54 protein-coding genes and 1 tRNA gene (2 of these 55 only partly in view) are annotated in these 55,925 nt (G+C 68.6%); 30 read left to right on the forward strand and 25 right to left on the reverse strand.

All coding sequences use genetic code 11. The features are described 5' to 3' along the window. The 7 genes from asd to GVV86_RS01120 all read right to left on the reverse strand — a co-directional run. Window positions 1–814 carry the 5' portion of an aspartate-semialdehyde dehydrogenase gene (asd, locus tag GVV86_RS01090; RefSeq protein ID WP_159800926.1) on the reverse strand. It extends 332 nt beyond the left edge of the window, so 814 of the gene's 1,146 nt are visible here — the first part of the coding sequence; the start codon lies at window positions 812–814; its stop codon lies beyond the left edge, outside the window. 67 nt (window positions 815–881) lie between these two features. Further along, window positions 882–1,439: a dihydrofolate reductase gene (locus tag GVV86_RS01095; RefSeq protein ID WP_159617713.1), complete on the reverse strand. Its 558-nt coding sequence runs from the start codon at window positions 1,437–1,439 to the stop codon at window positions 882–884. Then, a complete protein-coding gene (locus tag GVV86_RS01100; protein WP_246199734.1) occupies window positions 1,436–2,212 on the reverse strand; it encodes a thymidylate synthase in 777 nt (258 codons plus the stop codon). Before GVV86_RS01100 ends, GVV86_RS01095 begins: the two co-directional genes overlap by 4 nt. A 99-nt stretch (window positions 2,213–2,311) precedes the next feature. Further along, a complete protein-coding gene (locus tag GVV86_RS01105; protein WP_159617711.1) occupies window positions 2,312–3,280 on the reverse strand; it encodes an NUDIX hydrolase in 969 nt (322 codons plus the stop codon). Continuing rightward, window positions 3,280–5,502 carry an RNA degradosome polyphosphate kinase gene (locus GVV86_RS01110; protein WP_159617710.1) on the reverse strand — a complete coding sequence of 741 codons (2,223 nt, stop codon included), beginning with the start codon at window positions 5,500–5,502 and terminating at the stop codon, window positions 3,280–3,282. Before GVV86_RS01110 ends, GVV86_RS01105 begins: the two co-directional genes overlap by 1 nt. A gap of 70 nt (window positions 5,503–5,572) precedes the next feature. After that, a complete protein-coding gene (gene mshD / locus GVV86_RS01115) occupies window positions 5,573–6,586 on the reverse strand; it encodes a mycothiol synthase (protein ID WP_159617709.1) in 1,014 nt (337 codons plus the stop codon). A gap of 289 nt (window positions 6,587–6,875) precedes the next feature. Further along, on the reverse strand, window positions 6,876–7,586 hold the full coding sequence (locus GVV86_RS01120) for a winged helix-turn-helix transcriptional regulator (protein WP_159800928.1): 711 nt from the start codon (window positions 7,584–7,586) through the stop codon (window positions 6,876–6,878). A gap of 211 nt (window positions 7,587–7,797) precedes the next feature. On the opposite strand from GVV86_RS01120, the gene GVV86_RS01125 reads away from it, so the two are divergent. From GVV86_RS01125 to GVV86_RS01140, 4 genes are all read left to right on the forward strand, one after another. Next, window positions 7,798–8,541 (forward strand): hypothetical protein, encoded by a 744-nt coding sequence (locus GVV86_RS01125; protein WP_246669833.1) that lies wholly within the window; start codon window positions 7,798–7,800, stop codon window positions 8,539–8,541. 286 nt (window positions 8,542–8,827) lie between these two features. Continuing rightward, window positions 8,828–9,427 carry a nitrobindin family protein gene (locus GVV86_RS01130; RefSeq protein ID WP_159617707.1) on the forward strand — a complete coding sequence of 200 codons (600 nt, stop codon included), beginning with the start codon at window positions 8,828–8,830 and terminating at the stop codon, window positions 9,425–9,427. A gap of 70 nt (window positions 9,428–9,497) precedes the next feature. Then, window positions 9,498–10,583 carry a CAF17-like 4Fe-4S cluster assembly/insertion protein YgfZ gene (gene ygfZ / locus GVV86_RS01135; RefSeq protein WP_159800930.1) on the forward strand — a complete coding sequence of 362 codons (1,086 nt, stop codon included), beginning with the start codon at window positions 9,498–9,500 and terminating at the stop codon, window positions 10,581–10,583. Continuing rightward, on the forward strand, window positions 10,580–11,008 hold the full coding sequence (locus tag GVV86_RS01140; protein WP_159800931.1) for an ankyrin repeat domain-containing protein: 429 nt from the start codon (window positions 10,580–10,582) through the stop codon (window positions 11,006–11,008). Before ygfZ ends, GVV86_RS01140 begins: the two co-directional genes overlap by 4 nt. A gap of 24 nt (window positions 11,009–11,032) precedes the next feature. On the opposite strand, the gene GVV86_RS01145 is transcribed toward GVV86_RS01140, so the two are convergent. After that, a complete protein-coding gene (locus GVV86_RS01145) occupies window positions 11,033–11,746 on the reverse strand; it encodes a GNAT family N-acetyltransferase (protein WP_159617704.1) in 714 nt (237 codons plus the stop codon). 62 nt (window positions 11,747–11,808) lie between these two features. Next, a complete protein-coding gene (locus tag GVV86_RS01150) occupies window positions 11,809–12,834 on the reverse strand; it encodes a 6-phosphofructokinase (protein ID WP_159617703.1) in 1,026 nt (341 codons plus the stop codon). A 216-nt stretch (window positions 12,835–13,050) separates the two neighbouring features. Here GVV86_RS01150 and GVV86_RS01155 point away from each other — a divergent pair, with 216 nt between their 5' ends. Next, a complete protein-coding gene (locus GVV86_RS01155; protein ID WP_159800933.1) occupies window positions 13,051–13,917 on the forward strand; it encodes a UbiA family prenyltransferase in 867 nt (288 codons plus the stop codon). After that, window positions 13,914–15,347: a phytoene desaturase family protein gene (locus tag GVV86_RS01160; protein WP_159800935.1), complete on the forward strand. Its 1,434-nt coding sequence runs from the start codon at window positions 13,914–13,916 to the stop codon at window positions 15,345–15,347. Before GVV86_RS01155 ends, GVV86_RS01160 begins: the two co-directional genes overlap by 4 nt. Here GVV86_RS01160 and GVV86_RS01165 read toward each other — a convergent pair. From GVV86_RS01165 to GVV86_RS01185, 5 genes are all read right to left on the reverse strand, one after another. After that, window positions 15,321–16,142: a carotenoid biosynthesis protein gene (locus GVV86_RS01165; RefSeq protein ID WP_159800937.1), complete on the reverse strand. Its 822-nt coding sequence runs from the start codon at window positions 16,140–16,142 to the stop codon at window positions 15,321–15,323. The two genes, GVV86_RS01160 and GVV86_RS01165, sit on opposite strands and share 27 nt — an antisense overlap. 124 nt (window positions 16,143–16,266) lie before the next feature. Continuing rightward, window positions 16,267–16,389 (reverse strand): ribosomal protein bL36, encoded by a 123-nt coding sequence (locus GVV86_RS01170; RefSeq protein ID WP_120164674.1) that lies wholly within the window; start codon window positions 16,387–16,389, stop codon window positions 16,267–16,269. Window positions 16,390–16,442: 53 nt separating this feature from the next. Beyond that, window positions 16,443–16,748, reverse strand: coding sequence for a DUF4193 domain-containing protein (locus tag GVV86_RS01175; protein WP_159617699.1), 306 nt, complete (start codon window positions 16,746–16,748; stop codon window positions 16,443–16,445). A 75-nt stretch (window positions 16,749–16,823) separates the two neighbouring features. After that, window positions 16,824–17,396 carry a GNAT family N-acetyltransferase gene (locus GVV86_RS01180; RefSeq protein WP_246199708.1) on the reverse strand — a complete coding sequence of 191 codons (573 nt, stop codon included), beginning with the start codon at window positions 17,394–17,396 and terminating at the stop codon, window positions 16,824–16,826. Next, a complete protein-coding gene (locus GVV86_RS01185) occupies window positions 17,393–18,001 on the reverse strand; it encodes a TetR/AcrR family transcriptional regulator (RefSeq protein WP_159800939.1) in 609 nt (202 codons plus the stop codon). Before GVV86_RS01185 ends, GVV86_RS01180 begins: the two co-directional genes overlap by 4 nt. A gap of 75 nt (window positions 18,002–18,076) precedes the next feature. Between GVV86_RS01185 and GVV86_RS01190 the strand changes: the two genes are divergently transcribed. Both GVV86_RS01190 and GVV86_RS01195 read left to right on the forward strand, forming a co-directional pair. Beyond that, window positions 18,077–18,784 (forward strand): SDR family NAD(P)-dependent oxidoreductase, encoded by a 708-nt coding sequence (locus GVV86_RS01190; RefSeq protein WP_159800940.1) that lies wholly within the window; start codon window positions 18,077–18,079, stop codon window positions 18,782–18,784. A gap of 75 nt (window positions 18,785–18,859) precedes the next feature. Further along, window positions 18,860–19,267, forward strand: coding sequence for a nuclear transport factor 2 family protein (locus GVV86_RS01195; RefSeq protein WP_159617696.1), 408 nt, complete (start codon window positions 18,860–18,862; stop codon window positions 19,265–19,267). A 15-nt stretch (window positions 19,268–19,282) separates the two neighbouring features. Here GVV86_RS01195 and GVV86_RS01200 read toward each other — a convergent pair whose 3' ends face one another. Continuing rightward, on the reverse strand, window positions 19,283–20,344 hold the full coding sequence (locus GVV86_RS01200) for an NAD(P)H-dependent flavin oxidoreductase (RefSeq protein WP_159800942.1): 1,062 nt from the start codon (window positions 20,342–20,344) through the stop codon (window positions 19,283–19,285). A 122-nt stretch (window positions 20,345–20,466) separates the two neighbouring features. On the opposite strand from GVV86_RS01200, the gene GVV86_RS01205 reads away from it, so the two are divergent. The 4 genes from GVV86_RS01205 (at window position 20,467) to GVV86_RS01220 (ending at window position 24,475) form a co-directional block, all read left to right on the forward strand. Next, window positions 20,467–21,462 (forward strand): MBL fold metallo-hydrolase, encoded by a 996-nt coding sequence (locus tag GVV86_RS01205; RefSeq protein WP_159800944.1) that lies wholly within the window; start codon window positions 20,467–20,469, stop codon window positions 21,460–21,462. Between the two features lie 462 nt (window positions 21,463–21,924). Beyond that, window positions 21,925–22,371 (forward strand): VOC family protein, encoded by a 447-nt coding sequence (locus tag GVV86_RS01210; protein ID WP_159800946.1) that lies wholly within the window; start codon window positions 21,925–21,927, stop codon window positions 22,369–22,371. Window positions 22,372–22,527: 156 nt separating this feature from the next. Next, window positions 22,528–23,964, forward strand: coding sequence for a dihydrolipoyl dehydrogenase family protein (locus GVV86_RS01215; protein ID WP_159800948.1), 1,437 nt, complete (start codon window positions 22,528–22,530; stop codon window positions 23,962–23,964). A gap of 190 nt (window positions 23,965–24,154) precedes the next feature. Then, a complete protein-coding gene (locus GVV86_RS01220; protein ID WP_159617691.1) occupies window positions 24,155–24,475 on the forward strand; it encodes a DUF3040 domain-containing protein in 321 nt (106 codons plus the stop codon). A 27-nt stretch (window positions 24,476–24,502) separates the two neighbouring features. Here GVV86_RS01220 and GVV86_RS01225 read toward each other — a convergent pair whose 3' ends face one another. Then, entirely contained in the window at window positions 24,503–25,483 is a 981-nt protein-coding gene (locus GVV86_RS01225) for a nitronate monooxygenase (protein WP_246669834.1), read from the reverse strand. 263 nt (window positions 25,484–25,746) lie between these two features. On the opposite strand from GVV86_RS01225, the gene GVV86_RS01230 reads away from it, so the two are divergent. Next, a complete protein-coding gene (locus GVV86_RS01230) occupies window positions 25,747–26,985 on the forward strand; it encodes an MFS transporter (RefSeq protein WP_201291318.1) in 1,239 nt (412 codons plus the stop codon). A gap of 167 nt (window positions 26,986–27,152) precedes the next feature. On the opposite strand, the gene GVV86_RS01235 is transcribed toward GVV86_RS01230, so the two are convergent. Next, window positions 27,153–28,202, reverse strand: a complete 1,050-nt coding sequence (locus GVV86_RS01235; protein ID WP_159800952.1) for a thioredoxin family protein — start codon at window positions 28,200–28,202, stop codon at window positions 27,153–27,155. A 346-nt stretch (window positions 28,203–28,548) separates the two neighbouring features. Between GVV86_RS01235 and GVV86_RS01240 the strand changes: the two genes are divergently transcribed. Together GVV86_RS01240 and GVV86_RS01245 are read left to right on the forward strand one after the other, a co-directional pair. Next, window positions 28,549–29,655, forward strand: a complete 1,107-nt coding sequence (locus GVV86_RS01240) for a calcium:cation antiporter (RefSeq protein WP_159801186.1) — start codon at window positions 28,549–28,551, stop codon at window positions 29,653–29,655. A gap of 78 nt (window positions 29,656–29,733) precedes the next feature. Beyond that, on the forward strand, window positions 29,734–30,459 hold the full coding sequence (locus GVV86_RS01245) for an SDR family oxidoreductase (RefSeq protein ID WP_159800954.1): 726 nt from the start codon (window positions 29,734–29,736) through the stop codon (window positions 30,457–30,459). A gap of 91 nt (window positions 30,460–30,550) precedes the next feature. On the opposite strand, the gene GVV86_RS01250 is transcribed toward GVV86_RS01245, so the two are convergent. The 5 genes from GVV86_RS01250 to GVV86_RS01270 form a co-directional block, all read right to left on the reverse strand. Further along, on the reverse strand, window positions 30,551–31,141 hold the full coding sequence (locus tag GVV86_RS01250; protein WP_159800956.1) for a GNAT family N-acetyltransferase: 591 nt from the start codon (window positions 31,139–31,141) through the stop codon (window positions 30,551–30,553). A 14-nt stretch (window positions 31,142–31,155) separates the two neighbouring features. Beyond that, window positions 31,156–31,827 (reverse strand): hypothetical protein, encoded by a 672-nt coding sequence (locus tag GVV86_RS01255; protein WP_159800958.1) that lies wholly within the window; start codon window positions 31,825–31,827, stop codon window positions 31,156–31,158. 91 nt (window positions 31,828–31,918) lie between these two features. Continuing rightward, window positions 31,919–32,170, reverse strand: coding sequence for a PspC domain-containing protein (locus GVV86_RS01260; protein WP_159617685.1), 252 nt, complete (start codon window positions 32,168–32,170; stop codon window positions 31,919–31,921). Between the two features lie 27 nt (window positions 32,171–32,197). After that, on the reverse strand, window positions 32,198–32,467 hold the full coding sequence (locus GVV86_RS01265; protein ID WP_159800960.1) for a hypothetical protein: 270 nt from the start codon (window positions 32,465–32,467) through the stop codon (window positions 32,198–32,200). Continuing rightward, complete coding sequence (locus tag GVV86_RS01270; RefSeq protein WP_159800962.1) at window positions 32,464–34,023, reverse strand: PspC domain-containing protein; 1,560 nt, start codon at window positions 34,021–34,023, stop codon at window positions 32,464–32,466. The genes GVV86_RS01265 and GVV86_RS01270 overlap by 4 nt, the downstream gene beginning before the upstream one ends. 125 nt (window positions 34,024–34,148) lie before the next feature. On the opposite strand from GVV86_RS01270, the gene GVV86_RS01275 reads away from it, so the two are divergent. Both GVV86_RS01275 and GVV86_RS01280 read left to right on the forward strand, forming a co-directional pair. Then, window positions 34,149–35,486: an ATP-binding protein gene (locus GVV86_RS01275; RefSeq protein WP_159800964.1), complete on the forward strand. Its 1,338-nt coding sequence runs from the start codon at window positions 34,149–34,151 to the stop codon at window positions 35,484–35,486. Beyond that, complete coding sequence (locus GVV86_RS01280; RefSeq protein WP_159800966.1) at window positions 35,476–36,153, forward strand: LuxR C-terminal-related transcriptional regulator; 678 nt, start codon at window positions 35,476–35,478, stop codon at window positions 36,151–36,153. Before GVV86_RS01275 ends, GVV86_RS01280 begins: the two co-directional genes overlap by 11 nt. Before the next feature lie 7 nt (window positions 36,154–36,160). On the opposite strand, the gene GVV86_RS01285 is transcribed toward GVV86_RS01280, so the two are convergent. Further along, a complete protein-coding gene (locus tag GVV86_RS01285; protein WP_159800968.1) occupies window positions 36,161–37,387 on the reverse strand; it encodes a pyridoxal phosphate-dependent aminotransferase in 1,227 nt (408 codons plus the stop codon). A 236-nt stretch (window positions 37,388–37,623) separates the two neighbouring features. On the opposite strand from GVV86_RS01285, the gene GVV86_RS01290 reads away from it, so the two are divergent. The 8 genes from GVV86_RS01290 to rplL all read left to right on the forward strand — a co-directional run bounded on the left by GVV86_RS01290 (window position 37,624) and on the right by rplL (window position 43,072). After that, window positions 37,624–37,696, forward strand: a tRNA-Trp gene (locus tag GVV86_RS01290). Between the two features lie 153 nt (window positions 37,697–37,849). Beyond that, window positions 37,850–38,113: a preprotein translocase subunit SecE gene (gene secE, locus GVV86_RS01295; protein ID WP_246199706.1), complete on the forward strand. Its 264-nt coding sequence runs from the start codon at window positions 37,850–37,852 to the stop codon at window positions 38,111–38,113. A 73-nt stretch (window positions 38,114–38,186) separates the two neighbouring features. Beyond that, on the forward strand, window positions 38,187–39,041 hold the full coding sequence (gene nusG / locus GVV86_RS01300) for a transcription termination/antitermination protein NusG (protein WP_201291320.1): 855 nt from the start codon (window positions 38,187–38,189) through the stop codon (window positions 39,039–39,041). A 133-nt stretch (window positions 39,042–39,174) separates the two neighbouring features. Next, on the forward strand, window positions 39,175–39,606 hold the full coding sequence (gene rplK / locus GVV86_RS01305) for a 50S ribosomal protein L11 (protein ID WP_120164714.1): 432 nt from the start codon (window positions 39,175–39,177) through the stop codon (window positions 39,604–39,606). 142 nt (window positions 39,607–39,748) lie between these two features. Further along, the gene (gene rplA / locus GVV86_RS01310; protein WP_159617678.1) at window positions 39,749–40,456 is read left to right on the forward strand and encodes a 50S ribosomal protein L1; all 708 of its coding nucleotides are present in this window, start codon (window positions 39,749–39,751) and stop codon (window positions 40,454–40,456) included. Between the two features lie 199 nt (window positions 40,457–40,655). Then, complete coding sequence (locus GVV86_RS01315; RefSeq protein ID WP_159800970.1) at window positions 40,656–41,780, forward strand: GNAT family N-acetyltransferase; 1,125 nt, start codon at window positions 40,656–40,658, stop codon at window positions 41,778–41,780. Window positions 41,781–42,049: 269 nt separating this feature from the next. Continuing rightward, window positions 42,050–42,634, forward strand: a complete 585-nt coding sequence (gene rplJ, locus GVV86_RS01320) for a 50S ribosomal protein L10 (protein WP_159617676.1) — start codon at window positions 42,050–42,052, stop codon at window positions 42,632–42,634. Between the two features lie 57 nt (window positions 42,635–42,691). Beyond that, on the forward strand, window positions 42,692–43,072 hold the full coding sequence (gene rplL, locus GVV86_RS01325; RefSeq protein ID WP_159617675.1) for a 50S ribosomal protein L7/L12: 381 nt from the start codon (window positions 42,692–42,694) through the stop codon (window positions 43,070–43,072). A gap of 92 nt (window positions 43,073–43,164) precedes the next feature. On the opposite strand, the gene GVV86_RS01330 is transcribed toward rplL, so the two are convergent. Together GVV86_RS01330 and idi are read right to left on the reverse strand one after the other, a co-directional pair. Beyond that, a complete protein-coding gene (locus GVV86_RS01330) occupies window positions 43,165–44,367 on the reverse strand; it encodes an acetyl-CoA C-acetyltransferase (RefSeq protein WP_159800972.1) in 1,203 nt (400 codons plus the stop codon). 71 nt (window positions 44,368–44,438) lie between these two features. Continuing rightward, a complete protein-coding gene (gene idi / locus GVV86_RS01335) occupies window positions 44,439–45,008 on the reverse strand; it encodes an isopentenyl-diphosphate Delta-isomerase (protein ID WP_159617673.1) in 570 nt (189 codons plus the stop codon). Window positions 45,009–45,130: 122 nt separating this feature from the next. On the opposite strand from idi, the gene GVV86_RS01340 reads away from it, so the two are divergent. From GVV86_RS01340 to GVV86_RS01360, 5 genes are all read left to right on the forward strand, one after another. Next, complete coding sequence (locus GVV86_RS01340) at window positions 45,131–46,198, forward strand: polyprenyl synthetase family protein (protein ID WP_159617672.1); 1,068 nt, start codon at window positions 45,131–45,133, stop codon at window positions 46,196–46,198. A 2-nt stretch (window positions 46,199–46,200) separates the two neighbouring features. Further along, window positions 46,201–47,100 carry a phytoene/squalene synthase family protein gene (locus GVV86_RS01345; RefSeq protein WP_159800973.1) on the forward strand — a complete coding sequence of 300 codons (900 nt, stop codon included), beginning with the start codon at window positions 46,201–46,203 and terminating at the stop codon, window positions 47,098–47,100. Then, window positions 47,097–48,743, forward strand: coding sequence for a phytoene desaturase family protein (gene crtI / locus GVV86_RS01350; RefSeq protein ID WP_159800975.1), 1,647 nt, complete (start codon window positions 47,097–47,099; stop codon window positions 48,741–48,743). The genes GVV86_RS01345 and crtI overlap by 4 nt, the downstream gene beginning before the upstream one ends. A gap of 328 nt (window positions 48,744–49,071) precedes the next feature. After that, window positions 49,072–52,581 (forward strand): DNA-directed RNA polymerase subunit beta, encoded by a 3,510-nt coding sequence (gene rpoB / locus GVV86_RS01355; protein WP_159617669.1) that lies wholly within the window; start codon window positions 49,072–49,074, stop codon window positions 52,579–52,581. Between the two features lie 195 nt (window positions 52,582–52,776). Next, window positions 52,777–55,925: the 5' portion of a DNA-directed RNA polymerase subunit beta' gene (locus tag GVV86_RS01360; RefSeq protein WP_159800977.1), read on the forward strand. The gene runs 742 nt beyond the window's last position; 3,149 of the gene's 3,891 nt are visible here — the first part of the coding sequence; its start codon is at window positions 52,777–52,779; its stop codon lies off the right edge, out of view.

Here is a 55,925-nt window from a genome sequence, read left to right on the forward strand (position 1 = left end):
AGGGGATCCGCCCGCCGTCGCCGGTGCCGAGGATCTTGTTGGTCTCCGCCCCGGCCTTCCATTCCTCCCGGGACTGTCCATTGCCGAGGTCGGCGTCAATCCACGGGATCACCGAGCCGGCCAGCGGCACCCCGAACTGCGAGGCGTCAAGCTCCGGGTTCCGCTGCTGGGCCAGCACGGCCCGGTCAATCTCGAGGATGGCCGAGGCCGGGTCGTCGAGGTGATTCAGTACGCTTGAGTGAAGGGCGCCGAACTGGCTGAGCAGTTCGCGCATGTGCCGGGCCCCGCCGCCCGAGGCGGCCTGATAGGTCATCGAGGTGCCCCACTCCACCAGGCCGCTGCGGAACAGCCCGCCAAGGCCCATGAGCATGCACGAGACGGTGCAGTTACCGCCGATGAAGTCCTTCACGCCGCGGGCCAGCCCGGCGTCGATGACCCCGCGGTTGACCGGGTCAAGCACGATGATCGACTCGGGCTCCATCCGCAGCGTGGAGGCGGCGTCGATCCACAGCCCGTCCCAGCCGGCGTCGCGCAGCTTGGGGTGCACCTCGGAGGTGTAGGCGCCGCCCTGGGCGGTGACGATGATCGGCAGCTTCGCCAGCGTTTCGACGTCATAGGCGTTCTCGAGCTTCCCGGCGCCCTCGGCGAAGGACGGCGCGGGTCCGCCGGCGTTGGAGGTGGAGAAGAACACGGGGTTGAACAGGCGGAAGTCGCCTTCGTCCTGGAGTCGCTGCATGAGGACGGAGCCGACCATGCCGCGCCAGCCGACGAAGCCGACGGAGGGCAGGGGGGAGGTGCTTGCTGCGGAGGTCATCCTCCAAGCTTAGGCGAGCCCGCCGCGGGGGACGGTGCTGATTACGTCACCCGCCGCCGGTCAGGCCTTAGGCTGTCGGGGAGCTGCGCGCCCACAGGCTCAACCGGTACCGGGTGCCGGCAGTGCTGTCCAGCCAGCCCCCGGCGGGGCTGACGCCCTTCAGCTCCCACTCCGGGCCAAGCACCGGCGCGTAGGTATCACCGTCGGTGTCGGTCTCGATGACGGTGACCACCGCGGCGTTGGCCTCGGCGACCGCTTCGGCGTACAGTTTCCCGCCGCCGATGATCCAGATCTGTTCCGCACCCGGTGCGTGCCGCGCCTCGGCGAGCGCGTCCGGAAGGGAACCGACGACGACGGCGCCCTCAAGCGGGCCGGAGGAGCTGACGACGATATTGGTGCGGTCCGGCAGCGGGCGGTACTTCCCGGGGAAGGACTCCCAGGTTCGCCGGCCCATGATGACCGGGTGGCCGGCTGTGATCCTGCGGAAGTGGGCCAGGTCCTCGGGGACATGCCAGGGCATGCCGCCGTCCTTGCCGATCACCCCGTCCTCGGTCTGCGCCCAGATCAGGCCGATCACCGGCTCGCCGTCAACGGCGCCGGCCACTGTGACATCTTCGAAGCTCATACGGCGATCGGCGCCTTGATCGTGGGGTGGTGCCGGTAGTCGAGCACCTCGAAGTCCCCGAGGGTGTAATCGGAGATGCTCTCCGGGGTGCGGGTGATCCTCAGCCGCGGGTAGGGGTGGGGTTCGCGGGAGAGCTGTTCGGTGACCTGCTCGACGTGGTTGTCGTAGATGTGCACGTCCCCGCCGGTCCAGATGAACTCCCCGGGCTCCAGCCCGGCCTGCTGGGCCACCATGAGGGTCAGCAGGGCGTAGGAGGCGATGTTGAACGGAACCCCGAGGAATGTGTCGGCCGACCGCTGGTACAGCTGGCAGGACAGGCGGCCCGGGCCCTCGGGGGAGGGCTCGACGTAGAACTGGAAGAACGCATGGCACGGGGGAAGGGCCATATTGGAGATCTCCGAGACGTTCCAGGCCGACACGATGTGCCGCCGTGAGTCGGGATTCGTCTTCAGGCCCTCGATGACGTTGGCGATCTGGTCGATGTGTCCGCCGTCCGGGGTGGGCCAGGAGCGCCACTGCACCCCGTAGACCGGCCCGAGTTCGCCGTCGGCGTCGGCCCACTCGTCCCAGATGGACACGCCCTGTTCCTGGAGCCAGCGGACGTTCGACTCCCCGCGCAGGAACCAAAGCAGTTCCAGGGCGACGGATTTGAAGTGCACCCGCTTGGTGGTGATCAGCGGGAAGGATTCGCGCAGGTCGAAGCGAAGCTGGCGCCCGAAGACGCTGCGGGTTCCGGTGCCGGTCCGGTCGGACTTGGCCGTGCCGTTGGCCATCACATCGCGCAGCAGGTCTTCATACGGGGTGTTCAGGGGTGTGCTCACCGTGCCAGTCTAGCGAGGACCGGCCGGGGCGCCCGCCGGCGCCCCGGCGTGTCAGTCGTCGTAGGCGCGGTACTGCTCCACGGAGACGATGCGCCCGTGGTTGACGGAACTGACCTGGCAGATGACCGCCTCACCCGGTGACAGGTACGGGTCGGCGACCGGCAGCAGTGCGGCCAGATGCGCCGCCATGTGCCCGCGCAGCACCCCGAAGACCAGGGGCAGGACCGGCCGGTGCGTGCAGATCGCCACCGGGTGGCGCTTGTCGAAGACCTTCTCCACGGCAACCCGGGCGCGCCCCGGTTTCCGGGCCGCGTCGTGCTCGGTGATGGCGTCGACGAGCTTCAGCTTTGCGTCGGCCTTCGCGACGTAGGGCGAGACCGTCTGGACGCACCGGACCCACGGGCTGCTGATGACCCGCTCGGGCCGCCAGGCCTGCAGCAGCCGGCTCACGGCCACCGCCTGGCGCCGGCCGGTGGCCGCGAGCGGACGTTCGCCCTCGGCCCGGCTCCAGGAGGAGCGCGGCTTGGCCTTGGCATGGCGGACGATGATCAGCGGCCAGGTCCCGAGGTCCCGGCGTTCGTGGGCCTCCTCAAGGGCATTCAACGGCTCCACATCGGAGGGGTTGGTCAGCAGGAGGCGTGCCTTGTCCGGGGTGCACCACAGGTACTCGTCAACCTCTTTGCCGTCCGGGACGGGCTTGAGGCGGTCCGCCTTCGCGGCCCAGTAGTGGACCACCTTGCGTCCGGAGGACACCTCGTAGTCGATGGACGGCAGCGGGATGCCGAGGTGGACCCTGAGGCCCACCTCCTCGTGCGTCTCGCGGACGGCGCACTCCGGGGTCGTCTCCCCGTCGTCGAGCTTGCCCTTGGGCCAGGACCAGTCGTCGTAGCGCGGACGGTGGATCAGCAGCACTTCGAGGTGCCCCTTTTCGGTCCGCCAGCACAGGGTGCCCGCGGCGGTGACAGCCACCTCGGTGGCCGACGGCGCGGCGCCGGCCGGACTTTGGACGTTGGCGGACATCAGCGGCGGATGGCTGCGCGCTGCCGGGCACGGGAGGCGAGCAGCCAGGACTGGATGTCGCCGAGGTCCTCGCCGTTCTCGTCCTTGGCGTGCCTGGTCCAGGCGCCGGTCTCGTCGAGATGCCAGCTGGAGGTGCGCGGGTCCATGTACCGGTCCATGAGCGTCATGAGGTACTCGATGTCGTCCGGGGCGCTCAGCTGCACCAGGGTCTCCACCCTGCGGTCGAGGTTGCGGTGCATCATGTCGGCGGAACCGATGAAGACCGCGGGGTCCCCGCCGTTGGCGAACGCGAACACGCGGGAGTGTTCGAGGAACCTGCCCAAGACCGAGCGCACGGTGACGTTCTCGCTGAGCCCGGGCACCCCGGGCCGCACCGAGCAGATGCCGCGGACGATGACGTCGACCTTCACCCCGGCCTGGGAGGCCCGGTAGAGGGCGTCGATGATGGCCTCGTCGACCATGGAGTTGACCTTGATGACCACGCGGGCGGCCCTGCCCGCGTTCTTGTTGGCGATTTCCCGTTCGATCCGGTCGATCAGGCCCGAGCGCACCGAGCGCGGCGCCACGAGCAGCCGCTTGAAGGTGGACCTGGGGGCGTAGCCGGAGAGCTGGTTGAACAGCCGGGACAGGTCCTCGCCCACCTGGTCGTTCGAGGTCAGCAGGCCAAGGTCCTCGTAGTAGCGGGCCGTGCGGGGGTGGTAGTTTCCGGTGCCGATGTGGCAGTAACGGCGCAGCCCGTCGATCTCCTGGCGCACGACCAGCGAGAGCTTGCAGTGGGTCTTCAGGCCCACGATGCCGTAGACCACGTGCACGCCGGCCTTCTCAAGCTTGCGCGCCCAGGAGATGTTGGCCTGCTCGTCGAAGCGGGCCTTGATCTCCACGAGGGCGAGCACCTGCTTGCCGGCCTCGGCCGCGTCGATCAGGGCGTCGACGATCGGGGAGTCGCCGGAGGTGCGGTACAGGGTCTGCTTGATGGCCTGCACCTTCGGATCGGCCGCGGCCTGCTCGAGGAAGGCCTGGACGGAGGTCGAGAAGGAGTCGTACGGGTGGTGCAGCAGGATGTCCCGGCGCCGCATGGCGGCGAACACGTTGGCGGCCTTCGAGGTCTCGCTCTCGTTGAGGTGCCTGCTGGTGTGCGGGACGTGCTTGGGATAGTGGAGCTCTCCGCGGTCGATCTGCCCAATGACGCTGAGTCCGCGGAGGTCAAGGGGCGCCGGGAGGGTGAAGACCTCGTCCTCCTCGATGCCCAGCTCGCGGGCGAGAAGCGCCCGGATGCTCGGGTTGATGTCGGTGGCCACCTCGAGGCGCACGGGCGGGCCGAACCGGCGGCGCAGCAGCTCCTTCTCGAGTGCCTGCAGCAGGTTCTCGGCGTCGTCCTCCTCCACCTCGAGGTCCTCATTGCGGGTGACCCGGAAGGTGTGGTGTTCGAGCACCTCCATGCCGGGGAAGAGCTGGTCGAGGTGGACGGCGATGACGTCCTCGAGCGCGATGAAGCGGGCAGTGCGCCCGGCGACGCTGCCGGCGCGGTGCCCGTCCACGGAGATCAGGCGGGGCAGCTGGTCGGGCACCTTGACGCGGGCGAAGAGCTCTTTCTCGCTGATCGGGTTGCGCACCACGACGGCGAGGTTCAGCGACAGCCCGGAGATGTAGGGGAAGGGGTGCGCCGGGTCCACCGCGAGCGGGGTGAGAATGGGGAAGACCTTCTCGGTGAACAGCTTGTTCAGCTCGTTCCGGGCCGGTTCGTCAAGTTCGTCCCAGGTGGTGAGGTGGATGTGCTCCTTGGCCAGGGCGGGGCGGATCTGCTCGGCGAAGACCGCGGCGTGGCGCTGCTGGAGGCGGTATCCGTCCTCCATGATCTTCTCGAGCTGCTCGATGGGGCTGAGCCCGGCCGCGGAGGGGATGGCGAGCCCGGTGGCGATGCGGCGCTTCAGGCCGGCGACGCGCACCATGAAGAACTCGTCGAGGTTGGACGCGAAGATCGAGAGGAACGCGACCCGCTCCAGCAGGTAAAGGTCCGGATCCTCGGCGAGCTCGAGCACCCGCGCGTTGAAGTCGAGCCAGCTGATCTCCCGGTCAAGGAACCGGTCCGGGCGGATGTCGCCGGTCGGCAGCAGGCTCGGGGCGAATTCGGGAATCTCGATCCGGTCCTGGGTGGCCCGGGCGGGTGAGGTCTCCGAGGAACCGTAACGGGATGGGACTCGGGCGGCTGTCTCAGATGCCATGGTGTCTCCTGCGGCGTTCAATGGTGTCTCGGGGCGCGCGTAGAAGCGGGCACTGTGCTGGAATCCAACCTTACAAGCTGGGCGTGTCTTCTCCACCTGCATACATGACATCGACGTCCCAGCGCGTGAAGCCCAGCCGGCGGTAGAGTGCCACCGCTGCGGTGTTGTCCGCGTCGACGTAGAGCATGATGGCCTGCAGGCCGCGCCGGTGCAGGTACTCGATGCCGGCCACGGTGAGGGCCTTGCCCAGGCCGCGGCCCTGCGCCTCGGGGGTCACCCCGACGACGTACACCTCACCGAGGGGCGGGTGGGCGCCCGAGCCGGCGTGGACCTTGGTCCAGTGGAAGCCGAGCAGGCGGGAGGTTTCGGTGTCCTCGGCGAGGAAAAAGCCTTCGGGGTCGAACCAGTCCTCGGCTATGCGGGCCTGCAGGTCGGCGAGGGTCGTGGACCCCTGCTCGGGGTGGTGGGCGAACGCGGAGCGGTTGGCTTCCAGCCACAGCTGCTCGTCCCGTCCGGGAGCGAAGGTTCGAAGCCGGACCTTGTCGGGCAGGACGGGGGAAGGCGCCAGTTCGGCGGCAGCGGCCCGGGTCTGGCGCATGCGCCACAGCTCCCGGACGGGACGGAACCCGTGCCGGGCGGCGAGGGCGGCCGCGGCGGCATGGTTGCCGTGCGACCAGGCCCGGAGCCCGGGAACCTCCTCGGCGGCGACCGCCGCCGCCAGCGCGGATCCGGCCCCTTCGGCGCGGGCGTCAGGCGCCACGACCAGTTCGAGGACTGCGGCCTCCTGGCCTGCGCCCGGCGCCCCGTCCGCTGGCAGGCTGACGACGGCGACGCCGGCCAGCTCCGCATCGTCCCCGGCGTCCCCGCCGGAACCGGCCCGGGGCCGCGCGGTGAAAAGCAGGACCCTGGCCGCGTCGGGCGCGGAGGAACGCAGGTTCACCAGGGTCTGCTCGGACAGGGGAGGGTTGCCGTCGGCCTCGGCCGCACGCGCGGCAAGCTCGCGGATTTCCGCCAGCAGGGGGGCCTGCGGGGTGCCGGAGGTCCGGGTGATCGTCCAGGAGGGAAGCTGCGCATCGGCCGTCATGCGCCCAGCCTAGTGCCCCGGCACCCGCCGGGACCGGCCGCCGGCCAGGGTTCAGGCCGCCGGTTTGGCGGGACGCCCCGGGGTGGGGTAGCGTGGGAAATCGTTCAGGGGGGATGCACCACTGGGGTGCCCGCGATACGTTCGACCCGTATGTCCTCCACTTTGGGCCCCGCCCACGAAGAACCCCCATCCATAGGGATGGGGGTTCTTCGCGTTTAGGCCATTCCCCGCACGGCCCTTTCAGGTGCCGACCCGAATCAGGCGCCGCTGTGGTCACACGCCGGTGTTGTTAAGCATCTTGGACGACGTCGGCTCCGGTCTCCTCGGGCATCCGCGTCAGCGTGAACCGGTAGCCGACGTTGCGCACCGTGGCGATCAGGTGTTCGTGGTCGGTGCCGAGCTTCGCCCGCAGCCGCCGCACATGCACATCGACGGTCCGGGTGCCCCCGTAGTAGTCGTAGCCCCACACCTCGTGCAGCAGCTGGTCGCGGGTGAAGACCCGTCCGGGATGCTGGGCCAGGTATTTGAGCAGTTCGAATTCCTTATAGGTGAGGTTCAGCGGAACCCCGCCGACCCGCGCGGTGTAGCTCGCCTCGTCGATCACCACGCCCGAGGCCCGGATCTCGGAGCTGGTCTCCTCCCCGGCCGCCTGGGCCCGGGCGATGACCAGCCGCAGTCGCGCCTCGACCTCGGCGGGACCGGCCGACTCCAGCAGGACGTCATCGGCCAGCCAGGCGGCGGTCACCGCCGTCATGCCGCCCTCGGTCAGCACGAGCATCAACGGCGCACTGAGCCCGGTGGCCTTCAGGAGCTGGGTGAGGGAGCGCGCCCCTACGAGGTCGCGCCGGGCGTCGACCAGGACGACGTCGCAGGGTTCGGTTTCCAGCAGGGCGGTGGGTTCGGCGGGGAGGATATGCACCTTGTGGCTGAGCAGTTCAAGGGCCGGGAGGATCTCCACTGAGGATCCCACACTGTTCGTGAGCAGCAGGATGTGCGGCATGTGTCCTCCACGGGTCGGGACGCGCATCATCGGGCGGGCGGACCGGAGCTGAACCGGGAGAACCGGAAGCCGCCGGCGGTACAGATTTGGACAAGTATAACCGCAGGGCGGGCAACGCGCCCGATGCCTCAGCGCCGCCCTGTCCCCGCCCTGTGCAGACCGCTGGCCCGGAGTTTCCCAGACCTTGGAGCCATAGGGCAGTATTGCTCGGGTGAGATTCTGGATAGTGGCCGCGGCAGCCGCCGCCTCGGTGGCGGGCCTGGTCGGCGCATCCTTCGTCTCACCCCTGGCCGTCGCCGCCGTCACCGCGTTCCTCTGCGCCGTTGCCGCCGTCGGCTGGCCCCATCTGCTGGGCGTCCCCGCCCGCAAGAGCCAGTCCACGGCCATCGGACTCAGCGCGATCGCCGCCACCGCCGCAGCCGCCTTCACCCCGGGCCCGGGCTACATGGTCTGGTTTCCCGGTGCGGTCGCCCTCGGCGTGAGTGCCGTATTCCTGATCCAGCTGCTCCGGGGGACCGGCCAGAGCCACCGCCTCGAATCGACCCTCGGGGCCAGCTCGGGCGTCTTCGCCGTCGCCCTGGGCTCCGGGTGGGCTGCCGCCGACCGGCTCCCGGTCAACGCCGCCGGGACGTCGATGATGCTCGTAACCGGGATCAGCGTCCTCGCCGGTCTCGCTGGCCTGCTCCCGCGGTGGCCCGACCGGGTGGCCGCACCGCTGGGCCTGGTCCTCGCCGCTGCCGCCGGATGCGCCGGCGCACTCCTGCTCCCCGGCGTCCCGGTCCTGCCCGCCGTGCTCGTCGGCCTCGTCAGCGGCGCGGTGCTCGTAAGCGGCCGCCGTCTGCTCACCTCCCGGGAGGCACCGCTGAACGCCGCGGCGGCGCTCGCCGTCGGCATTACCCCGGTCCTCGCCATCGGCGCCCTCGTCTACTTCCTGGACACCCTGCTGCTGTCCTGAACGGGTTGCCCTCGGGGCACAGGGTCCGTCGGGCCGCCCACGCCGCCTGCCGATTGGCCTGGTGCTCCAGCGGTTCACGGACACGCCGGCGGCCGCCCGGAAGCACGCCCGCGATGGTGTACTGCGGGCCGGAAGGGCGCGTTAGGATGGAAATATGTCGATCCTCGCACTGGAAATCTTCTTCATCTGCCTGCTCGTTGTCGCCGGCCTCGCCATGGCGGGCTTCGCGGCGCTCGTGGTCGCCCGCCTGTACAAGGGCCAGAAGTAGCGGTAGGGCAACCCGGCAATGTCAATCGAACTTCCCACCGACCTCACCCCTGAGCTGGTTCCGCTCTCCTGGCTGCTCGGCACCTGGGAAGGGACCGGGCGCCTCGGTGAGGGTGACGCCGACTCGGAGCACTTCGGGCAGCGGATGACGTTCGAACACCACGGGCTGCCCTACCTGCAGTACACCGCCGAGAGCTGGCTCACCGATGAACAGGGCTCCCGGCTGCGGCCGCTGTCGGTCGAAACCGGGTTCTGGGCGCTTGACCGCAAGCTCAACGACGCCGACGTCGGGCCGGGGCTCTCCCCGGCGGACATCGTGCCGGCGCTGAAGACCGCGGACGAGGTGGAGCACTTCCGCAACGAAGCGGGCGGGTTCGACATCACCGCCACCATCGTCCACCCCGGCAGCATCGCCGAGCTCTACTACGGCACTATTAAGGGTCCGCAGATCCAGCTCTCCACCGACGTTGTGATGCGCGGGCAGCACTCCAAGGAGTACGCGGCCGCGACCCGCCTGTTCGGGCTGGTCGGCGGCGACCTGTACTGGCGCTGGGATGTCGCCGCGTCCGGAAACGCGTTGCAGGCCCACGCCTCGGCGATCCTCAAAAAGCTTTCCTGACTCCGGTGCTATTCCCCCGTCCCGCAGACCGGACGGGGGAATAGCACCGCCTGAAAGGCGTTACATCCACATGACCTACACCAGCCCGCTCCTCAGCCTGCCCGGAGCCGTCCCGGGCGGTGCCCCCGATGAGGCCGTCGCCGCCCACTACGGGGATCCCTTCCGCGAGCAGCGCCTCCTCTCCGGAGGACAGGCCGTCGTCGACCTTTCCCACCGGGGCGTCGTGACCGTCACCGGGCCCGACCGGCTGAGCTGGCTCAATACCCTCTCCTCCCAGCTGCTGCTCAACCTGCAGCCCGGCGAGGCTTCGGAGACCCTGCTGCTGAGCGTCCAGGGGCGCATCGACTTCAGCGCGCGTGTCGTCGATGACGGCGCCACCGCCTGGCTGATCGTCGAGGGCGCCGAGGCGCCCGGGCTCGCCGAGTGGCTCCAGCGGATGAAGTTCATGCTGCGCGTGGAGATCGCCGATGTCTCGGCGGACTGGGCCGTGGTGGGCTCGGTGGCTCGAATCGACGCCTTTGAAGGTCACACCGTCTGGGCCGATCCGTGGCCGGGCGTCGGCGCCGGAGGGTTCGCCTACTCCGCGGTGGAATCCCATCCGGGCCTGGAGCGGCCCTGGTTCGAGTACCTCATCCCGCAGGCCTCGCTCCTCGACATGGTCAACGGGCTTGGGAGCTATACGCCGGCGGGGATGATGGCGGCAGAGGCGCTGCGCATAGCCGCCTGGCGCCCGCGTGTCGGGTTCGAGACCGACGACAAGACCATCCCGCACGAATTGGACCTGATCCGCACCGCCGTGCACCTGGCCAAGGGCTGCTACAAGGGCCAGGAAACCGTGGCGCGGGTCCACAACCTTGGACACCCGCCGCGCCGGCTGGTCTTCCTCCACCTCGACGGCAGCCAGCACACGCTTCCCGCGCGCGGCAGCGGCATCGTTGCCGAGGGCCGCACCGTCGGGCGGATCACCTCCGTGGCTCACCACTGGGAGATGGGTCCCATCGCCCTCGCGGTGGTGAAGCGCTCGGTCGACCCGTCCGCCCGGCTTCTGGTGCAGGACGCCGACGAGCAGTACGCGGCCGCCCAGGAAATCATCGTTCCCCCCGATGCCGGGCAGGTCGTGGGCCGGGCCACCGGTTTCCTGAAGGGCCCCCGGTGACCGGCCGGGAGACCGGCTCAGAGTCCGGCGCGGAATCCGGCGCGGAGTCCGGCGCCGAGGCGGCGTTCGCCCTCGCCGGCCGGCTGTTCGACGCGGCCCGCCACGGCGACGCCGCGACCCTGATCCGCTACCTCGACGCCGGGGTCCCGCCGGACCTGACCAATTCGGCGGGGGACTCCCTGCTGATGCTCGCCTCCTACAACGGCCACCCGGCCATCGTGAGGGACCTCGTGGGGCGCGGAGCCGACGTCGACAAGGCCAATGACCGCGGCCAGACCCCGCTGGCCGGTGCGGTGTTCAAGGGCCACACCTCGACCGCGCGGCTGCTGCATGAGGCAGGGGCAGACCCCGACGCGGGCACCCCGAGTGCGCGCGATGCCGCGAGGATGTTCGAGCGGACGGACCTGACCGAGCTGTTCGGCTGACCGCCGCGCCCCGGGGCACGGACTTCAGCCGAGGGCCACGCTCGTCTGCGTGCCGCCGAAGGCGAATCCGGCCCGGCGAGCGGCCCGCTGGGAGGCAGTATTGTCGACGCGGGCGCGCCACTGGGGCACGAACCCCGCGGCCATGGCTTCCTCGACCGCGACGGCGGCGATCCGGCCGCCCAGGCCCCGGCCGCGGTGCTGGGGGGCGGTCAGCACGCTGAGGTGGGCGAGGATTCCGGCCCAGGGCTCGTAGCCGGCTCCCGCCAGCGGGGCCGGATCCTCGGGGTGCCGGTCATCGACCAGGATGAACCGGTGGTCGAGGCTGCCCAGCCCGGCCTCGGACACATCGTCCGGCGGGCACATCCGCTCCAGCCCGTCGACGAACTCCTGGTCGCTCGACACGGCGGTGTCTCGAAGGGCCTCAAGGTTCGGCAGGGTATCGCTGAAGTACAGCTGGGCCTCGCCTAGGGACCTGCCTCCGTGTTTCCGGCTCAGCTCCACCAGGGTGCCCTGCTGCCGCAGCTGGGCACCCGGGAGACGCCGGGCGGCCTCAACCGCCCACTCGGGGCCCACCAGCGCCTCCTTGCCGAAGAGGGTCACGAAGGTGAGCCGGCCCGAGGCCTCATCGGCCCTCACGATCCGTTCGGCGGGGTCGCCGGCCAACGCCGCGTCCTCGAGCCGGAGCAGCCTCGACCAGGCCAGCTGGATGATGGCCACGGTTCCCGGATCTAGTTCCATGACGGCAAACTAACACGGACGGACGCCGCGCCCGGCCCGGTTCGGCGCCGGCGGGATGAAGATCACCCGAACAGGATGGCGGCCTCGTCATAGCGGTGCTGGGGGACCTGCTTGAGCTTGCCCAGGGCGTCCTCGAACCCGACGTGGGCGATCTCCGTCCCGTGCAGCGAGACCATGGTGCCCCAGAGCCCGTCGGCCACCGAGTCGACCGCCGCCATGCCCAGACGGGTGGCCAGGACTCGGTCAAAGGAGGAGGGGACGCCGCCGCGCTGGATGTGCCCGAGGATCGTAGCCCGGGTCTCGATTCCGGTGCGGGCCTCGATCTCCGGGGCGAGCTGGTCGGCGATCCCACCCAGCCGGGGACGGCCGAAGGTGTCCAGGCCGCGCTCGGAGTGGGCCTGCTCCATGTGGGAGGGGACAAAGCCCTCGGCCACCACCACCAGGGGGGCGCGTCCGCGGGCGTTGGCCTCGGAAACCCACCGGGCGATCTGTTCGATGCTTGTCTGCTGTTCCGGGATCAGGATCGCGTGGGCGCCCGACGCCATCCCGGCGTGCAGGGCGATCCAGCCGACGTGGCGGCCCATCACCTCGGCGATCATGCACCGGCTGTGGGATTCCCCGGTGGTGCGCAGCCGGTCGATCGCCTCGGTGGCGATCTGCACTGCGGTGTCGAAGCCGAAGGTGTAGTCGGTGGCGTCAAGGTCGTTGTCGACGGTCTTGGGGACGCCGACGATCTTCAGGCCGGCGTCAGTCAGGCGTTTCGCGGCGGCGAGGGTGCCCTCACCGCCGATAGCGACCATCGCGTCGATGCCGAGGCGGTCCATTTGCGCCTTGATGGCGTCGGGCCCCCCGTTGCCCTCGAAGGGATTGGTGCGGGAGGTGCCGAGGATCGTGCCGCCCTGCTTGGAGATGCCGCGCACGTCGTGGCGCTGCAGGTCCATCACATCGCCCTCGACCACGCCGCGCCAGCCGTCGCGGAAACCGATGAATTCCTGGCCATGGACCTTGATGCCCTTGAGCACCGCCCCCCGGATCACAGCATTCAGGCCGGGGCAGTCGCCGCCGCTCGTGAGTATTCCGATTTTCATAGGGGTGTGTTCCTTCAGCTGGGTTGACGGTTCATCGCAGAGCGCGCCGTCGAGCTCAACTATGATTCTAGACACACGGGAACGGACGCCGGCGCACTCTTCGGCCGTGGTGGGCCCGTAGTGTTGGGGAAGCGCCCGGGCCGCGCGGCCGCATGCACGGCCGGGCGGAGTCCGGCCCGGCGGTTTCAGCCCGAATTCGAGCCAAGGAGGACCCGCGTGCCCCGATCAGGGTTGCTCGCCGCACCATCCCGGATGATTGCCATCTCGCGGCCCGTGCTGTGGATCAACACGCTGGGCACCGGCGCGGTGGGCATGTGGCTCGCCGGCGAGCTGTGGAATCCGGCGGCCCTGGCCCTGCTGATCTGGCTGACCCTGCCCTTCAACCTGCTGATCTACGGCGTCAACGACATCTTCGACCAGGACACCGATGCGCTGAACCCGCGGAAGGGATCGCTCGAGGGCGCGCGCATCCGGGCCGCGGAGGTCCGCTCCATCTGGACCTGGGTGGCCGCCACGAACCTCCCGTTCCTCGCCTGGTTCCTGGCGACCCTGCCGTGGCCGGCCCTTGCCTGGATCGGCCTGTACGCGGCGGTGTTCATCGCCTATTCCGCCCCGCCGCCGCGCTTCAAGGCCCGCCCATACCTCGATTCGCTCAGCAACGCCGCCTACGCCTTTCCCCTGGTCTTCGTCCCGCTCGCGCTCGGCGCCGCGCCCCTCTGGCCCGCCGCCGTCGGCCTGATGGCCTGGAGCGCCGCCAAACACACCTTCGACGCCGTCCAGGACATCGAGGAGGACCGTGCGGCCGGGATTACGACGACGGCGGTGCGCCTGGGCGCGCGCGGGGTCGTCGGCTGGAGCGGGTTCTGGTGGGCCCTGTCCACGGTCTGCTTCGCCCTGGTGAGCCTGCCCGTGGCCATCGTGAGCGGCGGGATCGCCGGCTGGCTGCTCGCCTCACTGCTGCGCTCGCCGTCCCCGGCAACCGGGCACCGGCTCTACCGGTACTCCATCGCCTTCCCGTACCTCGCGGGCACCGTGGCGGGGGTGCAGCTCACCGGGTCGCTGCTGCTGGGGATCTACCGGTGAGCCGGATCGTCGTCGTGGGCGGAGGCATCGGGTCCCTGGCGGCCGCCGCCCTCCTGGGCGCCGCCGGGCACGCGGTGACCGTGCTGGAGGGTGGGGCCACCCTGGGCGGGAAGAGCCGGCGCGTCGAGCTTGCCGGGCAGCGCGTGGACACCGGACCCTCGCTGTTCACCTTCCCGGGAGTCTGGGAAGAACTGCTCCGCCGCATCGACGCCCTCACCGGCAGGGCTCCCGGCAGCGCCGCCGGCACCGCCGGGCTCGAACTCGTTCGGCTCACCGAGGTGGGAACGTATTCCTTCCGGGGGGAGGCCTGCAGCCTTCCGGTGCCGCCCGGCCATCCCTGGCATGCCGCCTGGGAACGGTTCGCGGCGCTGCACGGAGGCCTCGGGCCGGAGGTCACCACGCTGCTGACAACCGCTCCGCTCGAACGCGCCGCGTATCCCGCGCTCACCCGGCTCGCCAGGCTGTACGGGGGCCGCCTCACCACCCGCAGCTACCTGGACAGCCTGCCCTGGCTCCCGGAGGGGCTCCGGGAAGTTATCGCGATCCACACCCTTAACGCCGGGGTCAGTCCCACCCGGACGCCCGCGCTGTACGCGAGCATGCCTGCGGTCATGGCCCACGACGGTGTCTGGGTGCCGCGCGGCGGGGTGTATGAGCTGGTGCTGGCACTGGAGCGGCTGGCGGCGGCCGCCGGGGTGGAAATCTCCACGGGGGAGCCGGTGGAGCGGATCCGGAGGGGCAGCGTGCGCACGGCCCGCGGGACCTATCCGGCGGACGCCGTCGTCGCCGGCGTCGATGCGCAGCGGGCGGCCGGGCTGCTCACCGGCAGGCCGCCGCGGACGCCGCGGAGGCTTTCCTGCTCGGCCGTGGGTCTGTACGCGGTGCTGGACCGGCCGCTGCCCGAGGGCACCCCCCGGCACAGCGTGATCCTGCCCGATTCCCCGGGGGAGCTGTACGCCGCGCTGGAGGCCGGAGCGGAACCGGGGCAGACCATGGCCTTCGCAAACTACTATCCGGCGGGCGAGGTGTACCCGAATGCGGCTCCGACGCTTGCTCTGCTGCTGACCAGCCCGGCGAACGGCCGAACCTACTCCCTGAACGACCGGTTCATCGCCGGGGAGGTCGACCGGGTCTCGCGGGCCCTCGGGCTGCCTGAGCCCCTGGCCGGCTACCTGGGCGAACACCTCGTCCTCGACCCGGCGTATTTCAGCGAGGCCGGGTCGGCCGGCGGGGCACTCTACGGGGCCGTCCACCCCGCGTGGCTCAGCGGGCCGTTCCATGTTCCCGCCCAGTGGAGCCCCCGCCGGCCCTGGCTGTGGCGGGTGGGCGCCTCGGTGCATCCCGGCGGTGGGCTGCCGGCGGTCCTGGGCGGGGCAATGATGTCCTCGGAACGGCTGCTGCGGTCACTTCCACGGCGCCGGCGGTCCTGACCGGCCCGCCGGATCAGCCCTGCCGGCCGGAGCAGGCGCGGGGGCGGCGGCGAGCGCAATGCGGCGCCGCACCACGAACGCGAGGAGCGCCGCCGCCAGCAGGGCGGGGAAAACCAGTGCGGAGAAGATCGACACGCCGAGCCAGAAACTGAGCGAGAGCAGCAGGCTGTCGAGCAGCCCGGGCCGGACAGGGCGGCCGGTGAGCCTCCGTCCACCCAGCAGGCTCAGGAGCGCCGCGGCGCACAGCCCGGACAGCAGCCAGCCGGCGTAGTTGCTCAGCGGCACCCCATAGTAGGGTCCGCCGTCGGCCCAGATCCAGAACCGCAGCGAGACAGCGCCCGGGTCAAGGACTCCGTCGACAAGGACCAGCAGCACCGCGGAGGCGGCGATGGTCCGCAGGACCGTCGACCGTCCCGCGAAGACCGCGACGGTTCCAATCACCAGCGGAACATAGGACAGCGGCAGCAGGAACGGCACCAGGCCGAAGGCCTTCGGCCCGAGGGGATCGCCGTAGGAGAAGTCGCCGTAGGGGAAACCGGTGGCCACGCCGACGCCCTCGATCAGGTAGCCGAAGACCGACACGGCGGCCAGTGCGGCCGCGGCCCGGGCCGCCCCCAGCTGACGGGCCAGGGCGATGAACGCGGGAAGCGCGATGAGGAGGTTGAAGAAGTAGGAGGCGGTCTCGGCCCCCGGGGTGTCCGGGAACCGGACGACGAAATACCCGGACACCAGCAGGAACAGGCAGGCGGCGGCGAGCAGGGGCGGGAAGCGGCGGGTTCTGGCAGGGTGCGGCACCTGCCTATCTTTGCAGGTCGGCCCGCCGTGGCTGTGCCGATGCGTGGCGGTGCCGTTGCGTGGCGGTGCCGTTAACGGCAGCGGCCGGCACGCTCGATGCGTGCCGGCCGCTGCGGGTGCCCGATCAGCCCTGGCGGGCCTTGATCCGGGGGTTCTTCTTATTGATGACCATGGTGCGCCCGCGGCGGCGGACGATCTGGCCGCCGGGGATGGCCTTCAGGGCCCTGAGCGAATTGCGAACCTTCATGATGTACTCCTTGCTGCTGGCGTGGACGGATGGCGTTGGGTGCCGGGGTCGGCTCAGCCCTCGCACTCGGAGCAGTACATCGCTCCGTTGTGCTCGCGGGCCAGCTGGCTCCGGTGGCGGACCAGGAAGCAGTTCATACAGGTGAATTCGTCCTGCTGCTGGGGGACGACCTGGATCTGCAGCTCCTCGTGGGAGAGGTCCGCTCCGGGCAGTTCAAAGCCGTCCGCCAGGTCGCTTTCCTCGACGTCTATGACCGCCGTCTGCGAGTTGGCGCTGTGCTTGGCCTTGATCGCCTCAAGCGACTCGTTGACGGGCTGGTCCTCTTGGGCGACGCGTGGGGCGTCGTAATCGGTTGCCATAAAGTGCTTCTTCTCCTTCGCACGAGACCAGGATTGACCTAACTCGTGCTCTCGATAACAGGCCGCGGCCTGGGTCTATTCCCGGGCGGCGGCCGCACCGGAGGGCTCGAGGATGCGCTGGTAGAGCCGGTGGTCCTGCCACCGTCCGGCGATCCTGAGGTACGCCCGGGCCAGTCCGATCTCCTCGAACCCCGCCCGGTCAAGCACCCGCTGGGAAGCGGCGTTGAGCGGCAGGGTCGCGGCCTGCAGGCGGTGCAGCCCCAGGACATCCCGCGCTGCCTCCACTGCGAAGGCGACGGCGGCCGAGCCGATCCCGCGCCCGGTCAGCTCCGAATCCACCCAGTACCCCAGATGGCCGTTGAGGAACGGGCCGCGCACGATCCCGGTGATGGTGACCGTCCCGACAACCTGCCCGCTCTGGAGCAGGACCCACGGCACCTCCGAGCCGGCCTCGACGAGGGCGGCTTTCGCGTCGATGACCTCCCGCTGACCCGCGGGGGTGAAGAACCGGTCGGAGCGGGCGGGCTCCCAGGGCGCCAGATGGTCCCGGTTACGGCTGTACGCGGCGGCAAGACGCTCGGCGTCCGAGCTGCGCAGCGGGGCCACCTCGACACCGCCGGTCAGGCAGGCGGGCTCCGGGGGCCTCACGCGGCAGGAGCGGTCTGGAGTCCAAGCAGGGAGAGGCTGTTCTGCCAGAGGGCATCGAGCTGGCCCGGATCGTTGAACAGTTTTGCGAAGAGAACCATCCCTTCGATCTGCGCAACGATCGCCTTGGCCGTCCAGCGGGGATCGGCCAAGGCGAATTCACCCGCAGCAGTGCCCTCCCGGAGAGCGGCGTCGATGAGTTCGATCTGCTCCTCGAAGATCTGCTGCAGGCGTTCCCGGACCGGGTCATCCTGCGCGCTGACCTCAAGGGCGAGATTGCCGAAAAGGCATCCCGTGACCGTGCCCGTTCCCTTCAGCGCCGTCGTCTGCACCTCCGCCGTTGCGAGGAACAGCTTCCGCAGGCGGTCGAGAACGGAATCCGGGGAGGTGAGGATGCCCGTCCACTGGGCGCCCTGCTTGATCCAGTGCGCATTGATCACTTCGAGGGCGAGCGACTGCTTGGACGGGAAGAAGTGGTAGAAGCTTCCCTTGGGGACACCGGCCGCTGCGCAGATCTCGGCAACGCCGATCGAAGCGTAGGCGCGCTGCTGGAAGAGCGCCGTGCCGGCCTCAAGGATTCTCTGTCGTGCGTCTGATTTTCGTCCCATATTGCAATTATAAGACCAGTCGGCTATAACTGTGTACTCGGTAGTTGACCGATCGTCTAAAGGAAGCAGCACGCTATGGAAATTCGCAAAGTCGCCGTCGTCACCGGGGGATCGCAGGGAATCGGAGAAGGGCTCGCCGCAGCCCTCCGCAACCTCGGCTACGCCGTCGTCGCAAACTCCCGCTCCATCGCCCCCGCCGATGAGTCCGACTTCGTGACCGTCGCCGGTGACATCTCGGATCCCGCTGTCGCGGAGAAGGTCGTCGCCACGGCGGTCGAGAAGTTCGGCCGCATCGACACCCTCGTGAACAATGCCGGCATCTTCGTCGGCAAGCCCTTCACCGAGTACACGAAGGAGGATTACGACCGGGTGGTGCAGGTGAACCTTGGCGGGTTCTTCTACGTAACCCAGCAGGCGATTTCCCGGATGCTCGAGCAGGGCTCCGGACACGTGGTGAATGTGACCACAACCCTGGTCGAATACGCGAACTCGGGCCTTCCCTCCGCCCTGGCCAACCTCACCAAGGGCGGCGTCTCCTCGGTCACCAAGTCGCTCGCGGTCGAATATGCCGGCCGCGGAATCCGCGTCAACGCCGTCTCCCCTGGGCACATCAAGACCCCGCTGCACGCGGGACACAACCATGACGAGCTTGCCGGCCAGCACCCGATCGGCCGGATGGGCACCGTTGAGGACATCGCCAAGGGCGTCCTCTACCTCGAGCAGGCCCCCTTCGTCACCGGCGAGGTCCTCCATGTCGACGGCGGCCAGAGCGCCGGCAGCTAGGTTCCCCGGAGCGGGCCGCGCTCCTGCACCGACAGGGACACCGGAGGTGTCCGCACTCCAATTGAAGGACAAGACATGGAAGCGTCTGGAATCGAAGCACCCGCTTCAACCACATCGGACACCGGTACCCTCGGTATCGTCAGTGCGGTCTTCACCGCCTGGGCGAACGGGATCCGGGACCACCGGCCGGAGGAGGTGGCCTCCCAGTTCACTGAGGACGCACTCTTCCAAGGCCTTGACAGGAGCCACGGCATCGGCCGCCCTGCCGTCATCGCCTACTACGACAAGCAGCCGGCCGGGCTGCAGGCCGACTTCCGGATCCTCGAGCACCGCCGGCTGTCGGTCGACGTCCTCGTGGCCTACGCCGACGTCGACTTCTCGTTCCTCGACGGCAGGGTGATTCCGGTCCACCTGACGGTGGTGCTGCAGCGGACCGGCGGAAGCTGGCTCATCAGCCACTACCACGTCTCGAAGATCCAGTAGGGTCCGGCCCCGCCGTCAGTCGTACGCCCCGGCAAGCGAGGCGAAGATTTCGGCGGCGGGGCCCAGCCGGGCCAGGGGAGCCGACTGCCCGGCCCAGAAACTGGCGAGATCGGCCCGCCCCTTCTCCTCTGCGGCCCTGCGGAAGGGCGAGGTCATCGCGCCAAGGGCCGGATACGGAACATGGGTGTCCCACCCGGATGCCTCCCGGGTCACCCGGTTGACCAGACCCCGGGCCAGGCGCCCGGTGAAGGCGCCGGTCAGGACCGTGCTGCGGCCGGCCGGCCCGGTGGCCGCCTCCTTGTGGACCGCCGAGGCGGCCGACTCGTCCGACACGAGGAACGCTGTTCCAACCTGCACACCCTCAGCCCCCAGTTCGTGCGCCGCCCGGACCTGGGAGGGCGTGGCGATGCCGCCGGCGGCAACGACCGGAGTAGAGACAGCGGCCACCACCTGGGGCACCAGCGAGAACGTCCCGACCAGAGATTCCTCCGCCGGGGCGAGGAATGCACCGCGGTGCCCGCCGGCGTCGCTGCCCGAGGCGACGATCACGTCCACGCCGGCCTCCTCAAGGGCGGCCGCCTCGTCGACCGTCGTTGCTGTCCCCACCAGGCGGATTCCGGCGCGCCGCGCGCGGTCCACGGTGTCGGCAGCAGGCACGCCGAACACAAAACTGATGACCGGTGGTGCCGCGGCCAGGAGTGCGTCCACCTGGGCATCGAAGTCAATGGGTGCACCCACCGTCGGCTCCGGCGGGTCGATGCCCAACTCCTCGAAATACGGGGCCAGCAACGCCGCCTGTGCCACCAGTTGGTCGACGCCGGCCGCTGATTCACCACCCAGCGGTATCCAGAGGTTGACCGCGAAGGGCCGGGCCGTCGCATCCCTGAGCCGGCCCACCAGCGCCGTGATCTCCTCGGGAGGGAGGTGGTGGGCGCCGAAGGAGCCAAGCCCGCCGGCCTCCGATACCGCGGCGACAAGGGGCTCGGAGGAGAGGCCACCGCCGAACGGTCCCTGGACGATGGGAAAATCCAGGCCGAGCTGTTGGGCCACCCCGGTGTGCCTATGCAGCGGAGTCATGTCGACAAGCCTTTCATTTCATGATCCTTCGTGATTTGCCTTCCCGTCCTTGATATGATAATGGGCGCTCACCTACAACCAAAGCCCCATAGTAGACTGAACATCTAGAAAGGCGATTCCCCATGTCTGCAGACCCGGAAGCTCGCTGGAAGCCGTTCAGCTTTACCGACGCCGCGGCGTCGCTGCGATTGGTCCCCACCGCTCCCGTTCCCAAGGCTGCCCGCGGGCCGAAGGTTCCGGATGAGGGGTATTACGTCGAGGAGCTCGCCGATGGGATGTTCCTGTTGAGCGACGGCTCCTATCAGATGATGTTCGTCGTCACCGATGACGGAGTCGTTGCCGTCGATGCACCACCGACCCTGGGCCGCAACATCCTTCGGGCGATCAAGGGCGTCACGTCGAAGCCGATTACCCAGATCGTCTACAGCCACCAGCATGCCGACCATGTCGGGGCAATGTCGCTCTACCCCCAGGATGTGCCCCGGTATGCCCAGCGGATCACTGCCGAGCGGCTGCGGAAGCTCGGGGATCCGAACCGCCCCCTTCCCACGGTCGAGTTCGACGACGGCTATACGCTGCAGTCGGGCGATCACACCCTGCAGCTTGACTATCAGGGTCCCAACCACGCCGAAGGGAACATTTTCATCCACGAGCCCAAGCGCCAGGTGCTGATGCTCGTGGACGTCATCTTCCCGGGGTGGGTGCCGTTCTCGAACCTTGCCGTGTCCGCCAATGTCCCCGGCTATGTCACTGCCGTCGACCAGACGCTGGGGTATTCCTTCGAGAAGCTGGTCTCCGGACACGTAACCCGCACCGGCACCCGCAAGGACGTCGAGGTGCAGGCCGAGTATCTAAGGGACCTGCACAATACGACGGAGGCGGCGCTGTCCTCGGTCGATCTTGGCGAGATTATGGCCCCGGTCGATATGTCGAACGTCTGGGCGGTCTTCCGGGCCTACCTCGATGCGGTCGCGGCGAAGTCGGCCGACGAACTGATTCCACGCTGGGTGGACCGGCTGGGCGGAGCGGACGTCTTCACCCTGCCCAACGCCTGGGCCATGATGGAGGCCCTGCGCCTCGACTACGGAAGCCTCGGTCCGTTCGGCATCGCCGACTAGGGTCCGTTTCCCGTGCTGCGGCCGTAGGTGCCGGTCGGCACCGGCGCCGGGGGTCTCTCATGTGCTCAACCGCACTCCCTTCGGGCCGCCGCCGCTGCCGGATGCCCGCTGGTCCACCCTGCAAACTCCTGCCCCCCCGTTCGACAGCCCGTCGGGGCGCCTGCGGAACAACCGCAGCCCGGGGTTCGGCGGCAGGGGAATTATTTTCCCCGCCCAGTAGTTGATACGCATACGCGATCAACTACTCCTAATCTAGGAGCAGTAAGATTCTCCGGATAGGCAGCTCGCAGGCCCACCGTCGAGCAATACAAATTCAACAGCTGGCCGGGGTTGTTCTACCGGCTCTCCCCGGAATAACACTCACCATTTCCGTCTTTACGAGAGCCGGGATAGTGCACGGGAACCCGGTGCTGCGGCACCAACCACCATCAACCACCACCACTCACCAGGAAGAGGATCGTTATGGAATTCAAACTTGAGGTTGTCGCTGTTCCCGTCACGGACGCGGACCGCGCGAAGGCTTTCTACAACTCGCTGGGCTGGCGCTTCGACGCCGACTTCACCGTTGACGAGGACCTGCGGGTCGTGCAGTTCACCCCTCCGGGCTCGGGTGCCTCGATCATGATCGGCAAGGGCATCACCGCCGGCGCACCCGGCTCCCTGCAGGGCCTGTACCTGATCGTCGATGACATCATCGCCGCCCGCGAGGACATCGCCGCCCGCGGCATCGAGATCTCCGAGGTCTGGCACGACGCCAAGGGCATCTGGCACCACGAAGGCGAGAAGGACCGCGTCGCCGGGCCCGACCCCGAGCGCAAGACCTACGCCTCCTACGCCTCCTTCACCGACCCGGACGGCAACGGCTGGTTCCTCCAGGAAATTACCACCCGCCTGCCCGGCCGCATCTGACTCCGACCAATAAACCCCGCCGCGGCGTCCGGATCACCGGACGCCGCGGCGGTTCCAACCAGCAGGACCGTGCCGGTAAAGCAGCACCGGAACGTGGAAGACATCAACGCAGAAGAGATCTAAGGCAGAACCGAAACTTTGAGGGAAGACACGACGATGGAAAAAACTGAGTACGACCTGATTGTTCTGGGCGGAGGTGCAGTTGGCGAGAATGTGGCCGACCGTGCCGTCCAGGGCGGATTGACCGCAGTGGTCGTTGAGGCCGAGCTGGTCGGAGGCGAGTGCTCGTATTGGGCGTGCATGCCCTCGAAGGCGCTGCTGCGCTCAGCCCAGGTGCTGCGTGCGGCTCGGCACGTGCCCGGCGCTGCGGAGGCGGTCACCGGCGAGCTGAACGTTGACGCGGTGCTGGCCCGGCGGAATGCCTTCACTAGCAACTGGGACGACGCCGGCCAGGTGGGCTGGCTCGAAGGCGCCGGAATCGACCTGGTGCGCGGCCATGGCCGGATCAGCGGCACCAAGGAGGTCACTGTGACCGCCGCCGACGGTACCGTCACCGTGCTCACCGCACGCCACGCGGTGGCCGTGACCACCGGCTCCGATGCCGTGCTTCCCCCCATCGAAGGCCTGGCCGAGGCCCGCCCCTGGACGTCCCGGGAGGCAACCAGCATCAAGTCCGTGCCCGAGAGCGTTGCCATCATTGGCGGCGGTGTCGTGGCAACGGAGATGGCCACCGCCTTTGCCGGCTTTGGCACGAAGGTCACCATGGTCGCACGCAGCGGCCTGCTCACCGAGATGGAGCCCTTCGCGGGAGAGATGGTCGGCGCATCCCTGCGCGAGCTGGGCGCCACGGTGCTCACCGACACCAAGACCACGAAGGTCACGCGGGACGGGGATACCGTCACCATCGAGACTTCCGACGGCGGCACGATCACCGCCGGAGAGGTCATCGTGGCCACCGGGCGCAGCCCGCGCAGCTCCGACATCGGTCTGGAGACCGTGGGACTCACGGCCGGTGCCTGGCTGGAAACGGATGACACGATGCAGGTGCCCGGCTACGACTGGCTCTACGCAGCCGGCGATGTGACCGGGCGGGTGCTGCTGACCCACCAGGGCAAGTACCAGGCGCGCGCGGCAGGCGACGTGATTGCGGCCCGGGCCACCGGCGCCGTGGTCTCGGACGGCCCGTGGGGCACGCATGTGGCCACCGCCGATCACGAGGCGGTTCCGCAGGTGACCTTCACCGACCCCGAGGTTGCCTCGGTGGGCCTGACCGCCGCGGCTGCACGCCGCGCCGGTTATGAGATCCGGGTGGTGGATTACGAGCTCGGCTGGACTGCCGGTGCCTCGGTCCACGCCGATGGGTACACCGGCAAGGCCCGCATGATTGTCGACGAAAAGCGCAAGGTCGTCCTTGGGGTGACCTTCGTCGGACCCGACGTCGCCGATCTGGTCCAGGCCGCGACCATGATCATCGTCGGCGAGGTCCCCCTCGACCGTCTCTGGCACGCAGTGCCGGCCTACCCGACGATCAGTGAGATCTGGCTGCGCCTGCTCGAAACCTACGGCCGCCCCCAGCCGGTCAAGGCTGGTTAGCAGACCCTTCCCGGTTGCCGGCTCCGCCGGTCACCGCATCGCTGTCGGGGGCGGCCCTGTCAGGGCCGTCCCCGCGGCACCTGGTGTGCCGCACCCCGCGGCGCACCCCAATGTGCCGCCCCCGCGGCACCCCTCTATGGCGCCCCGCGGCGCACCCCGGCGCCCCTGCCGGGCCTACTAGGAGAACCCAATGGCGCTTTCGGAACATGAGCAGAAGCTGTTCGACCAGCTGGAGAAACAGCTCGAGGACGAGGACCCCAGGCTTGCAGCCACACTGGCCACGGCCGCGGCGCCCTCCCTTTCAACCCGGCGTATCGTTCTCGGTGTGCTCATCGATTTCGTCGGACTCCTCACCGTGTTCGTCGGAGTGATGCTCTCGGGCCTGGCGCCCAGTATCTTTGTCGGCGTCTTCGGCTTCGCCGTGATGGTCGCCGGCCTGCATGTCGCCCTGAGTGCAGCCGGATCGAAGCCGCCCACCCCTCAGTGGTTGCTCCCCGAACTAAGGAGTTGACCTTTCGACCGGTGCCCGGCTCCGCACTCAGTCGCTGAGCCGGTCCAGAATCGACGCCGCCGACCCCGCAACGCACCGGTTGAAGCCGGTGCCGGCCCACAGATTGATGCGGTGGGGGTCGTTCGCCGCCGCCGCGGCCGCCCGCAGCGGACTCGTCAGGTGATGGATCTCGGGATAGCCGAACGGCGCCACCGGGTCGTACCGCCTCATGAAGTCGTTGGAAAGGCCCCGGGCATACCGGCCCGAGAAGGCCTTGGTGACCGCGGTGGCTGGAAACGCGGGTGAGGCCAGCGCCGCCCGGTGCGCCGCCCGCGTTCCCGCCTCCTCGGCCCGCAGGAAGGCGGTTCCAGCCTGCACGGCCACGGCACCCCGGGCCAGGGCCTCCTGAACATCGGCGCGCGTGGCGACGCCGCCCGCGGCGATCAGGGGAATTCCCACCCCGGCCAGGTCTTCGAGGAGCGCGTGAAGGGGCGTTGGATTGCCCGGTGCGGTGGCGTCGAAGGTTCCGCGGTGCCCGCCGGCTTCGGGCCCCTGAACGGAAAGGGAATCCGCCCCTGCCGCGGCGGCCTTCTCCGCTTCGGGCCGTGAGGTGACGGTGACCGTCACGGCCACTCCCCGGTCTTGGAGCGCTTCGATGAGGCCGGCCTCCGGTACGTCGAAGGTGAAGGATGCGACGGCCGGAGCGAGTTCGAGGAGGACACCGATCTTGTTCTCCCAGTCGTCGTCGTCGTATCTCGGCTCACCCGGGTCCACCCCGAGGCGTTCCGCTTCGGGGGCGAGGGCCCGCGCGTACTCGGCCACCTGGTCGGGACGGGCGACCGAGGGCTGGGGGACGAAGAGATTGACGCCGAACGGGGCGTCGGTCGCTTCCCTCACCGCGGTGATCTCGGCGCGCAGTGCGTTGGCCGTCTTGTACCCCGCGGCGAGGAATCCAAGTCCGCCCGCCCCGCTCACCGCGGCGGCCAGCCGCGGCGTGGACGGGCCGCCGGCCATGGGGGCCTGGACCACCGGCCGGGGAATGTGCGTGATAGCAAAACGGTTAGCTCTATTCGTGGAGGCGTTCACAATGCCGGCCCCTTTCGTACGGAAGTGCGTTTGGACGGCGGAGCCCGCGGATGCGGACACTCCGGTTCGCTTCCAGTAATTCACATTTCGTCAAAGTCGACCGCACGTCCGGTTTTTCAGGCCGGAGCCCGTCGACGACGAGCTGCACGGCCACCGTGCGGCGGTCAACATCACCTCGCGGTCAGCCGCGCCACCAGGAGACTCATTTGTCCACCACCCAGTCATCCTTCGACAGCTCAGCACCTGCTGCTCGTTCCCGCTTCACCCTTCCCGCCCCGGTAGCCTTCGTGGGAAGCGCGATCGCCTTCACCAGTCTGTACCTTGCGGCGGGAGCGCCGACACCCCTGTTGCCGCTCTACCAGGAGCAATGGAACTTCCCGGCGGTCGTCCTGACGGCGGCGTTCGCCGCCTACGCCGGAGGTTTCCTCGCGGCCCTCCTGACTGTGGGCTCCCTCTCCGACCATATCGGCCGCCGGCCCGTGCTCATCGGCGCCCTCCTGGTGCAGCTCGTCTCGACCATAATGTTCGTTCTCGCGCCCGACGCCGGCTGGGTGATCGCAGCGCGGGTTGTCCAGGGCATCGCCACGGGCGCCGCGACCAGCGCGTTCTCGGCCTCGCTCGCCGAACTCGCCCCGGCGAACCGCAAGAAGCTCGGGGCCATCCTCGGCAGCGTCGGCGTGACCGGCGGCCTCGCCCTGGGCGCCCTGCTCGCCGGGTTCGCCATCGAGTTCACCCCTTCCCCGAACGGCCTGATCTATACGGTCCTCGCCGTCATCGCGGTCCTGGGGATCATCGTCGTCGCCCTGACCCCCGAGAGTGCGACGCGCCGCCCCGGAGCGTGGCGTTCCCTGATCCCGCGCGTGGCCATCGCTGCCGCTGCCCGGAAGGAATTCGCCGCCGCCGCCCCCGTCATCGCCGCGACCTGGATGCTCGCCGGGCTCTCCCTCGGGCTTGCGCCGACGCTCGTGCGGAACGTCTTCGAGGTTGACAGCGCCCTGCTTAACGGCCTGGTCGGTTTCGTTGCGTCGGGCGCCTCGGCGGTTGCCGGCATCGTGTTCTCCCGCCTGGCCCCGCGCGCCGGAATAAAGCTCGGGATCTACGCCGCGGCCGTCGCTGCCACCGGCATCGTAGTGGGCGTGCTCACCGGGACCCTCGTTCTGATGGTCGCCAGCTTCGTGATCGGGGGCATCGGCTTCGGCAGCGCCTTCTCGGCATCCCTGCGTCTCATCGTGCCGCTGACCGACCCGCAGCACCGCGCGGGAACCATCGCCTCCGTCTTCGTCGTCGCGTACATCGCCTTCGGCCTGCCGGTCGTCCTGGTCGGCCTGCTCGCCGCGCCCCTGGGTCTGCCGACCACGGTTGTGGGATATGGAGCCGTAATCCTGCTCCTCGGGCTGATCGGCCTGATCGCCCAGTTCCGCGTCGCCCGCAAGGCCCGGGCCTAGCCTCGGCCGGCCAGTAACGGGCTCCTGCCGGGCCGCATTGGCCGCCCCGGCAACCCGGGGCAGCAGCTGAACGCACGACGAACGCGCCATCCGGTGAGAACCGGGTGGCGCGTTCTGCGGGTGCCGGGCGCCGCACCGGGCCACAGGACAGGACGCCGGCCGGGGCCCTACCCGAAGGTGAAGCAGTAGACCCCCGCTCCCGGGTCGAGGAACTCGATCTCGGCGGTGCCCTCGGTCACGGGACCGCTGCGCCGAAGGAGCTGGTACAGGCCGGGCCCGGTGATCGTGCCGTAGCCGGCTTCATCGATGTCCAGGCCGGAATCGGCGCCGGGTTCCAGGCCGTCCAACAGGACCCGCAGGCGGACCGCCAAGCCCGGTGCGGCCGGAGCCGCAACCAGGTGGAGGTCGCGGGCGTGGAAGCGGCAGAGCAGACGGCCTCCCGGAGCCTCGGACACCGTCGCCTCAGCGCCGGCCGTCCAGCTGCCCGCCAGGGCCCACTGCCCGCGCGGCAGCCGTGAAGGCGCGGAATAGGCGTGCAGGCGGTCGAATGCCAGGCCGCCCGGGGAAGCGAACCCCGAGGTCCGCTGGTATCCAAGGTAGGTTTCGGCCGACCGGAGGGTGTTCCAGTCCGCGGCGGCCTCGATTCCCGCACCGGTGACCGGCCCCACCGCCGGACCCGGATCGGTTGTCCCCGCCTCGGCGAGCAGGCGCCGGAGCGCCGCCTCGGTTTCGTCGTAGTCACCCTCACCGAAGCTGGCATGGCGGAGGCGGCCGCGCGCGTCCAGGAGATACACGGCCGGCCAGTAATGGTTGTCGAAGGAGCGCCAGACCCGAAAGGAGTTATCGACAGCGACCGGATAGCCGATCGACAGGGCCTCCATAGCGGGCCGGACATTCCCGACGTCGTGCTCGAAGGAGAATTCGGGCGAGTGCACCCCGATCACCACCAGGCCGTGGCGCCGGTAGGCCTCCTCCCAGGCGCGCACATACGGCAGAGCCCGGAGCCAGTTGATGCACGTGTAGGTCCAGAAGTTGACCAGAACCACCCGGCTCCGCAGGGCAGCCCCGGTCAGTGGAGGCGAGTTGAGCCATCCGGTGGCACCGGCGAAGGAGAGCGGCTCCTCCTCCGGCAGCCGGCCCCCGGGCTCGACGGCCGGGCTCTCGGCCGGACCGACGTCGTTCGACACGTTTTTTGGGAAGTCGTCATCGGAAATCATGATGGAGTTCCTTCGCTCGGTGCGGGCCCCAGTGGACCATTATGGGCACTCCGGACCATTTACCGCACCCGTCCAGCACCCCGTTCAGCCACCCGCCCCACCGCGCCTGCCACGTCGGCCTGCGCGCCCCGCGTTGCGCCGCGGTACTGCAACCGGGGAAGGTGGAGGGGACATTTCCGATTGGAACAGTATGGGTCGGAGCAGGCGGGGCGGAAACTGGGTGGATCGTAACAGTGTGGGTCGGAACAGGAGAGAGCGGCATGGATGGTAACCGTGGGTGCACCGGAGTGGTGGCGGACGGGGTCATGACAGACCGGTCAACGGGCGGAGGGACCCTGTGGCTTCGCTGATCGGACGCCTGCAGTCCTCCTGGACCGTCGCCGTCCCTGCGGTGGCACTGGTCGTGCTTGTCCTGTCCTGGCAGCGGAACCTGGGCGCCGTGGCGGTCGCCGTTGTCGCCGTCGTCCTGGTGGGGTCGATCCTGGCCGCAGTGCACCATGCCGAGGTGATCGCCCACCGGGTGGGGGAGCCCTTCGGGTCGCTTGTCCTCGCGGTGGCGGTGACGGTGATCGAGGTGGCGCTGATCGTGACGCTGATGATTTCCGGCGGCCCGGAGACCGCCTCCCTGGCGCGGGACACGGTGTTCGCCGCGGTGATGATCACTGTCAACGGGATCGTGGGGTTGTCGCTGCTCGTGGGCGCAGTGCGCTTCGGGACCGTTCGGTTCAATGTCGAGGGGTCTGGCGCCGCCCTTGGGGTGATTGCCATGCTCGCCACCATGACCCTGGTGCTGCCCAGCTTCACCTCCGCCCGCTCCGGGCCGGAATTCTCCCCGGCGCAGCTGGCCTTTGCCGGGATTTCCTCCCTTGCCCTGTATGCCGCCTTCGTCTCCACCCAGACAGTGCGGCACCGCGACTTCTTCCTGCCGGTGCCGGCACACGCGGGCCGGCGCGCTGCGGCCGCCGACGACGCCGAGGAGCACGCCGCACCTCCCACCACGCGCAGGGCGCTGCTCAGTCTCGGCCTGCTGGCGGTCGCCCTGGTGGCTGTCGTCGGACTGGCGAAGGCCGTGTCACCCGCCATCGAGGCGGGGGTGAAGGCAGCAGGCATTCCCGAGTCGTTTGTCGGTGTAATCATTGCGCTGCTGGTGCTCACGCCGGAGGGCATCGCCGCCACCCGTGCGGCGCTGCGCGACAGGATTCAGACGAGCCTCAACCTCGGCTACGGCTCGGCGATTGCGAGCATCGGCCTGACCGTTCCCGTGATTGCCCTATCCACCCTCTGGCTCGAGGGCCCCCTGATCCTCGGTCTCGGCTCCACCCAGATCGTGCTGCTGACCCTGACGGTCGTCGTCAGCGTGCTCACGGTGGCGCCCGGCCGTGCGACCCGGCTCCAGGGAACCGTGCACCTCATCCTGTTTGCGGCCTTCATCTTCCTCGCCATCAATCCCTGACCCTCCCGGGAACTCCATAGTCCTTTACTAGGACTGCATGATATTCTTTGAGGACTCATCCCCCACAGAAGGTTTTCCATGCGCATTCAGGGCTCAACCGTTTTTGTCACCGGGGCCAATCGTGGCCTCGGCCGCCTCTTCGTCGAGGAACTCCTCGAGCGTGGAGCGGTGAAGGTCTACGCGGCCTCCCGGTCCGGCATCGAGGTCAGCCAGCCCGGCGTCGTGCCCGTGGCCCTCGACATCACCGACCCCGCCGCCGTCGCCGCGGCCGCCGCCGCCGCGCAGGACGTCAACATCCTGATCAACAATGCGGGCATCCTCACTCCCACCAGCCTCCTAAAGGGCTCCACGGCCGCAGTGCGCCAGGAGATGGAGACCAACTTCTTCGGCACCCTCGAGGTAACGCGGGTATTCGCGCCCATCATCGCCGCAAACGGCGGCGGAGCGATCCACAATGTGCTCTCCGTGCTGTCCTGGGCGCATTTCCCCGACGTCGGAGCGTACGGCGCCGCGAAGGCCGCCTCCTGGGCGATGACCAACGCCACCCGGCAGGAGCTCGCACCCCGGGGCATCGCCGTCTCCGCGCTGCACGTGGGCTGGATGGACACCGATATGGGCGCGCACATCCCGGCCGAGCAGAAGTCCGACCCCGCCGAGGTGGTTTCCGCAGCCCTTGACGCCGTCGAGGACGGCGAGCCGGAGGTGCTCTTCGGCGAGCTGACCCACAATGTGCGTGAGGCGCTCGCCGGCGACCTCTCGCAGCTTTACCCCGACATCACCGTCCGGGAGCTCCAGGTCAGCTAGCCGGCCGCTCGGTCCCGGACGGAGATTCCCTTGACCGAAGCAGCGGGGCCTCCGGCCATGGGGGCCCCGCTGCTTCAGTCAAGGGGCTGCTTCAGCCCCCTGAACGCTCCCAGTCCGGGCGCAGAATGGACATAAGGTCGGCGTCGATGTAGTCGCCGTCGAACTTGAACACCTCCCGCAGGGTTCCCTCCACGACGAAGCCTGCCTTCTCGTAGGCCCGGCGGGCGCGGGGGTTGAATGCGAAAACCTCGAGGGAGATCCGGTGGAGCCTTGTGGCGGTGAAGGCATGGCCGAGGAGAAGGCGGGTCGCCTCGGATCCGATGCCGCGGTCCCGTCCCGCCGGCCCAAGCAGGATGCGGAAGTTGCAGGCATCGTCGTCGGGCTGCCACTCATTGAGCACCGCTTCACCGACGCAGCCGCCAGTCCGGGAATCGACGACGGCAAGGTCCAGCCGGTCCCGCTGATGGGCCCGGGTCTGGTACCAGGTGCGCGTCCGCTCATCCAGCGTTCCAGTCCCAGCTTCCGCCTCGGCGGTGGAATGGACACTTCCGGTGAGGCGGAGCACCTCGGGATCGGCGAGGATGGGCCCCATCGCCTCGATGTCTCCGGAGGTGAAGGGACGAAGCGTGCACAGGGTTCCGCTGAGGGTGGGCTGCTCGGAAAAGAGGACCTGTGAGGACATGGTCGAAGTGTAGGTTATCCGGCGGAACCCGGACCGCCGTTCAGCATCCTGGCCACCTTCGCCTCCAGGGAGGCGACCGCCGTGTCCGGCAGCACGATCAGTCCGTCGAGTTCCCGCCGCGCCCGCCGGTACGCGGTCTGCCGCTCGGACGGGCTGGCAGCGTCGTCGAGCGCCAGGGCGAGCAGTTTCCGTGCCCGGGCCAGCCTCTGGCGTTCCGGTCCGGTGAAGGCCGAGTCCTTGAGCCGGCGTGCCTCCGCCTCGGCGATTTGGAAGGCGACGTCGTAGTCATTGACCGCCGAGCGGTACTCGGCAAATTCGGCGGCGCTCAGGGCCTCCGGTGCGGCCGGGCGGAGTGCGTCGGCCGCGCGCTTGGCGCGGAGGAAGGCGACCGTCAGGGGTTCACGCACGTCGGTCATCAGGGGGTAGTCGATCAGCTTCCCCACGTCGAGTTCGTAGTCCAGCCACTTCCGGTTGACGGCGTCATGGGCGGCGGTCACCGCTTCCACCTCGCCGATCCTCGCCTGCCGGACCTGCTCGCCCTGGTGCTTCAGTGTGTAGAGCTCCACCCTGCGCTGGTGCCTGCGCTCATTGGCCCGGGACCAGGACCGTCCCCAGGCAGCGAACACTCCGCTCAGCGGAAAGATGAGCCACCAGTAGCTGCCGGCGAATTCGAAGAGGGGCTCCACGGCATCATCGTAGTTCCGGTGCCCGCCCCGCGCACTGGAACCGGGCAGCGGAAGACCCGGTGCGGATGTGCCGCACCGGGTCTTTCTGCTGTCACCGTCGGGTGGTGCGGTTCAGCAGCTGCTCCAGGGCGATCGTCCCGTCGGTCTTGGGCAGCACCAGCCACAGCACCCCGTACATCGGAAGGCTCACCACCGGGAGCAGGAAGCTCAGGAGCATTGCGATCCGCACGTAGGACACCGGCCAGTTGAACTGCGCCGCGATCCCCGAGGCGATGCCCCCGAGGATGCCGCCGGGTGCGCGCTTGACGGGGGAGGAGCGGAGGATCCGGAAGAGGGTGTCCATGGTGAGCCTTTCGTTGAGAGGACGGAGTCAGAGGCCTGCGGTTTCAGTATGGCCGTTATCGTCATCGGGGTCGTCGCCCGCCGCGGATGACCGGCGCGTCATCGAGGAGATGCCGCCCACCACGAGGGCGATACCCGCGCCGATGAGCAGTCCCAGGAGCACGATTCCCAGGTCGAAACGGATGCCGGTGAGCAGTGAGACAAGGATCAGGGCCGCGACCGCCAGGATCACCGCTCCCCAGACGACGGTTCCCGTGCGCACCCGGCGGGGTGCTGCTGACTTTTCGGAGGTACTCATTGGTCGAATCCATTCTCGTTTTGTGAAACGCTGACCTGGCTGACGGCGCCGCCGACCTCAAGGATGATCGACGGACCGTCGGCTGTTTCGTTCAGCTGGGTGGTTCCGGGCTGCCAGAACCCTTCGGAGACGGAGGCGTCGACGCCTTCGCCCGTGCGCACCGAGCCGAGGGCGACCTCGGAGCGGACCTCGACCGGCACGTCGCTCGGGACGAGGACGTCCACTTTGCTGGCCAGCACCCGCACCGGGACAACGACGTCGGACCTCAGGTTGTCGAGGCTGCGCAGGTCAAGCGTGCTGCGCCCGGCGACAACCGTGTAGCCCTCCTCCGCGGCCCGGACCGAGGATGCCGACAGCGGAGTCTCCCTGCCCACCACCGAGGCGCCGTCGTCGAAGTTGGCGGCTGCCACCGCCGACCCGATGAGGGCGGCGAAGACCATGGCGCCGGCAGCGAAACCGACGAACCCCGAGGACCGCCCGATCAGGCCAAGGATCACCACGGCGAGGCCAAGGACGGCGGCGCCGGAGGCGAGGGCCACGGGAAGCGCTGTCCGGCCGAGGTCGATCAGGGCCGCGTAGTCGAGGGCCAGGATGATGCCGACGGCGAGCACGGCCGCACCCAGGCTGAGTGCCACGCCGCTGCCGGTGGGTCCGGGGGTGCGGGGGCGCGGCGGCGGTACCGGGCGCAGGGCGTAGCTCGGAGGCAGCGACCCCGGGGGAAAGGACCCGCCGGAGAGGTAATCGGACGGCGTGTACCCGGTGGACGGGGAGTACCCGGATCCGGGGAAGTCGGACGGCAACGGGCCGGCCGGGCGGGGAGGGACAGCGCCCGTGCCCAGAGGCTCCGTCGACGGATACTGCTGGCCGGTGGGCGGAGGTCCCGCCTGATAGCTCGTGGCCGGAAACTGCTGGGTCGCTCCGGGTGCGCCGTACGCACCCATCATCCCGGGTGCGCCGGCCGGCCTGCCGCCGGCTACCGGGCTGTTCCTGCTGCGCGCGGTCAGCGCCCAGTACACGGCATAGACGGCGGCGCCGACCCAGATCAGGGTCCACAGCAGCTGCCACCCGCCGCCCTCATCGCCGAGGAACGGCAGGTTCGGCCGCCAGAGCCCGGCGATGACTAGGAGCAGCGCCCCGGTCATTCCCGAGGTCCAGTTGCCGCGTCCGGCCGACTCGACGTGGATGCGTCCGTCCGGTTCGGGCAGGAGCGCCCACGCCAGGCCGTACAGCAGGACGCCGATGCCGCCGAAGACCGCCAGCACCACGACGATGCCCCGGACCAGGGCAACATCGAGCCCCGTGCGGTAGGCGATGCCTCCCGCCACCCCGCCGATCCAGCGGTCGGAGGTGCGGGTGATCTGCAGTGAGCGCATCCGGTCGAAGAAGGCGTTCGACGCCGCAGGGCGGGGCGGCGGGGCCGCCGTGGAGCCTGACCGGCTGGAATAGCCTCCGCCCGGGCCGGTGGAGAAACCGGCCGGGTCGGGGACGCCGCCCGGAGGGGCGTCGCCGGTGGGGCGTTCTGGAGGCAGCGGTTCAAGGGGCGGTTCGGAAGTCATAGTCCGATCCTTCCAGCGCTCTGCTGCACCAGCTATCGGGGGCTGCCCTGAATTCGCCCCTGAGGGAACCCCTGATTGTGCGCCCGGGGCATCCCCGAAGCCCGTCGGCGTGCTTGGATTGAGCTATGAAACCGCCCCTGCTGCGTTCGCCCGACGGCCTGGTCGCCGGCGTGTGCGGTGGACTGGCCCTCCACCTCGGCGTGCGGCTGCGCGTCGTGCGGGTCCTCATGGTCCTGCTGGCCCTGGCCGGCGGTGCGGGGGTCTTCCTCTACGCCTGGCTGTGGATCTTCGTGCCTATGGCCTCCGACCGCCTCGCCGCCCCGCTCCGGTTCGTTCCGCCCGCCCCCACCCTGAAGTCCCCTCCCGGTCCTGCGCTGTTCCTGCCGTCTGCCGCCCTGCCTTCCCAGGCCGCGCCCACGGAGCCCGGCAGCGCCGCTCCGCCGGCGGCCGGTGCGTTCGTGCGTCCGGCCCGGCGGACCGGCGGGCGCCTCCGTCCCGGTCGGAAGGAGCTGCTCCTGGGCGTGGCCCTGCTGCTCCTGGCCGGAGTCTTCACCGCGCAGGAGCTCGGCTTCGCCGTGAGCCTGAGGCAGGTCCTCCCTGTCGCCGCGGCCGGGGTGGGCGCCGTGCTGGCGTGGAGCCAGCTCGATGAGGCGCGGCGGGAGGGCCTGAGGAATAAGGCAGGAGCCGACCGCGCCGCCGGACTGGCCCGGCTCCTGCTGGGCCTGGTGCTGGTCATGGTCGGCGTCTTGGTCATGGTCTCCGGGGCGATTTCCTGGGACCTGACCTGGGCCACCCTCCTGGCCACGGGGGCGGTCCTCGCCGGGGTGGCGCTGGTGCTCGCCCCCTGGGCGCTGCGGTTCTGGAAGGACTTCGAGGATGAGAGGGCCGGGCGGGTCCGGGAGGCCGCGCGGGCCGAAATCGCCGCCCACCTCCACGACTCGGTGCTGCAGACCCTCGCCCTGATCCAGAACCGCGCAGGCTCCGAACAGGACGTCGTGCGCCTGGCCCGGGCTCAGGAGCGGGAGCTGCGGCACTGGCTCTACGCCGATCCGGCCGGCCATTCCGGCAACCTCACCGAGCGACTCCGGGCCCTGGCCGGAGAGGTCGAGGACAGCTACGGGCATCCCGTCGAGGTGGTCGCCGTCGGGGACGCGCCCCTGACCGCCGGGCAGGAGGCGCTCGCCCAGGCGGCGCGCGAAGCGATCGTCAATGCTGCCAAGCATGCCGGGGGCACCGTCTCGGTCTACCTGGAGGCGGGGCCCTCCGGATCCGAGGCCTTCATCCGCGACCGGGGGCCCGGGTTCGACCCGCTTGCGGTGCCGGCCGACCGCCTCGGAATCCGCGAGTCCATCACTACGCGGATGCAGCGGCACGGGGGCGCCGCCACCATCCGCGGCGGTCCCGACGGGACCGAAGTCCATCTGAAAATGCCCGAGCAGGAGAACCGCAGCCATGACGGATGAGCCCGTACCGAACAATCCGCTTCCAGCGGTGTCCGTCGTCGTCGTCGACGACCACGCCATCTTCCGCTCCGGCCTCCGCTCGGACCTCGACAGCCGGATCCGGGTGGTGGGCGAGGCGGCCACCGTCGAGGAAGCGGTCGCCGTGGTCCGGGCCCGCCGGCCGGACGTCGTCCTGCTCGATGTCCACCTGCCCGGCGGCCGGGGCGGGGGAGGAGCCGAAGTGATCGCCGGCTGCGGCGACCTGGGCGCCTCGACGCGCTTCCTGGCCCTGAGCGTCTCCGATTCCGCCGAGGACGTCGTGGCGGTCATCCGCGCCGGTGCCCGGGGGTACGTCACGAAGACCATTTCCGGCGCGGGGATCTCCGATGCCGTCTTCCGGATCGCCTCAGGCGACGCGGTGTTTTCCCCACGGCTGGCCGGCTTCGTCCTTGACGCCTTCGGCACCGCCGCCGTCGCCTCCACCGGCACCGAGCTGGACCGGCTGTCCGCCCGCGAGCTCGAGGTGATGCGGCTGATCGCCCGCGGCTACAGCTACAAGGAGGTGGCCAGGGAGCTGTTCATCTCGGTCAAGACCGTTGAAACCCATGTGTCGGCGGTGCTGCGTAAGCTCCAGCTCTCCTCCCGCCACGAACTGACCCGGTGGGCCGCCGAACGGCGGCTGCTCTGAGCCGGGCCTACTTCGCGCCGGAGAGGAACTCCTGCAGCCGCGCCACTCCGGTGGCCAGGTCTTCATCGCCGAGGGCGTACGAGAGCCGGAGGAAGCCGCTCGGGCCGAAGGCCTCACCCGGGACCACGGCCACCTCGACCTGCTCCAGGATCAGGGTGGCCAGCTCGGCGGAGGTCCGCGGCGTGGTTCCGGCCAGGCTGCGCCCCAGCAGGCCGCGCACGTCGGCGTAGGCGTAGAACGCGCCGTGGGGCGTGGGGCACTCGACGCCGTCGATGGCGTTCAGCCCCGCCACCATGGCCCGGCGGCGCCGGTCGAAGGCGGTCTTCATCTCCTCGACCGCGGTGAGCGGGCCCGAGACAGCGGCCAGGGCGGCCATCTGCGACACGTTCGCCACGTTCGACGTCGCATGCGACTGGAGGTTCGTCGCCGCCTTGACGAGGTCCTGCGGGCCGACCATCCAGCCGACGCGCCAGCCCGTCATGGCATAGGTCTTCGCCACGCCGTTGACGATCACCACCCGGTCGCCCAGCGCGGGCGCCGCCGAGGCGATCGAGGTGAAGGGAACGCCGTCGTACGTCAGGTGCTCGTAGATCTCATCGGTGACCACCCAGAGTCCCTGGTCCGCGGCCCAGTTGCCGATCTCCCGCACCGCATCCGCCGGGTACACGGCGCCGGTGGGGTTGGACGGCGACACGAACAGCAGCACCTTGGTCCGCGGCGTCAGGGCCGCCTCGAGCTGCTCCACCGACACCAGGTAGCCCTGCTCCGGCCCGGCGAAAACCTCGACGGGAACCCCGCCGGCCAGACGGATGGCCTCCGGGTACGTGGTCCAGAACGGGGTGGGCACGAGCACCTCGTCGCCGGGATCGAGCAGTGAGGCGAAGGCCTCGTAGACGGCCTGCTTGCCGCCGTTGGTCACGAGCACCTGGGCGGGGTCGATGGCGTAGCCGGAGTCACGCTGGGTCTTCGCCGCGATGGCCTGCTTCAGCTCCGGCAGGCCCCCGGCAGGGGAGTAGCGGTGGAAGCGCGGCTGGCGGGCGGCTTCGACGGCCGCCTCGACGATGTAGTCCGGGGTGGGGAAATCGGGCTCGCCGACGCCGAAACCGATCACCGGACGGCCCGCGGCCTTCAGGGCCTTGGCCTTGGCATCGACGGCAAGCGTCGCCGATTCGGCGATCGAGGCGATCCTGCGGGAGACGCGCGGCAGGGAGTGACGGGTGGAAAGCTCGGTCATCGGGTCCCGTTTTCTCGTGAAGAAGTGTGGCAGTCCCAGCTTAGGCTGTTGGCCCGTCCCTGCGCCGATCCGTGACGCCGGAGCCCCCCGGCCCCCGCCCCCAAGGCGCCGGTTCGACTCTCCGGCGGGTATTGCGTAGACTTGATCCTCGGTGTTGGATCACTCCAATGGTTCGTGCCCGCGAAACGTCCCCCAGGGACCGCAGCGGAGCGGATTGGACGGTGGTCTGGTTCCATAGGGTAGTGGCGCAATTGGTAGCGCAGCGGTCTCCAAAACCGCAGGTTGCAGGTTCGAGTCCTGTCTGCCCTGCGCGTAACCGTCGAGCAGGACGCGGCGGTGCGGCAGTAGAACATCACGAAGTTTCCGGTACAGGCACAGGACCTGCTCGGCATGACTTATGAGTAGTCGGAGCCGCGTGAACGCGGCCCGGCTGGAAACCCACACAGATTGATGAGGTTGAAGGTGACCGATACGGCCGCGAGCAGCTCCAAGGGTAGCCCCGCCAGCAAGGAGAACCCCAAGCGCGGGTTCTTCGGGCGGATCACTCTCTTTGTGCGGCAGGTCATCGCCGAACTGAGGAAGGTCGTCACCCCGACCCGTCAGGAACTGGTGAGGTTCACCATCACGGTGCTGGCGTTCGTGATCCTGATGATCCTTATCGTCACGGGTCTCGACTACGTCTTTGGAACCGGAGCGGTTTGGGTGTTCGGGGACAGCGGAAGCTGAACCGTCCAGCCGGCAGGTGACGTGATAGCCCAAGCAATACGAAGCTGAAGAAATCCAGAAAGCAGGCAGCTAGGTGTCCGAGCAAGAACTCGAACGGCAGATCACAATTGACGATGGTCTGGAGAACGAGGATCAGGCCGTCGAGGCAGGAGTCGCTGACGACTCCGCCGCCTCGAACGCGCCCGCGGAGACCGCCGCAGAGGATTCCGCCGCAGACGGTTCCGGGGTTGAAGGCTCTGAGGTTGAGGCCTCCGAGGCTGAGGCTTCCGGCGAGGCCGGCGACGCCGAGGCCTCCGAATCCGGCGAGGCCGAGGCGCCCGCCGAGGAGGACCCCGTAGAGGCCTTCAAGGCCAAGCTGCGCCGGCAGGAGGGTGACTGGTATGTCATCCACTCCTACGCCGGGTACGAGAACCGGGTGAAGGCCAACCTCGAAACCCGCATCCAGACCCTCGACATGGAGGATTTCATCTTCGAAATCCAGGTCCCCATGGAAGAGGTCGTGGAGATCAAGAACACCACCCGCAAGATCGTGAACCGGGTCCGCATCCCGGGCTATGTGCTGGTGCGCATGGACCTGACCGACGAGTCGTGGGGCGCCGTCCGGCACACCCCGGGCGTCACCGCCTTCGTCGGCAACGCCCACAACCCGGTGCCGCTGAGCCTGGCCGAGGTGTTCTCCATGCTTGAGCACACCGTCGTCCACACGGACGCGGCCTCAGGCAAGCCGGTCAAGCAGCAGTCCACCCCGGTCACCGTCAACTTCGAGGTCGGCGAATCCGTCACCGTCAACGAAGGACCGTTCGAGACCCTGCCGGCCACCATTTCGGAGATCAAGCCCGAATCCCAGCAGCTGGTTGTGCTGGTGTCGATCTTCGAACGCGAAACCCCCGTCACGCTGTCCTTCAACCAGGTCACCAAGATCCAGTAGGACGGCGGCACCAAGCTTCGTTCTCCCCCGGCCCGCTTAGCCGGGGAGGACGGCCGGTCATCACGCCATGATGACCACCAACCCACGGGACGCTCCTGTCCCGGGGGACCTAATGCAAGAAAAGGACCCTTTCATGGCCCCGAAGAAAAAGGTCACCGGCCTCATCAAGCTGCAGATCAATGCAGGCGCCGCCAACCCGGCTCCCCCCATTGGTCCCGCGCTCGGTCAGCACGGTGTCAACATCATGGAATTCTGCAAGGCGTACAACGCCGCGACGGAATCCCAGCGCGGAAACGTCATCCCCGTTGAAATCACCGTTTACGAAGACCGTTCGTTCACCTTCATCACCAAGACCCCTCCGGCAGCCGAGCTGATCAAGAAGGCAGCCGGCGTCCAGAAGGGCTCCGGTACGCCGCACACCGTCAAGGTTGCCAAGCTGACCCAGGCCCAGGTCGAGGAAATCGCCACCACGAAGATGGAGGACCTCAACGCCAACGATGTCCAGGCCGCGGCCAAGATCATCGCCGGTACCGCCCGCTCCATGGGCATCACGGTCGAGGGCTAACAGCTCCTCCACCCGGCAGACGCGGCACCCGCCGCCGAAGCCACCATCAACCAAAACCGAAACCGTGTGCCCGGCGCGCGGTGGGAGTGTGGCAGGGCCCAGCGCGGTCCGCAGACCACAACTGCATAAGGAGAAAAAGCAGATGGCAAAGCGCAGCAAAGCATATAAGGGAGCTGTCGCCAAGATCGAGGCGGAGAAGCAGTACTCTCCGTTCGAGGCGGTAGTCCTCGCGAAGGACACCAACCCTTCCAAGTTCGACGCGACCGTTGAGGTTGCCTTCCGCCTCGGCGTCGACCCCCGCAAGGCCGACCAGATGGTCCGCGGCACCGTCAACCTGCCCCACGGCACCGGTAAGACCGCCCGCGTGCTCGTCTTCGCGACCGGCGAGAAGGCCGAAGCGGCCATCGCCGCCGGCGCCGACTTCGTTGGCTCGGACGACATGATCGAGAAGGTTTCCGGCGGCTGGGTGGACTTCGACGCCGCCGTTGCCACCCCGGACCTGATGGGCAAGGTCGGCCGCCTCGGCAAGATCCTCGGCCCGCGTAACCTCATGCCGAACCCGAAGACCGGTACCGTCACGGCCGACGTGGCCAAGGCTGTCACCGACATCAAGGGCGGAAAGATCGACTTCCGCGTCGACAAGCACTCCAACCTCCACTTCATCATCGGCAAGGTCTCCTTCGATGTTCAGAAGCTGGCGGAGAACTACGCCGCAGCCCTCGAAGAGGTCCTGCGCCTGAAGCCTTCGGCTTCGAAGGGCCGCTACATCCAGAAGGCCACCGTCTCCACGACCTTCGGCCCCGGCATCTCCGTCGACCCGAGCGTCACGAAGGTCCTCGCCGACGCATAGGCGTCCCGCAGCACCAGACCACCCGGCGGGGGTGGCCGCAGCCAAGGCTGCGGCCACCCCCGCTGCGTTTCATCCTGCCCACCGGCCGCTTCTGGTCGGTGGGCAGTTGTGTTGGGTCCATCGCCTGTGCCGCTTCCCCCACGGCTGGAGGGCGGTCCGTGCGCCGGGGCAAGGCGGAGTCCGCGGCCTACAATCGAGCATGAGCACCGAATCCCTGGAGATCGGGCCGGTACCCGTCCCGCCCGACCTCTCCCCGCCGGACGCCGCGGACTTTCTGGACGTCGTCGAACTGGGCAACCTCGTCCAGCGCGGCGTGTGGGGCAGCGACGACTTCCGCAGGGACGGCAGGCAGGAACACGCAGCATTTCAGTCCAACCCCTATGAAGAGCGGCTTATCCTGGCGGCGCGGCGGGGCGGACGCATCGTGGGCCGGGCCATCATCGACCTTCCGCTGACTGACAACCTCTCGGCCTGCTACCTCGATCTGTCAGTGCACCCCGAGGCACGCAGCGAGGGGGTCGGGGGCGCCCTCTACGCCGAGGCGGAGCGGCATGTCCGCAGCCGGGGCCGGTCCACCGTCATGGGCTGGAGCGAGGTGTCGCTGACAGCTGCCGGCCGCGGGGCAGGGGCGCCAGGCCGGGGGGAGGACCTGGTCCCCGCCACCGGCGCCGGGAGCTACCCTGCGGGGGACCCCGCGGCCCGGATGGCCCGCAGATGGGGGTTCGACCTCGCGCAGGTGGACCGCTGCAGCGTGCTCGATGTCGGCGGAGGGGGCGATGCCGCCGGTGATGCCTTCGCCGCCGCGGAGGCCGCCGCGGGCCCGGACTACGAAGTGCTCCGCTGGGAGGGGCGCTGCCCGGATGACCGCCTCGACCAGTACGCCCGGCTCCGCCAGGCGATGAGCACCGATGCGCCCCTCGGGGACCTGGACCTCGACGAGGAGGACTGGGACGCGGCGCGGGTGCGTGAGGCGGAGAACCGGCTGGAGCGCGGCGGCGGCCGCAGCCTCGTCGCGGCCGTGCTGCACCGGCCGACCGGCGAGCTGGCAGGTCATACCGTCCTGGAGCGGTACGAGGCGGCTCCGGCCGTCGCGAACCAGGAGGACACCCTGGTGCTCCGGGCGCACCGAGGCCACCGGCTGGGCATGCTGCTGAAGGCTGCGAACCTGCTGGCCCTGCGGTCCGCCTGGCCCGGCGTGGAACGGATCTACACCTGGAATGCGGAGGAGAACTCCTTCATGCTGGCGGTCAACGTCGAGCTGGGCTTCGTTCCGGCGGGGTGGGTGGCCGGCTGGCAGAAACGGCTTGACCCCTCCCTTCGGTAGCGGATTTGGAGGCCGCCGCCGCTTCACGTACCCTTGAACTACCAAAGACCGTCGGTCGATGTGCCTCCACCCTTTTCACCAGCAGAAATGCTGCGCGGCAAGGTAAGGAAGTCCATCTGAAAGTTCCCGTCAAGGGCGGCCAACGCAGGTGAACGAAGCTCCTCTCCGCGCAGCACCGAGTGCCGTGCGTCGAGAAAGCCCCGTGCATCTGCGCGGGGCGTTTTTTATTGGGGCTGACAAACCGGCTTTTATTCCCCGGAAGGAGGGTTATGGCAACGCCAACAAAGGTAGATGCGGTGGGAGAAATCACTAACGATTTCAAGGATTCCACCGCCGCTGTCCTAACCGAATACCGCGGGCTCACGGTCGCACAGCTCAAGGAACTGCGCCGTTCACTCGGTGCGGACACCAAGTTCGCTGTCGTCAAGAACACCTTGACGGGCATTGCAGCCAAGGAAGCCGGCATCGACGCGTTCGAAGGCCAGCTCGCCGGACCTACTGCAATCGCTTTCATCAAGGGTGACGCAATTGCTGCTGCTAAGAGCCTTACGGATTTCGCGAAGGCCAACCCGAAGCTCGTTATCAAGACTGGAATCTTCGAGGGTAAGGCCCTCAACGCCTCCGAGGTCGCTGCCCTGGCAGCCCTCGAGTCGCGCGAACTCCAGCTCTCCCGGGTTGCCGGTGTGCTTAAAGCACCCATGGCAGCCCTCGCCCGCACCATCGATGCCCTGCGCATCAAGCTCGACGAGGGCAATGGTGCTGCATCCGCAGACGCCGATGCTCCCGCCGCCGACGAGACCGCTGCTCCGGCAGAGGCTCCGGCCGAAGAAGCTGCGGCACCCGAAGAGAAGTAGTTCTCTTCACCCATTCATCTCGGTGCAGTGCACCACTCACGGAAGGACGCTTTAGCCATGGCGAAGCTTACCAACGAAGAGCTCATTGAAGCCTTCAAGGAACTGTCGATCATCGAACTCTCCGACTTCGTAAAGCTGTTTGAGGAGACCTTCGAGGTCACCGCAGCCGCTGTTGCAGTCGCAGGCCCCGCCGGCGGCGGCGCAGGCGAAGCAGCCGAGGAAGAGAAGGACTCCTTCGACGTTGTCCTCGAAGCTGCCGGCGACAAGAAGATTGCCGTCATCAAGGAGGTCCGCGCGCTGACCTCACTGGGTCTGAAGGAAGCCAAGGACGTTGTCGACAGCGCTCCGAAGGCTGTTCTCGAAGGCGCCACGAAGGAAGCTGCGGAGAAGGCGAAGGAAGCTCTCGAAGCTGCCGGCGCCACCGTTTCCCTCAAGTAGCAGATCCGGCAGCCGGGGGTCCGCCCCCGCTACCAGACAGGAAAGGCCCCGACCTCAGGTCGGGGCCTTCTCCGTTTAAGCCGTGCCGGGTGCTATTCGCGCCAGAGCAAAAGCGCCTCGCCCTGCCCGCCGCCGCCGCACAGCGACACAGCCGCCTTGCCTGAGCCCCGGCGGTGCAGTTCGAAGGCCGCGTGCAGCGCGAGCCGAGCCCCGGAGGCGCCGATGGGGTGTCCGAGCGCGATGGCCCCGCCGTGAAGGTTACACTTCTCGGCCGGGTAGTCGAGGTCCTTGAGGGACTGCACGGCCACCGAGCCGAAGGCCTCGTTGATCTCGATGAAGTCGAGCTCCGAGGCGGTCCAGCCGGCCCGCTTGAGCGCGTGGGTGATGGCATTGGAGGGCTGGGAATGCAGCGAATTGTCGGGCCCGGCAACCTGCCCGGGCTGCCCGGTGACGGCGAGGATCTTCAGGCCCAGCCGTTCGGCGGTGGCGCGGGAGGTCAGCACCAGCGCGGAGGCGCCGTCGGACAGGGGCGACGAGTTGCCCGCCGTGATGGTTCCCTCCTTGTCGAATGCCGGACGGAGCCCGGCCAGGGTGTCCACGGTGGTGGTCGGGCGGACCCCCTCGTCGGTGGTGAGGACGACGTCGTCGCCCCGGCGCTGCGGCACGGTGACCGGCACGATTTCCTCGGCGAAGATGCCCGACTCGATGGCCGCCGCCGCCCGCTGGTGGGACGCCGCCGCCACCTCGTCCTGGGCGGTCCGGTCGATGCCGAGTTTCCGGTTTCCCCGCTCGGTGGAGGCGCCCATCGATTCGTTGTCGAAGGAGTCGGTCAGCCCGTCGTGGGCGACCGAGTCGAGGGCGGAGATATTGCCGTAGGTCCAGCCCTGGCGGGAGCCCGGCAGCAGGTGCGGGCCGCGGGACATCGATTCCTGGCCGCCGGCGACGACGACGGAGGCCTCGCCGCTGCGGATCAGGCGGGCCGCGTCGATCACGGCGGTGAGGCCCGAGAGGCACACCTTGTTAACGGTCACGGCCGGGACGTCCCAGCCGATGCCCGCGCGGAGCGAGGCCTGGCGTGCCGGATTCTGGCCGCAGCCGGCCTGCACCACGTGGCCCATGATCACTGTGTCGACGGACTCGGGCGGCACTCCGGCGTTGGCCAGGGCGCCGGCGACGGCGAAGCCGCCGAGCTCAACGGCGCTGAAGGCCGACAGCTGGCCGTTCAGCTTGCCGGACGGGGTACGTGCGCCGCCGACGATGACTACGTCATCGGGCGCGGTGGTTGGAAGTGCCATGGCGGGGAGTGCTCGCTTTCGTCATTGAAATCCTGAAGAACTCCCCTTAAGGCTACCGCTCCCCGCCCATTTCAGCTAACGGTTATTAACTGGTTATCGGAGGGGTAGAGCAGCGGCAGCTGGAGCGTGAGCCAGGGGCTGAAGGCCCAGGGCGTGGCCTCCACGGCGTTGACCAGGCGGTCAGGCTCGACCCACTGGACGTCCATGACCTCCTCCGGTGACGGAGCGATCGGTCCATCGATCACCGCGGTGAAGACCGGGCAGATTTCATTTTCGACGATGCCCGAGGCATCGACGGCCCGGTAGCGGAAATCGGGTAGCGCAGGCGTGATCGAACGGACCGTCATGCCGAGCTCCTGACGCGCGCGGCGCACCACCGCCTCCTCCGGCGTCTCGCCAGGCCCCGGGTGTCCGCAGAAGGAGTTGGTCCACACGCCGGGCCAGGCCTTCTTGGTCAGCGCACGGCGCGTCACGAGGATCTGCCCGGCCTCGTTGAACACATGGGTGGAGAAGGCGAAGTGAAGGGGAGTGGCCTGGGTGTGCACGCTCGCCTTGTCCTGGGTGCCGATGGGCGTGCCGTCCTCGGCCAGCAGCACCACCAGTTCGGGGCCGGCGGGGTGCTCTTCAAGATGTCGCGCCATTGTCCTCATCCCGATCGTCTCCCGCAAGGATTCCGGAAGGTTTTCCCACGGCGGAGTGCTGCCCGGCCGTGCGGTGGTCCGCCTGGTTAGTTGAAGGCGGCTTGTCCGTGTTTACTTTACCTATGAACATCGACGATCTGTTGGTCGAGCCGGACGGGCTTGAGCAGGTCGAGGACGTGCTCCGGTGTTTCTTTGAGAGGTCCCGCCAGCGGGCCGCAGCGGTGGGCCCCGGCTACCTGGGGCTGTGGGAAACGCTTGAGACGTGCACCGCCGGCGGCAAACGCTTCCGTCCCCGCCTGGTGCTGTCCGCCTACTCCCTGCTGGGTGGAACGGACCTGGCCAGCGCCGCCCTGGTCGGTGCGTCCTTCGAACTGCTGCACACGGCGTTCATCATTCACGACGACGTGATCGACCGGGACTTCGTGCGCCGCGGCGTCCCCAACGTGTCGGGCCGCTACCGAGCGATCGCGCGCGACGCCGGCATGGCGCCCGCCGCGGCCGACCACGTCGGGTTCTCCGCCGGGGTCATTGCCGGGGACCTCGCGCTCTCCAACGCCTACCGGCTCCTCGACCGGGTGCGCACGGGACCGGCGACCCACCGCCGGCTCAACGAGATCCTCGACGAGGCCGTGTTCGCCTCGGCGGCGGGGGAATACCTCGACATCGAAGCGATACTCGCCCCGCGGATGCCACCCCTCGAGGACATCCTTAACATGGCCCGGCTGAAGACCTCCGTCTACTCCTTCGAAGGGCCCCTGCAGGCCGGGGCGGTGCTCGCCGGTGCGGAGGACCCCCTGGTGGACTGCCTGGGCGACTTCGGCCGCGACGCCGGCATCGCGTTCCAGATCGCCGACGACCTGCTGGGCGTCTTCGGCAGTGAATCCCGCACGGGCAAGACGAACTGGGGGGACCTGCGCGAAGGCAAGCGGACGGCCCTGATGTCCTTCGTCGCGGACCGCCCGGAATGGGAGGAAATCTCCTCCCTCGTCGGGTCGCCGGCGATGTCCGCCGCCGACGCCGACTACGTCCGCCGGGTCCTCGAAGACTCGGGGGCCCGCGAGTACTCGGCGGGGCTCGCCGTCGACTACGCCTCCCGCGCCCGGCGCCACCTCGACTCCGACCTCGTGCCGCGCGGGCTGCGCGACGTACTTCAACCGGTGGCCTCAGCGGCCGTGGACAGGACACGGTGACCATGGCAAACACGACAGCGCTCGAGCGGTACAACGCCGCGGCCCTGAAGACCTCGGCCGAGGTGATCCGCTGCTATTCGACGTCGTTCGGCCTGGCCTGCCGGCTCCTCGACGGCCCCACCCGGGCGCGGATCGAAGCCGTCTACGCCCTGGTCCGGGTCGCCGACGAGGTCGTCGACGGGCCGGCCGCCGCCGCCGGGCTCAACGCCGGGCAGGTCGAAGCGATGCTGGACGCGCTGGAGCGTGAGACCGAAACCGCCCTCGACACCGGGTACAGCGCCAACCTCGTGGTCCACGCCTTCGCCGTCACCGCCCGGGCCACCGGCATCGGCACGGACCTCACCCGGCCCTTCTTTGCGTCGATGCGCGCCGACATCACCCAGCGCGAACACACTCCCGAGTCGTTCTCCCGGTACGTTTACGGCTCCGCGGAGGTGGTCGGACTGATGTGCGTCAAGGCGTTCCTGGCCGGGCGCCCCACCGATCCGGCGCAGGAAGAGATCCTTGCGGACGGGGCGCGGCACCTCGGGGCGGCCTTCCAGAAGATCAACTTCCTGCGCGACCTCGCCGAGGACTTCTCCACGCTGGGCCGCAGCTACTTTCCCGGCATCCGGCCGGGCTCCTTCTCCGAGCAGGACAAGCACCGCCTGCTCGACGATATCGACGAGGACCTCCGGATCTCCCTGGCGAGCCTGCCCGGCCTTCCCCCTGCACCGCGCCGGGCCGTCGCCCTGGCCCAGGCCCTCTTCACCGAACTGGCCTTGCGGCTGCGGCGCACCCCGGCCGAGGAGCTGCTCCGGGCCCGCATCCGGGTGCCCAACGCGGTGAAGCTGCGCATCCTGGCGCGGACCCTGGCCGGAAGTTCGGCGCCGGAAAGCTATCTGAAGGAGAGGACACCATGAGCGTCCAGGGAAACACCGGAACGTCCCGCGTCGGCGGCCGGCGGGTCACCGTCATCGGCGGCGGAATCGGCGGGCTCGCCACGGCGGCGCTGCTGGCCGCCGAAGGGCACACCGTGACCCTGCTCGAGAAGCAGGACCGGGTGGGCGGCCGTGCCGGGTCCTGGGAGGCCGGCGGGTTCCGCTTCGACACCGGACCGTCCTGGTACCTCATGCCCGAGGTGATCGACCACTTCTTCAAGCTGATGGGCACCTCCGCCGCGGAGCAGCTCGAGCTGATCCGGCTCGACCCCGGCTACCGGGTGATCTTCGAGCAGAACCGCGAGGCCGTCGACGTCCCGGCCGACCGCCCGGCCGTGGTGAAGCTCTTCGAATCCCTCGAGCCCGGCGCGGGGGAGGCGCTGGAGAAGTACCTGGACTCGGCCGAGGACACCTACACGATCGCCAAGCGGCGCTTCCTGTACTCCACGTTCGAATCCTTCCTGCCCTTGCTTCGACCCGATGTCCTGGTCCGCCTGCCCAAGCTGGTCCGGTTGCTGCTGCAGCCCCTCTCCGGATTCGTGGCCAGCCGGTTCGCCGATCCGCGGCTGCGGCAGATCCTCGGCTACCCGGCGGTCTTCCTCGGCAGCTCCCCGTTCGACGCCCCCAGCATGTACCACCTGATGAGCCACCTGGACCTCGACGACGGCGTGCTCTACCCGATGGGCGGGTTCACCTCCCTGATCTCGGCGATGACGCGGGTCGCCGAGGAGGCCGGCGTGGAGATCCGCACCGGCGCCGACGTCGTCTCCATCGACACCGACCCCATCGATACGGCCGCCGCGCACCCTGGTTCCTCCCGACGGCGGGGCCCCCGCCGTCCCCGCGCCCGGGTCACCGGGGTCAGCTACCGGTCCGGGGGAGCCGTGCACCGGGTGGAGGCGGACATCGTGGTCTCCGCCGCCGACCTCCACCACACCGAGACGGTCCTGCTCCCCGATGACCGGCAGACCTACCCCGAGAAGTACTGGTCCCGGCGGGTTCCGGGGCCCAGCGCGCTGCTGCTCTACCTCGGCGTGAAGGGCTCCCTGCCGCAGCTCGAGCACCACACACTGCTGTTCACCGCCGACTGGAAAGACAACTTCGGGCGGATCTTCGGCGCCGAGACCTCCATCCCGTCCCCGGCCTCGCTCTACGTCTGCCGCCCCAGCGCCACCGACCCGTCGGTGGCCCCGGCGGGCGACGAGAACGTCTTCGTCCTGGTGCCCATCCCCGCCGACGTCGGCGTCGGCGGCGGGGGCGTGGACCGCGGCGGGGACGCGCGGGTCGAGGAGCTTGCCGACGCGGTGATCGCGCAGATCGCCGAATGGGCGCACATACCGGACCTCGCCGAACGGGTCGTGCTCCGGCGCACCTACGGTCCGCGGGACTTCGCCTCCGACCTCAACGCCTGGCGGGGGACCTCCCTCGGCCCGGCACATACGCTGCGGCAGAGCGCGTTCCTGCGCGGATCGAACCGCAGCCGGAAGGTGGAGGGGCTCTACTACGCGGGAAGCTCCACGGTGCCCGGCATCGGCATCCCGATGTGCCTGATCAGCGCCGAGCTCGTGGTGAAGCGGCTGCGCTCCGACACCTCGACCGGTCCGCTGCCGGAGCCGGCGGCCTGACGGCGGGCGAATTCCGGGCGGGCGGGTCCCCGCAGGGGGAGTGCACACCCGCCGCGGATCGGGGAGATGACACTCCGGGGGCGTGGCGAGGTTGACGCGGCATTGGACATTGCGCTAGGAGTCCCGTAGTGTTGGGATTTGCGTCTTCCCTCTAAACCTCAGCCTTCATATAGCGGTGGGCTTTGTTCTGCTCTCGTCATTTAACGGGCCACTTGGTTCAGATGACGCGTGGAGACATCAGGTTAGCACTCGATCCCCGCACCAATCTGCGGCGGTGGTGCTGAGGGCGGATCGCTGACAAGCCTGAAGGTCTGTGGAAGGATCCCTCTTGGTCGCCTCGAGCACCTCTAATAATGCAACCGCTAACAGCCAGGTCGACGCCGACGGCGCCGCACCCCGGCTCTCATTCGCAAAGATTCACGAACCCCTCGATGTTCCGAATCTCCTCGCCCTTCAGACCGACAGCTTTGACTGGCTGGTCGGCAACGAGCGCTGGAAGGCGCGCGTTGAAGAAGCACTGGAGAAGGGACTTCAGGGCGTAGCCACGACCTCCGGTCTGGCCGACATCTTCGAAGAGATCTCACCAATCGAGGACTTCCAGGGCACCATGTCCCTGAGCTTCTCCGAGCCGGAGTTCGCCGACCCGAAGTACACCATGGCCGAGTGCAAGGACCGTGACGCAACGTACTCGGCTCCGCTGTACGTCAAGGCCGAGTTCATGAACAACAACACGGGCGAGATCAAGCAGCAGACCGTGTTCATGGGTGACTTCCCGCTGATGACGGACAAGGGCACCTTCGTGATCAACGGCACCGAGCGTGTCGTCGTCTCGCAGCTGGTCCGTTCGCCCGGCGCCTACTTCGAGCGCACCGCCGACAAGACCAGCGACAAGGACATCTTCAGCGCGAAGATCATCCCGTCCCGCGGCGCCTGGTTCGAGCTCGAGATCGACAAGCGCGACCAGGTCGGCGTCCGCCTCGACCGGAAGCGCAAGCAGTCCGTCACCGTGCTGCTCAAGGCCCTCGGCTGGACCGAAGGCCAGATCCTCGAGACCTTCGGCGAGTACGACTCCATCCGCGCCACCATGGAGAAGGACGCCACGGAAACCCGTGAGGACGCCCTGCTCGACATCTACCGCAAGCTGCGCCCGGGAGAGCCGCCGACGGTTGAGGCTGCCCAGACCCTGCTGGACAACCTGTACTTCAACCCCAAGCGTTACGACCTGGCCAAGGTCGGCCGGTACAAGATCAACCGCAAGCTCGGCATCGACAAGGACCTCACCGACTCAGATGCGTCGGTGCTGAACATCGACGACATCGTCGCAATGATCAAGTTCCTCGTGGCCCTGCACGCCGGTGAGAAGACCATCGGCGGCAAGCGCGACGGCGAAGACGTCGAGCTGCGCGTCGAGGTCGACGACATCGACCACTTCGGCAACCGCCGCATCCGCGCCGTCGGCGAGCTCATCGAGAACCAGGTCCGCACCGGCCTGTCCCGCATGGAGCGCGTCGTCCGCGAACGCATGACCACCCAGGACGTCGAGGCGATCACGCCGCAGACCCTGATCAACATCCGTCCGGTCGTCGCTGCGATCAAGGAGTTCTTCGGAACCTCCCAGCTCTCGCAGTTCATGGACCAGAACAACCCGCTCGCCGGACTGACGCACAAGCGCCGCCTGTCCGCGCTGGGCCCGGGTGGTCTGTCCCGCGACCGCGCCGGCATGGAGGTCCGTGACGTCCACCCGTCGCACTACGGCCGTATGTGCCCCATCGAAACCCCTGAAGGCCCGAACATCGGCCTCATCGGTTCGCTGGCCTCCTACGGACGCATCAACGCGTTCGGGTTCATTGAGACCCCATACCGCAAGGCCGTCGACGGTATCGTCACCGACCAGATCGACTACCTGACCGCCGATGACGAGGTGGAGCGCCTGATCGCACAGGCCAACGCCCCGCTCGACGCCAAGGGCAAGTTCGTCGAGGACATGGTCCTGGTGCGTACCCGCGGCGGCTCCGGCGAGCCCGTGCTCGTCGCCGCCGACGAGGTCGAGTACATGGACGTTTCCCCGCGCCAGATGGTGTCGGTGGCAACGGCCCTGATTCCGTTCCTCGAGCACGACGATGCTAACCGCGCCCTCATGGGTGCGAACATGCAGCGCCAGGCCGTTCCCCTGCTGCGCTCCGAGCGTCCGCTCGTGGGCACCGGCATGGAGAAGTACGCCGCCGTCGACGCCGGGGACGCCGTCACCGCCGCCAAGGCCGGCGTCGTGCGCGAAGTCTCCGCCGACCTCGTCACCGTGCTCAACGACGACGGCACCGAGACCAGCTACCCGATCATGAAGTTCGCCCGCTCCAACCAGGGCAACGCGTATAACCAGCGTGTGCTGGTGGGCGAGGGCGACCGCGTCGAGTACAACTCGATCATCGCCGACGGTCCCTCCACCGACCAGGGTGAACTGGCCCTGGGCAAGAACATGCTCGTCGCGTTCATGTCCTGGGAAGGCCACAACTTCGAGGACGCGATCATCCTCTCGCAGCGCATCGTCTCCGACGACGTGCTGACCTCGATCCACATTGAGGAGCACGAGGTCGACGCCCGCGACACCAAGCTTGGTGCCGAGGAAATCACCCGCGACATCCCCAACGTCTCCGAAGAGGTCCTTGGTGCCCTCGACGAGCGCGGCATCATCCACATCGGTGCCGAGGTCGAGGCGGGCGACATCCTCGTCGGCCGTGTCACCCCCAAGGGTGAAACGGAGCTCACCCCGGAGGAGCGCCTGCTGCGCGCCATCTTCGGTGAGAAGAGCCGCGAGGTCCGCGACACCTCCCTGAAGGTTCCCCACGGCGAGTCGGGAACCGTCATCGGCGTGCGCATCTTCGACCGCGACAACGACGACGAGCTGCCCCCGGGCGTCAACCAGCTCGTCCGCGTCTACGTCGCGCAGAAGCGCAAGATCACCGACGGCGACAAGCTGGCCGGCCGCCACGGCAACAAGGGCGTCATCTCCAAGATCCTGCCGATCGAGGACATGCCGTTCCTCGAGGACGGCACCCCCGTCGACATCGTCCTGAACCCGCTGGGTGTTCCGGGCCGCATGAACGTCGGACAGGTCCTGGAGATCCACCTGGGCTGGGCCGCCAAGCAGGGCTGGAAGATCGAAGGGGAGCCCGACTGGGTCAAGAACCTCCCGAACCTGCCCCGCGAGGTCGCCTCTACCACCGTCGCGACCCCCGTGTTCGACGGCGCCACCGAGGACGAGATCGTCGGTCTGCTCAACTCGACCAACGTGACCCGCGACGGCCAGCGCCTGATCGGCGAGTCCGGCAAGGCGCGCCTGTTCGACGGCCGCTCCGGCGAGCCGTTCCCGGACCCGATCTCCGTCGGCTACATGTACATCCTGAAGCTGCACCACCTTGTTGACGACAAGATCCACGCACGCTCCACCGGACCGTACTCCATGATCACGCAGCAGCCGCTGGGCGGTAAGGCGCAGTTCGGCGGACAGCGCTTCGGTGAGATGGAAGTCTGGGCCCTCGAGGCCTACGGCGCCGCCTACACGCTCCAGGAACTTCTGACGATCAAGTCGGATGACATCCACGGACGCGTCAAGGTCTACGAAGCGATCGTCAAGGGCGAGAACATCCCCGAGCCGGGCGTTCCCGAGTCCTTCAAGGTGCTGATCAAGGAAATGCAGTCGCTCTGCCTGAACGTGGAAGTCCTCTCCACCGACGGCACGACGATTGAGATGCGTGACTCGGATGAAGAAGTCTTCCGGGCCGCGGAGGAACTGGGCATCGACCTGTCACGGGCCGAGCCGAGTTCTGTCGAGGAAGTCTAAGGCGACATCCGGACCCTGTCTGGTCCGGCGCCTGGAGGAAGGCGGCTTTAATATTTCGGAGGCCGTCCGCGGCCGAGGAAATTTCGTTGCCGCCGTTCCAGGCGCCGGGCCAGACACCCGGCCACCGCCAGCACTTCCCACCGCACCCTCACAAGACTTCAAGAATTTAGAGAACAAAGAGAGAACAGGGACCATATGTCCAGCGAATCCTCCTTCGGCCTCATGCGAATCGGCCTTGCCACCGCGGACGAAATCCGCGGCTGGTCTTACGGCGAGGTCAAGAAGCCGGAAACCATCAACTACCGCACGCTCAAGCCCGAGAAGGACGGCCTCTTCTGCGAGAAGATCTTCGGCCCTTCCCGCGACTGGGAGTGCTACTGCGGCAAGTACAAGCGCGTGCGCTTCAAGGGCATCATCTGTGAGCGCTGTGGCGTCGAGGTCACCCGTGCCAAGGTGCGCCGCGAGCGCATGGGCCACATCGAGCTCGCCGCTCCCGTCACGCACATCTGGTACTTCAAGGGTGTTCCCTCACGCCTTGGCTACCTGCTCGACCTTGCACCGAAGGACCTTGAGAAGGTCATCTACTTCGCTGCCTACATGATCACCTCGGTCGACGAAGAGAACCGTCACGCCGAACTGCCGAACCTCCAGGCCGAGCACGACCTTGAGAAGAAGCAGATGATCGACCAGCGCGACTCCGACATCGCCGCGATCGCCAAGGACCTTGAGGACGAGCTTGCCCGCCTCGAGGGCGAGGGCGCCAAGGCCGCCGACAAGAAGAAGGCCCGCGACTCCGCGGACCGTCAGATGGCCAACGTGCGCAAGCGCGCCGACGCCGACATCGAGCGCCTGGTCCAGGTGTGGGAGCGCTTCAAGACCCTCAAGGTCGCCGACCTCGAAGGCGACGAGGGCCTCTACCGCGAACTGCGCGACCGTTACGGCCTGTACTTCGAGGGCTCCATGGGTGCCGAAGCGATCAAGAAGCGTCTTGAGAACTTCGACATGCCCGGCGAGGCCGAGATGCTCCGCGACATCATCCAGAACGGCAAGGGCCAGCGCAAGACGCGTGCCCTGAAGCGCCTGAAGGTCGTCAACGCGTTCCTCACCACCACCAACAGCCCCCTGGGCATGGTGCTCGACGCCGTCCCGGTGATCCCGCCGGAACTGCGCCCGATGGTCCAGCTCGACGGCGGCCGTTTCGCGACGTCCGACCTCAACGACCTGTACCGCCGCGTGATCAACCGGAACAACCGCCTCAAGCGCCTGCTCGACCTCGGTGCCCCCGAGATCATCGTGAACAACGAAAAGCGCATGCTGCAGGAAGCCGTTGACTCCCTGTTCGACAACGGCCGCCGCGGCCGTCCCGTCACCGGGCCGGGCAACCGTCCGCTGAAGTCGCTCTCCGACATGCTCAAGGGCAAGCAGGGACGCTTCCGCCAGAACCTCCTGGGCAAGCGCGTCGACTACTCGGGCCGTTCCGTGATCGTCGTCGGCCCGCAGCTGAAGCTGCACCAGTGCGGCCTGCCCAAGCAGATGGCGCTGGAGCTCTTCAAGCCGTTCGTGATGAAGCGCCTGGTTGACCTCAACCACGCGCAGAACATCAAGAGCGCCAAGCGGATGGTCGAGCGCTACCGCCCGCAGGTCTGGGACGTTCTCGAAGAGATCATCACCGAACACCCCGTGCTGCTGAACCGTGCACCTACCCTGCACCGCCTCGGCATCCAGGCGTTCGAGCCCCAGCTGGTTGAAGGCAAGGCCCTTCAGCTCCACCCGCTGGTCTGCGCCGCCTTCAACGCTGACTTCGACGGCGACCAGATGGCAGTGCACCTGCCGCTGAGCCCCGAGGCCCAGGCCGAGGCGCGCATCCTGATGCTCTCCTCGAACAACATCCTGAAGCCCTCCGATGGCCGCCCCGTGACCCTCCCGTCGCAGGACATGATCATCGGTCTGCACCACCTCACCACCAAGCGTGAGGGCAGTGCGGGCGAAGGCCGCGTGTTCACCAGCCCCGCCGAGGCCATCATGGCGCACGACGCCGGCGAGCTGCACCTGAACTCCGTGGTGCGCATCCGCGTTCCCAACTTCGTCCCCAGCGCGGACACCTCCGCGCCTGAGGGCTGGGAGCCGGGCACCCCGGCGCTGATCGAGACCTCCCTCGGGCAGGTCCTGTTCAACGACACCCTTCCCGAGGACTACCCCTGGGTCGAGAAGGTCGCCGACAAGGGACAGCTCTCCACGATCGTCAACGATCTCGCGGAGCGCTACCCCAAGGTCGTCACCGCCGCGACGCTGGACAACCTCAAGGACGCCGGCTTCTACTGGGCCACGCGCTCCGGTGTCACCGTCGCCATCTCCGACATCTCCGCGCCGATCAACAAGGCCGGAATCATGGAGGGCTACGAGACGCAGGCCGCCAAGGTCCAGTCGCAGTTCGACAAGGGCCTGATCGCCGACGAGGAGCGCCGTCAGGAGCTCATCGACATCTGGAACAAGGCAACCAACGAGGTGGCAGCCTCCATGCGCGAGGCAATGCCGAAGGACAACACCATCAACCGCATGGTGTCCTCCGGTGCCCGTGGTAACTGGCTGCAGGTCCGGCAGATCGCCGGTATCCGCGGCCTGGTGGCGAACCCCAAGGGTGAGATCATCCCGCGTCCGATCAAGTCCTCCTACCGTGAGGGCCTGTCGGTGCTGGAGTACTTCATCGCGACGCACGGTGCCCGTAAGGGCCTTGCGGACACCGCGCTGCGTACGGCGAACTCGGGTTACCTGACCCGCCGTCTCGTGGACGTGTCCCAGGACGTCATCGTCCGCGAGGACGACTGCGGCACCGAGCGCGGCCTGAAGGTCACCATTGCGGTGCCTGACGCCAACGGTGAACTGGTCCTGCACGAAGAGGTCGAGAACTCGGCGTACGCCCGTACGCTGGCCACCGACGTCGTCGATTCCAAGGGCGAGGTGCTGGCGGCTGCCGGCTCCGACGTCGGAGACGTCCTGATCGGCGAGCTGTTCGCCGCGGGTGTCACCGAGATCAAGATCCGCTCCGTGCTGACCTGTGAGTCGAGCGTCGGAACCTGCGCCCTCTGCTACGGCCGTTCGCTTGCGACCGGCAAGACCGTGGACATCGGAGAGGCCGTCGGCATCATCGCCGCACAGTCGATCGGTGAGCCCGGCACGCAGCTGACCATGCGTACCTTCCACACCGGTGGTGTTGCCTCGGCCGAGGACATCACCCAGGGTCTGCCCCGTATCCAGGAGCTCTTCGAGGCGCGCACACCCAAGGGTGTCGCCCCGATCTCCGAGGTTGCAGGGCGCGTCACCATCGAGGATGCCGAGAAGCAGCT

This window comes from Arthrobacter zhaoguopingii (assembly GCF_009828595.1).
GTDB lineage: Bacteria > Actinomycetota > Actinomycetes > Actinomycetales > Micrococcaceae > Arthrobacter_D > Arthrobacter_D zhaoguopingii.

Excerpts from the sequence above, each read along its gene's own strand:
- GVV86_RS01095 (WP_159617713.1), bottom strand. The coding sequence starts at position 1,439 with ATGAGCTTCGAAGATGTCACAGTGGCCGGCGCCGTTGACGGCGAGCCG.
- GVV86_RS01100 (WP_246199734.1), bottom strand. The coding sequence starts at position 2,212 with ATGGCCAACGGCACGGCCAAGTCCGACCGGACCGGCACCGGAACCCGC.
- GVV86_RS01105 (WP_159617711.1), bottom strand. The coding sequence starts at position 3,280 with ATGTCCGCCAACGTCCAAAGTCCGGCCGGCGCCGCGCCGTCGGCCACC.
- GVV86_RS01110 (WP_159617710.1), bottom strand. The coding sequence starts at position 5,502 with ATGGCATCTGAGACAGCCGCCCGAGTCCCATCCCGTTACGGTTCCTCG.
- mshD (WP_159617709.1), bottom strand. The coding sequence starts at position 6,586 with ATGACGGCCGATGCGCAGCTTCCCTCCTGGACGATCACCCGGACCTCC.
- GVV86_RS01120 (WP_159800928.1), bottom strand. The coding sequence starts at position 7,586 with ATGCCGCACATCCTGCTGCTCACGAACAGTGTGGGATCCTCAGTGGAG.
- GVV86_RS01130 (WP_159617707.1), top strand. The coding sequence starts at position 8,828 with ATGTCAATCGAACTTCCCACCGACCTCACCCCTGAGCTGGTTCCGCTC.
- ygfZ (WP_159800930.1), top strand. The coding sequence starts at position 9,498 with ATGACCTACACCAGCCCGCTCCTCAGCCTGCCCGGAGCCGTCCCGGGC.
- GVV86_RS01145 (WP_159617704.1), bottom strand. The coding sequence starts at position 11,746 with ATGGAACTAGATCCGGGAACCGTGGCCATCATCCAGCTGGCCTGGTCG.
- GVV86_RS01150 (WP_159617703.1), bottom strand. The coding sequence starts at position 12,834 with ATGAAAATCGGAATACTCACGAGCGGCGGCGACTGCCCCGGCCTGAAT.
- GVV86_RS01170 (WP_120164674.1), bottom strand. The coding sequence starts at position 16,389 with ATGAAGGTTCGCAATTCGCTCAGGGCCCTGAAGGCCATCCCCGGCGGC.
- GVV86_RS01175 (WP_159617699.1), bottom strand. The coding sequence starts at position 16,748 with ATGGCAACCGATTACGACGCCCCACGCGTCGCCCAAGAGGACCAGCCC.
- GVV86_RS01185 (WP_159800939.1), bottom strand. The coding sequence starts at position 18,001 with ATGGGACGAAAATCAGACGCACGACAGAGAATCCTTGAGGCCGGCACG.
- GVV86_RS01190 (WP_159800940.1), top strand. The coding sequence starts at position 18,077 with ATGGAAATTCGCAAAGTCGCCGTCGTCACCGGGGGATCGCAGGGAATC.
- GVV86_RS01195 (WP_159617696.1), top strand. The coding sequence starts at position 18,860 with ATGGAAGCGTCTGGAATCGAAGCACCCGCTTCAACCACATCGGACACC.
- GVV86_RS01200 (WP_159800942.1), bottom strand. The coding sequence starts at position 20,344 with ATGACTCCGCTGCATAGGCACACCGGGGTGGCCCAACAGCTCGGCCTG.
- GVV86_RS01205 (WP_159800944.1), top strand. The coding sequence starts at position 20,467 with ATGTCTGCAGACCCGGAAGCTCGCTGGAAGCCGTTCAGCTTTACCGAC.
- GVV86_RS01210 (WP_159800946.1), top strand. The coding sequence starts at position 21,925 with ATGGAATTCAAACTTGAGGTTGTCGCTGTTCCCGTCACGGACGCGGAC.
- GVV86_RS01215 (WP_159800948.1), top strand. The coding sequence starts at position 22,528 with ATGGAAAAAACTGAGTACGACCTGATTGTTCTGGGCGGAGGTGCAGTT.
- GVV86_RS01220 (WP_159617691.1), top strand. The coding sequence starts at position 24,155 with ATGGCGCTTTCGGAACATGAGCAGAAGCTGTTCGACCAGCTGGAGAAA.
- GVV86_RS01235 (WP_159800952.1), bottom strand. The coding sequence starts at position 28,202 with ATGATTTCCGATGACGACTTCCCAAAAAACGTGTCGAACGACGTCGGT.
- GVV86_RS01245 (WP_159800954.1), top strand. The coding sequence starts at position 29,734 with ATGCGCATTCAGGGCTCAACCGTTTTTGTCACCGGGGCCAATCGTGGC.
- GVV86_RS01250 (WP_159800956.1), bottom strand. The coding sequence starts at position 31,141 with ATGTCCTCACAGGTCCTCTTTTCCGAGCAGCCCACCCTCAGCGGAACC.
- GVV86_RS01260 (WP_159617685.1), bottom strand. The coding sequence starts at position 32,170 with ATGGACACCCTCTTCCGGATCCTCCGCTCCTCCCCCGTCAAGCGCGCA.
- GVV86_RS01265 (WP_159800960.1), bottom strand. The coding sequence starts at position 32,467 with ATGAGTACCTCCGAAAAGTCAGCAGCACCCCGCCGGGTGCGCACGGGA.
- GVV86_RS01270 (WP_159800962.1), bottom strand. The coding sequence starts at position 34,023 with ATGACTTCCGAACCGCCCCTTGAACCGCTGCCTCCAGAACGCCCCACC.
- GVV86_RS01275 (WP_159800964.1), top strand. The coding sequence starts at position 34,149 with ATGAAACCGCCCCTGCTGCGTTCGCCCGACGGCCTGGTCGCCGGCGTG.
- GVV86_RS01280 (WP_159800966.1), top strand. The coding sequence starts at position 35,476 with ATGACGGATGAGCCCGTACCGAACAATCCGCTTCCAGCGGTGTCCGTC.
- GVV86_RS01285 (WP_159800968.1), bottom strand. The coding sequence starts at position 37,387 with ATGACCGAGCTTTCCACCCGTCACTCCCTGCCGCGCGTCTCCCGCAGG.
- rplK (WP_120164714.1), top strand. The coding sequence starts at position 39,175 with ATGGCCCCGAAGAAAAAGGTCACCGGCCTCATCAAGCTGCAGATCAAT.
- rplA (WP_159617678.1), top strand. The coding sequence starts at position 39,749 with ATGGCAAAGCGCAGCAAAGCATATAAGGGAGCTGTCGCCAAGATCGAG.
- GVV86_RS01315 (WP_159800970.1), top strand. The coding sequence starts at position 40,656 with ATGAGCACCGAATCCCTGGAGATCGGGCCGGTACCCGTCCCGCCCGAC.
- rplJ (WP_159617676.1), top strand. The coding sequence starts at position 42,050 with ATGGCAACGCCAACAAAGGTAGATGCGGTGGGAGAAATCACTAACGAT.
- rplL (WP_159617675.1), top strand. The coding sequence starts at position 42,692 with ATGGCGAAGCTTACCAACGAAGAGCTCATTGAAGCCTTCAAGGAACTG.
- GVV86_RS01330 (WP_159800972.1), bottom strand. The coding sequence starts at position 44,367 with ATGGCACTTCCAACCACCGCGCCCGATGACGTAGTCATCGTCGGCGGC.
- idi (WP_159617673.1), bottom strand. The coding sequence starts at position 45,008 with ATGGCGCGACATCTTGAAGAGCACCCCGCCGGCCCCGAACTGGTGGTG.
- GVV86_RS01340 (WP_159617672.1), top strand. The coding sequence starts at position 45,131 with ATGAACATCGACGATCTGTTGGTCGAGCCGGACGGGCTTGAGCAGGTC.
- GVV86_RS01345 (WP_159800973.1), top strand. The coding sequence starts at position 46,201 with ATGGCAAACACGACAGCGCTCGAGCGGTACAACGCCGCGGCCCTGAAG.
- crtI (WP_159800975.1), top strand. The coding sequence starts at position 47,097 with ATGAGCGTCCAGGGAAACACCGGAACGTCCCGCGTCGGCGGCCGGCGG.